Raw genomic sequence first — 54973 nt, forward strand, 5'->3', positions numbered from 1 at the left:
CTCCACCGACGACAATTGTTAATAATTCATCACGCTTTTCTTGTTCATTATTATACTTAGCAAAGCAGTAATCAATATGCTCACGAATGAGTCTTGAAGAATTAATACTTGCGATTGAAAAAGCATATTCTTTCAAGCCTTTTATTCCAAACGTCTCTGATTCGAAACCAAGACTAATGACTAAATAATCATAAGTAAGCTCGCCATTTTGCAAAATAACTCTTTTTTCTTGTGGTTTAATTTCAACAACTGTATCCTTCACAAACTTCACTTTGCTTTGATTAATAACATCCTTTATAGGGATGCGAATTTTATCATGATGAATTGTTCCTGCTGCACCTTCATGCAACCATGTTGTTTGATAATGGTAATCATGTTTATTCACAAGTGTAATATTTGCTTCGTTAACACCTACTGTTTTTTGTAGATTGACAGCAGTCATCATGCCGCCGTATCCTGCTCCTAAGATTAATACTTCTGGTCGTTTCAAACCTATCACATCCATCTTTTTCTTTGTTGTTTTATTTTCTGTTATAAGCAAAAATTTTATAACATGTTACTATTTTCACAAACAAAACCGTGATAACATTTTGTTCACAAAAAATTTGTATTTCTGTAACAAAAAATTAACAATTATATATAGACAACATCTTATTCCTTTTTTCGTCATTAATCAACTAGTTTTCCTAATTTTTAAATTTTCTAATTTTTTAATGGTATTAACGTTTGTTGATTTGTCTGAATATTAAAGTAATTCACTATGGAGTATGCTAGAATAAAATTTAGTAAAAGATATATATATGGTTGGGGGGATTGATGATGAAAATTGATTCTAAAGTTTATGATATCACAATTATAGGCGGAGGTCCTTGTGGTCTATTCGCAACATTCTATGCTGGCATGAGACAAGCAAGCGTAAAAATAATTGAAAGTCTCCCACAATTAGGTGGACAATTATCAGCACTCTACCCTGAGAAATATATTTATGATGTTGCTGGGTTTCCAAAAGTGCAAGCTCAACAATTAATTAACAAATTAAAAGAGCAAATGAGCAAATTTGCACCAACCATTGTGTTAAATCAATCTGTAGAAAAAGTTGAAAAACAAGCAGACAGCACATTTAAACTGACCACTCACTCAGAAGTTCATTTTACGAAAACGATTATTATAACTGCTGGTAACGGTGCCTTTCAACCACGTCGTCTTGAACTAGCTGAGGCTGAACAATATGAAGGTAAGAATTTACACTATTTCGTTGATGATATGAATAAATTCGCTGGGTTGCGTGTTGTTGTACTTGGCGGTGGTGACTCTGCCGTTGACTGGACAATGATGCTAGAACCAATGACGAAGGAAGTTACAATTGCGCACAGGCGTGATAAATTTCGTGCCCATGAGCATAGCGTTGAAAATTTAATGAATTCGAAAGCAAAGGTACTCACTCCATACAATCCTGTACGGTTAATTGGCGATGGTGAAAAAATTACGCAAATAGTCTTACAAGAGGCAAAAACAAAGGCAGAAGTTACCATCGATATTGATGCCTTAATCGTAAACTATGGGTTTGTCTCTTCCTTAGGCCCAATTAAAGATTGGGGGCTTACGATTGACAAAAACGCTATTCTCGTAAATTCCAGAATGGAAACTAATATTCCGGGTATTTATGCCGCTGGAGATATTGCAACTTACGACGGAAAAATAAAATTAATTGCAACTGGTTTCGGGGAAGCGCCAACAGCCGTTAACGTTGCCAAGGCCTATATTGACCCGAATGCAAAAGTCCAACCATTGCATTCGTCAAGCATGTTCGAGTAAAAAGTTTAGTATTTCCTAAGAAAAGAGCTAAGTTGACTTAGCTCTTTTTCCATATGTCACTCGTTTTAACATTCTTCCGGTGTACCTGTACGATCGGCTGTTTTAAAGGAGGAACCGCAGCCACAAGATGCAATTGCATTTGGATTATCAATCGTAAAGCCGCCACCCATCATATTTTGCTTATAATCAATTTTAACCCCATTTAGGATTGGTGCGTCATTGTTATCTACCAAAACTTTCAAACCATGCTGAGTAAATAGTAAATCTTCATCAGACTTTTCTTCCTCAAATCCCATCCCATATGATAAACCGCTGCAGCCACCACCTTTAACGCCGATGCGCAAAAGCAAATTCTCATTGCCTTCCTCTTTCATCATATGGAAAATTTGATTAACAGCCGCTTCTGTTATTATAATATTCATATACTGAACCTCCTTCTGATGGATCTCATTTTACATATTGTTATCAGTATACTAATTTTAAATATTTAATACAAAAATGTTGCTTATTATATATTTATTCCAAAAGCGTATTATTGTGACCAAGTTGATATTTTCTTTATACATGTCCAAAGCAGTACCTTAATACTACAATTAATGGTACATTATTAGTAATAAATAGGTGGGGGATGATACTAATGTCAAATGAGCAATTAACACCCTTATACGATAAAAAAGAAACTTGCCCGTTATGCCAAACCGCTTTTACCTCAAAAAAAATACGCTCGCGTTTTGTAAAAGTTGATCATACTGATTCCGATTTTTGTCCTTACTACCATGACGAAACGATTAGCCCACTTTTATACTTTGTAAAGGTTTGTCCTTCATGTGGGTATTCTTATACTGATCAATATCAAACCTATTTCTTTGAGGGTACAAAAGAGGAAATTATTAATTCAGTGTCAATGAAATGGGTTCCACATGACTTTGGCGGTGAAAGAACGATTCATCAAGCCATTCAAACTTACAAATTAGCATTCTACTGCGCAACATTAAAAAAAGAAAAAGCAATCGTAATCGCTAGCATTTTACTGCGTCTTACATGGCTTTATCGGCGAATGGGAAATGAAAAAGAGGAAGAGCGCTTTATGGAATTGACATTAGAGCAATTAAATGGTGCTTATTTAGATGCATACTATGGTAATACTGATTTAACAGAAATCCGAGTTTTATATTTAATAGGTGAATTAAATAAAAGGTTAGGTCATTATGACGAAGCGTTAACTCATCTTGCGAGGGTTGTTGATAAACAAAATACAACACTTGAACGAAAAGTCGTTGATTTAGCTAGACAGCAATGGTTTGCAACAAGAGATATTTTAAAAGAAAAGGATGCTGATCAAGCAAATAATTCTGCAGATGAGAATCATACAAATGAAGAGGCGAACTAATAAATATAGAATGAATGAACAGTGAGTATTCCCCACTGTTCGTTCAAAAGTTTAAAACATTGGATTTTCATCTAAAAATTTATAGATATTTTCAACTAAAGTATCGGGGGTAGCTCCCGAAACAAATTCTCCATTAACTAATGCGAAAAATGTGTTGGCACACTTCCCGCAATAGCCCAGGCAGCCATACTCAATGACATCAAGATTCGGGTCCTTTTCTAGCGTTTCCTTTGCCTTCTGTGCCCCTTCTGCCAAATTACTTATGCAAAATTCAATAAGTGGGTAAATCATGCCATGACCTCTTTCTGCTTAACTTAGTACATATCCTGACTTTTACATTTTACTAAATAACGTATGGGAGATAAACTATAAAGCACAACTGGAAAATAATTTGAAACCGAAGTTGTTTGAATAGATTTTTATTTTGCTAACAATTATAATAGGTAGGTAAGAAAGGAGAAGATTTTAATGAGTGATAATAATACAATCTTTCAGCAAGTTGAAGAAGTCCTTAACAAGCTCCGCCCTTACTTGCAACGTGATGGCGGTGACTGTGAATTAGTAGATGTCGAAGATGGAATTGTTAAATTACGTTTAATGGGTGCTTGCGGTAGCTGTCCAAGTTCTACAATCACTTTAAAAGCAGGAATTGAACGAGCTTTAGTTGAGGAAGTTCCCGGAATTGTCGAAGTGGAACAAGTATTTTAACTTTATTCACCATAAAAGCAGCCCTCAATGCACTTATTTCATTGAGGGTTGTTTTTCAATATCAACTATACAATTTGTATCTACCGATAAACCTGCTTGATCGACTTGTAAAATTTCGATATCAGCAGCAGGAAAGCTTTGCTGTAAACGCTTCTGAATCGACTCCCCTTTGCCTTTAGGGGCAAAACAAATAATCGTCGGACCGGCACCACTAAGCGCTACGCCGAAGGCACCTAATTCATCTGCTAATGAATAAACCTTTTCTAATTCTGGCACAAGCTCCCCACGGTATGGCTGGTGAAATAAATCTCTTGCCATCATTTTCCCCGCTAATTCCCAATTCGATGTTAACAGCGCTGCAACAAGGACATTGCTAATTCCACTAGCGAGCACAGCTTCTTTAAAATCCATTTGTTCTGGAAGAACACTGCGCGACTTTTTTGTTTCAAGCTCATAAGTTGGAATATAGACAACAATATCAATATCAGGATATCCACCATGGACCATATCTGTTCCATCTTCACGATGGCTACCGACGATTAAGCCCCCATATAAAGATGCCGCCACATTATCCAAATGACCTTCTATATTACTTGCTCGTCTTAGTTTCTCATCGTTTGATAAATTTAAATCAAGGATTTGATTTGCCAGTTCAATTCCGGCAACGATTGCAGCTGCACTGCTGCCAAGCCCCCTTGATAATGGAATGTCGCTCATTACTTCCACTTTATGGGGCAGCAATTCAAAACCGTAATCTTCGGCAACTGACAAAGCAACCTTATACATTAAATTATCTTTACCAGATGGGAGTCCAACAAGGTCATTGGACCTTGCTACGAACTCCCATTCATAATGTGGTGTAACATCTAAAACTAAATAACGATTCACTGCCATCCCAACAGAGTCAAAACCCGGCCCTAGATTTGCTGTACTTCCTGGTGCAGTTATTCTAAAAGCCTTTTTGTTGGTCATTGTGTTACCGCCCCTTGGATATGTTCAAAGACAACTTTTTCATCATTTGGCAACACGATTGGTTTAACTGAAGCAGTATTAACAGCACAATCAGGGTCCTTTAAGCCATTACCTGTTAACACGGCAACGATTTTTGAACCTTTTTGAATTTCGCCGCTTCTTACTTGTTTAATAACACCGGCAATTGATGCACATGAGCCAGGTTCAGCGAACATGCCTTCCTTTTGAGCAATTAATTGGTATGCTTCTAAAATTTGTTCATCTGTTACTTCATCAATTTTACCATTTGATTCCTCTGCTGCAGCAACAGCTGTTTTCCAGCTTGCTGGGTTACCAATGCGAATTGCAGTTGCAATTGTTTCCGGATTCTCGACAACAGCACCGCGGACAATCGGCGCTGCACCAGCAGCTTGGAAGCCACGCATCACAGGTAGCCTTGTTCCTTTTTTCGCATGGTATTCATTAAAACCTTTCCAGTAAGCAGTGATATTACCTGCATTTCCTACAGGGATTGCTAAAATATCTGGTGCATCCCCTAATTGGTCGCAAATTTCAAATGCGGCTGTTTTTTGACCTTCGATACGATATGGGTTAACAGAGTTAACAAGCGTAATTGGAGCGTATTCAGTGATACTACGCACCATATTTAACGCTTGGTCAAAGTTTCCTTGAATAGCGTAAATCTCAGCACCATACATAACTGCTTGTGCCAATTTGCCTGCGGCAATTTTGCCATCAGGAATTAAAACGATACAGCGCATCCCGCATCTAGCTGCATAAGCGGCAGCGGCAGCAGATGTATTACCAGTAGAAGCGCACATAATCGTCTTGCTTCCTTCTTCTTTCGCTTTTGCAACAGCCATCACCATGCCACGATCTTTGAATGAGCCTGTTGGATTAGCACCCTCATATTTTACATAAAGCTCAACACCAAACATTTCTGATAAATTTTCTAAAGGAACAAGCGGTGTGTTCCCTTCATTCAAAGTCAACATTGGCGTCTTTTCTGTCACCGGTAAATATTCCTTGTATTGATTAATTAAACCTCTCCACCACATCATAGTACTTCCTCTCCTTCAACTCGGTAGCTACTCTTAACATCATAAACTACATCTAATGTAATAAGTTTTTCCATAATTTCATTATAAGCCTTTTGATTTGCTTGATGTGTAATGATTACAATTTCTGCTATACCACGCTTCTTTAAAGGTAGCTGCAGAATTTTCTCAAAGCTGATATTATAGCTCGAGAATAGGGCAGTAATCGTCGCAAATGCACCGGCTTGATCTTTAACATGAATACGCAAGAAATATTTTGACAAGATTTCCTCATCAGATTTCAAGCTCTTTGTATATTGCGGGGCAACATACTTTCTTCCATTAACAGCTAATCTCATGTTTTTCATCACTTCAACGAGATCGGAAACAACTGATGTTGCCGTTGGTAATTGACCTGCACCAGGGCCATAAAACATTGTTTCCCCTACGGCTTCACCATAAACATAAACAGCATTGAAAACATCATTTACAGTCGCTAGCGGATGACTATTCGGCAATAATGTCGGCTGCACACTGACCTCGACTTTATCATTATCACGGCTAGCAATACCAATTAATTTCATTGTGTAACCAAGGCGTTTACTATACTCTAAATCTTCCTCATTTATACTTGAGATGCCTGTTACCTTTACATCATCGAGATCAATGAGCATCGAAAAGCCCAGTGTCGCAAGAATCGCCATTTTTCTAGCGGCATCTAAGCCTTCTACATCTGCGGTCGGATCGGATTCAGCATACCCTAATTGCTGCGCTTCTTTTAGTACTTCTTCATAGGCCCGGCCTTCCTGTGACATTTTTGTAAGAATATAGTTCGTTGTTCCATTCACAATCCCCATCATTTTTGTAATCCTGTCAGATGCCAAGCCGTCTACTAAGCTACGGATGATTGGAATACCGCCGGCAACACTTGCTTCAAAAAACAAATCACAGCCATTATCTGCAGCAATCTGCAAAAGCTCTATCCCATAAACTGCCATTAAGTCTTTGTTAGCAGTCACAACATGCTTTTTATTTTGAAGTGCTTTAATCACGTAATTTCTCGTTTCTTCAACTCCACCCATCACCTCAACAACGATGTCGATGTTTGGATTTTCAATCACTTCATTTGGGTCTGTCGTTAATTTAGTTGGATCAATTTCGATATCACGCTGTTTATGCAAATCTTTTACAGCAATTTTGGTAATTTCAACCGGACACCCAACTTGATGCATTAATTTGTCTTGATGACGTTCTACAATTTGAACAACACCGCTGCCAACGGTTCCTAACCCTAATAATCCGATAGAAATTGATTTCACGATTTTATTTCCCCTTCCTCTATGTCTACAATTGGAACACACCTGTTTTCACCATATGGACATTATAGATGTTATTCCTTTTCAATACAAGAGATTTTTTTGTTAACAGGTACTCGCTTGGATTAAATATAGCTGCCGGATTTTTCGGGACAGAAACGCCAAAGATACCTTTTCTAATAGTAACATAATTCGCTTAAAATTTTACACCTTGAAGCCATTCTATTTTAGGAATTTGCTTATTTCTTGTAGATAAACTAATATTTTTAAAAAATGTTCTCAAAAATTGCTCATAACGCTCTGTTTCCTCGACATAGTGAATAAAGTTTTTTTCATACCATTTTTTTACGTCCTCAGTTGATGCCGTATAATAGCCTTCAATCAATTCAAAGTATGGAACGGGAAATAACAATCTGGCAAATAACATTCTCCTACTTGTAGGTGATAATGGCATCCGCTTTTCATAATGATACAAAAAGCTCCTCATTTCCTGTAAATCGAACCCAACGGCAAACTTATGTCTAATCCATTCTGCGAGATCACGACTAGGATGATCATAGGTTAATTCAGTTGGAAAAATAACCATATCTGATTCGATTTGCCCCTTATATTTCACATGGCAAATCGTCCCTGTTTGCATTTCCTGGCGTTCGTCATCCCATATGCTGTCAGCAACATACTGAATAGCATTTTCGGACAAACCAAGATAATAAGGAAACGAGTCGAAAAATAATTTTTCAAAACGGTTGGCTGGGATTTCCCGTACTTTTTGCCCCCACCAATTTTCCAGTTGAGTAAGGCGTGACTCCCATAAGGATTTCCATAAACCAAGACGTGTTGCTGTTTTCGGAGGATATGGATATAAACGGCCCAATGCATGAAATCTTGCTAACTCCTCGCCATCCGTGAACATTTTTCTTCTATTTAATCTTGGCATTTTATAAATAACTACTTTTCCGTTATTGATGTTACCAACTAACTCTCCGGTAACAGTTGGCATAAACATTGCGATTCTATCCTCTTTTTGAAAAAGCAAAAAATCACTTATTTGTTTTATTTCTAGTAATTCCTCTTTTTCCAAGTGGGGTATTGGCACAATAACATACAAATCTCCTTTTTCATAAAAGGCATTGTAGTTTCGATAACGAACATATTGATTGCTATTTAAGCGATATTGTTCGAATAAATCCCTTTCCATCATGATCTTTCACTCCTTTTTTCTACATCCTAATTTATATGTATGTATTCAAAGCAAAATCCGAAGTATAAAGTGGAGTTTATTGGAAAAGTTAAGAATAAATTATGAACATAAATTATGCGAAAAACGTATATTATGATAAGAAAAGGTGATAAACGAGATGAAGGATGAAAAGAATATGGACGCTATCGAAAAAAGAGCAAGAGAGCTATTAAAAGAACGCGGAGTAAACCTTAGCGATATTGCTGATTTAGTATATTATTTACAGAAGAAATATCATGCGAATTTACAAATTGAGGAATGTTTAGCGAATGTTGAACGAGTTTTATCAAAACGGGAAGTACAAAACGCTATTATAACAGGAATCGAATTGGATATGTTAGCAGAAAAAAAACTAATTTCCGAGCCATTATTAACAATATTATTAAATGATGAAGGCTTGTATGGCGTTGATGAAATCATTGCCCTCTCCATCATAAATGTATATGGCTCAATCGGTTTTACGAACTACGGTTACATCGATAAGCAAAAACCGGGAATTTTAGAAAAAATCAACGAGAAGCAGGACGATGTTTGCAATACTTTTTTAGATGATATTGTTGGTGCCATTGCAGCAGCAGCATCAAGCCGCCTCGCCCATCGAGCTAAAAATGTGGAGTAGGAAGTTAAATATGGGCAGAAAACCGACTAAGACTACCGTAAAGACAGTAGTTAGTGACCTTTATTGCTTAAATTGTTGGAAAGCGGGCACTAGTGCGGTGTTCTAGTGACCGTAAGTACTCAAAAATTATAAATGCGGTCACTAGCACGGTATTCTAGTGACCGAAGTTGCCCTTAAATTATTAAAACGGGTACTAGCGCAGTGCTCTAATGACCGAAACTACCCAAAATGTATAAAACATTGGCGCATCGCTCTCCTAAATTCTATCCAGCCATTCACTTAAAGAGTCGACTGCATAAGTCGGTTGCTTTTCATAAGTTGTTAATTTTTCCTTTGTTGTTACTCCTGAATGAACTAAAAGCGTATCAAGGCCTGCCTGCATTCCAGCCGCAATATCTGTATCATAATTATCACCAATCATTAATGTCTCTTCCTTTTTCGTCCCTAACACTTTTAAGGCTTGATCCATAATGATTGATTCGGGTTTGCCGATAAAAATTGGCTTTACTCCTGTAGAAACTGATATAACGGATGTCAATGCTCCATTGCCAGGCAGTAGCCCCCTCTCAGTCGGAATCGCTATATCTGCATTTGTCGAAATAAAAGTTGCCCCGCTCCGGATTCCTAAGCAGCCTCTTACTAACTTTTCATAGGAAATATCCCTGTCAATTCCAACAACAACATAATCGGGCTTTTCATCAACAATGGTAAGCTCTTTCTCAAGAAGGGCATGACGGAGGCCGTCCTCTCCAATCATATATATTTTTGTTCCGTTGTTTTGTGCTTTTATGTAATTCGCCGCTGCTTGGCTAGAAGTAAATACTTGTTCTTCTGTTGCCGGTATTTCAAACAACTGCAGCTTTTTCGCAATTTGGTCTGGTCGTCTAGATGAGTTATTTGTGACAAATAAATAGGGGATTTGTTTTTCGTGTAAAGCCTTAACAAATTGAACGGCTTCTTCAATCCGTTCTGTACCGCGATACATCGTTCCGTCTAAATCAATTAAATAAGCATTGTATTTTTTCACAAGTTCACACTCCTCAATATATAAGAAAGAGCTGTCTTACATGTGTCAATATCAATCATAGACACATAAGACAGCTTTATTAGGATTACTTCATTATATGATATTGACATGCACCATCGCCATCGCTTATGCATGAATGTCTAATAATCTTATCTGTACCAAGAACTTCTTTAAATAATTCAAGTTCCCGGTGACAAGCAGCATTATACTTATTAGCGACAAGAGAAATTGGGCAATTATGTTCGGAAAGCTGGAAGCTACCATCTTCATTTTTTTCTAAATTTGCCATGTAGCCGTTATCATTTTGAATTTGAACTAGCTGTTCAAGCCTTTCTTCCAATGGTTTATGATCCAAGCGTTTGATTAGCGCTTCCTTCATACGGTTTTTACGTCTTTCGAACAACTGGTCCACCATTTCTTGGCCGCTCAATTCTTCAATATCAGCTATAAATTCTAGAATAATATTTTTATAGTTTCGTGGAAATAGTTCTTCCCCGGCTTCAGAAAGCTGATAAATATTTAAAGGGCGCCCCATCGCTTGTCGAACTAGAATTGTTTCAACATAACGATCTTTTTCCAACGTATTTAAGTGTCTTCGAACAGCCATTTCAGTAATTTGCAATTGATTCGCCATTTCCGTCACTGTCATACGTTTGTTCATCTTTAACATTGTTAGAATTTCATCCCTAGTTGAAGATGTATTACTAGCCATTGACATCACCACCCTACCCCACACTATAACACAATTTTCGACATTTCTAAAGTTTCATATTTATATATTATCGAATTTTTGTTAACATTTTTATCTTTTAAAAGCAGTTATTACCCCTAATTCATTTTCCAAGTAGCGACGAACCTTGTCTGGGAAAGCCTTTAACGCTTCTAAATGCTCTTTTAATTCCTGTAAAATTTGTCCATGATCAATTTCTGTATAATTTTGGACAACTTCCTTACGGAAAGAAATAATTGTTTTAAGCGGAAGCTCATCATTAGCATCAATTACTTTTTCATCTAATAAAATATCAATAATGTCTTCGTAACTGCCCGGATCCCTCATAATAAAACCATCAATCAACGAATTTCCGACATCAAGAACTGATTCGATTACAAGGTGAACAACTCGCTCTAATGCAAGCTTTTCAAGATGGCTCTGCCAGCTAGTTTGTTCATTAACAATTTTAATATTGTTTTCAATTAGTTGTAATAATTGTTCAATTTTATCACGATCTACAAAATACAACTGTAATCCACCTCACATTTTTTCTTATATTTATTATGTTCATTTCGCATATATTTATTTTAGCATAGCATCATCCAATTTCGATAATCTTTTGACAGAAAACCGACATACTAATAATAACAATATAGCATTTTCCACGACAAGATATGGTTCTTGTTGTAAAATAGATTTCGGTAAGCAAAAGTTCGAGGATGGAGGAGATTATTATCTCAGATTTTTTCTTTCTTTATGATGATATAGTTGAAGCCAAAACGAGATTCATCAGTTTTGTCGGTACGAAGCAAAGATTTGATTTAGCTATCATTCAAACGGATCGCTATTATGGTAAAAATATTGTTCTTGACACGCAAAGCCATCGCTTTGCGATTATCGGTCATGATGATTTGAATGAACCAGGCTATCTTGAAGATATTTATAATTTAGATGAAGAAGATGCGGAAGACCTTCGTCATTTTCTTAGAGGAATTACTTCAATATAAATTGGATTGACTTTCATTACATGAAACCGCCTTTTATAGTGAATCCTACCTATAGGAGGTGGTTTTTTTGGGTTTTTGGAATAAAAGTGGAAAACGTGAGGAATATGCGGATTTTGGAAATGTTGAAACAATGCGAAACTTTTTAATTCCTGAGGAATTTCCTGATGGAGCATATGGCTGTTCAATTCGACAAGAGGCACCCGTGGAACTTAAGAGTACACCGTGGGAAGAAGGACAGCGTAGATACAGTGCTTTCAACTACGAGTTCAAGTCTATGCATCAAGATTTGCCGCGTGAATATCCTGGTGCACACCCAACGCACGATGACCCTGATACGAATCACGAAATGCCGTATACATCACCGTAGTGTATAAAAAATAAGATTCCACAAACCTCGGTTTGTGGAATAAATTACTACCGCTTTACCTTTTTTAAAACAAAATAAGCACAGCCAAAATTGCAATATTCATACAAATATTCTGAAAGTGTACTAATTTTCGTTTCCGCTGTTGCTTTTTGGTTTGCATCATCAAAAAAACCTTTTAATCTTAGTTGGCTATATCCCCAGTCACCAACAATATAATCATATTTATTTAAAATATCGCTATACCGTTCTTTAATAGCATCCTCATTAAATCCGTCACGATAGTCTTCTACAACCTCATATTGTATACCGTTTATTATCATCCTCTCACCTCTTTACCGATTATTTTATCATATTGCTTATGTTTTTTGTAGCAGCGTCGACTTGTTCATCTGCATGATACGATGACCGTACAAGGGGTCCTGACTCACAATGCTTAAAGCCTTTTTCTATAGCAGTTTTTTTAAGTTCAGCAAACTCGTTGGGATGATAATACTTTTCTACAGGCAAATGCTGTCGTGTTGGCTGTAAATATTGGCCAATTGTTAAAATATCAACGTCATGTGCTCTTAAATCAGCCATTGCTTCGATAATCTCAGCCCTAGTTTCTCCTAGGCCAATCATGATGCTTGACTTTGTTGGAACCGAAGGCTGAATTTGCTTTGCATTATAAAGAAATTGCAATGAGCGATCATATTTTGCCTTGGACCGAACTCGGTCTGAAAGGCGGCGCACCGTTTCAATATTATGGTTTAAAATATCAGGCTTCGCTTCCATCAAAACCTTCAAACTGTCTAGATTACCACCTAAATCTGATGGCAGCACCTCAATCGACGTGAATGGCGAGCTTTCGCGAACTGCTCTAATTGTTTCAGCAAATATCGTTGCTCCCCCATCAGATAGATCATCACGAGCAACAGCTGTAATGACAACGTGCTTTAAATTCATCGCTTTGACAGAATCCGCAACCCTTTTTGGCTCCTCTAAGTCCGTTTCGGTTGGAAGACCTGTCTTGACGGCACAGAACCGACAGGCCCGCGTACATACATCGCCAAGAATCATAAATGTTGCAGTTCGTCTTTCTGCCCAGCATTCATGAATGTTCGGACATTTAGCCTCTTCACAAACAGTATGTAAGTCTTTCGTACGCATCAGATTTTTTAATTCCGTATAATTTTCATTTGTATTTAACTTTATTTTAAGCCATTCCGGTTTTCTTTTAAAATTTTCAGCCGTCATCTTCTCACTCCAACTATTTAAGTAGTCATATTGTGTTCAATGTACCATACTGTGCCTATCATTTCTACCTTTCCATTATTTAACCTATTGTTAACTTTATTTCCCAACTATTTATTTTTGATTTCTTAACAAACTAACAATAGGAATTAATTATTGAAAGGGGAATTTGACGTTGTGAAACGAACAGTCATTTTTATACTCTTACTTCTATTTTTTTCGAGTATAGACCCGAACATAACGAGAGCAACTCCAACAACTGAAAATATTTATCAAGAAAGATTGGCCTTATATAAAAAAATAGAAGCAATCACACAAATATCTTGGTATTATATCGCGGCCATTGATCAATATGAACGAAGTGTACGCCGCGCCCGCCGAGACCTGCCGAAAGAACAAGGATTAATAGGAATTTATTTTTCACCACGCCAATGGGTTGGTCCGCTAAATCCAAATCTTGATGAAACGAATGACAATATGATTAAATTTTTTGGAGGTATTGGCTTAGACGGCAATGATGACGGATTGGCGGATCGCAATAATGATGAGGACGTATTATTTACATTTGCGCACTATATTTCATCCTACGGTTTTGACAAGAAACATATTAAAATCGCCCTTTGGGATTATTATCAACGTGATAAAACAGTTGGGATTATTATGAATAATGCTCGACTGTTTGAACAATACGGCTTAAATATTTCCGAAAAACATGCTTTTCCTATGCCACTTAAATGGAATTATTCCTATCGAAGTACATGGGGAGATCGCCGTGGATGGGGTGGTATTCGTATCCATGAAGGAACAGATATATTTGCAGGTTATGGGACACCTATTCGTTCAACAAGTTACGGTGTAGTTGAACTGAAAGGATGGAATAAATATGGGGGATGGAGGGTAGGAATTCGGGATATTAACAATAATTACCATTACTATGCTCATTTATCTGGTTTTGAGGGAAAACTAAAGCCAGGTCAACTCGTTGAAGCTGGCCAAATCATTGGATACGCAGGAAGTTCTGGTTACGGCCCACCAGGTACATCGGGTAAATTCCCTCCACATCTTCATTACGGAATATATAAAGACAACGGGATTACCGAATGGTCTTATGACCCATACCCATCGCTACGCACATGGGAAAGACAAGAACGACAACGGAAAAAATAATGAAACGTGGGGACACTAAAACGTCCCCACGTCCCCGTAATTAAGGTAGTGGCACTTCTATTGATGGCTTACCACCTTCCCCACTATTGTAGAAATATGGAACTTCACCTTGAATGTTTCTTATATCAATTGGGATATTAGTTGTAACAGTAATCATCTTAGATTCAAATGGTATAATGACTTTAAGCTTGACCTTCACATGAATAAACAGCTCAATGAGAACATTGTTTATACCATGCTCGGTTACTTTTTTTATAACATCAGAATTTACTTCACCAACCATTGAAAAACGAACAGGAATGACTGGTCCTAGGTTTGCCAATAATACATTTCCGCTTGCCTGACCTAGTGGAATTTCGGCAATAATGCCTTTTCGGTTAGGTGGAACTGTTACTGGTTGTTCCTCTGAAAAATGAGTTGGAGGAACTTCACCTTTTTCAATCGCATGCAAATAATCTTGGACAGTTTGTGTTGAATCCCATAGAAAATTTCTCATTGCCGCTGTATTCCAACCAATGGTTGAAATTCTGCCATCCTCTGCTTTTTCAACAATAACTAAATCATCTATTTGTTCATTGTCTTCAGCAATTTTCTTTTTTAATGCTTCATTTATTGCTTGGGTTGCAAATTGTTCTGCCCTACTTTCAGCTATGCTCATTAAAGTTGGTTGAATACCTTTATTAATAATCCATAAACCTTGGAAGGTAAAAAGTGCAAAAATTATAAAAGTAATAATAAACACAGCTTGAAAAGGTAAGGGCCCTTTTCTAGAATAGCGCCGCCTAAATTTAACCAAAAAAAATCCCCCCTTAACAACAATCTATGTTTGTTAAGAGTGGACTATTTCATTTTTCCCTAATAAGGTTGTATCTGTTTCAACGATAAAAATTGTCAATTCTTTCAGCAAATCAATTTCATATGGTTCTTGTAAATACATACCATTTTCTTCGATAATTCTAATAATCGGTCTGTCAGTTGAACCAATATTTTGCCTCACAACAATACCCTTTCGTCCATCATTTAAATATACGGTTAAACCAATTGGATAAGCGGCAATGGCCTTTCGAAAGGCTTCAACCAAACCGATTTCAAATTGTGAGCCCGCACCCGCATATAAAATTTCCAGACCTTCATTAGGCAGCATCGCTTTTCGGTAAACTCGATTGGAAGTTACGGCATCATAAACATCTGTAATCGCCAAGATACGGCCGAAATAATGAATATCTTCACCAACTAATCCTCTTGGATATCCCTTTCCATTTATCCGTTCATGGTGTTGATAAGCACAGTGAGCTGCTAATAATGGAATTGTAGGTGCATTCCTTAAAAGATTAAAGCCATCTTCAGAATGTCTTTTCATAACAACGTATTCTTCATCCGTTAATTTTCCGCGCTTAGTTAAAATATCATACGGGACAAGCATTTTACCAACATCGTGAAGCATCGCTCCTAGCCCAAGTTGCTCTAACTTCCGTTCTGGTAATTTTAGTTGAACACCGAGAGCAAGACTATAGATTGTTACATTTAAAGAATGTGTAAATATATAATGGTCATAAACAGAAACCTCTGATAATAATGAAATAACATCATTATGGTTTTTTATTTGTTCCAATATATCACGTACGACAAAAGAAAACCTTTTACCAAGCTGTTCAACAACAAACACCTTGGATAATGATTTTTCTTTTTGAACAATCTCGAACGTTTGCTCGATTGTTTCAACGGCCTCTTTTCGCGTTTTTTCCGATATTGGAGACTTAATTTCTACATCCCTTGTAAAAGGGTCATCTACATATACATAGGAAATACCTAAATCTATTAAACGCTTAATCATCCTTTCAGTAAGCGGTATCCCTTCGCCAATTAAGGCTTGACCCTGACCATTGAAAATAGGTCTACCAAGGGTTACACCTTCTTCCAATGTATTCGTTGAAATCAATCTCATTTTTTCCTAACCCCTAACTCTGCTTGAGTCTGTATTTTACTATTATTATGATACCAAATAAAATCATAATTTGTAGAATTGCGTCGTATTTTGTCGAAAATATTTCACATTACTAAATAAAAAAAGCGGCGTTTGCCTATAGACAAATTCCGCTTATTAATATAAACGCTATTTTCACTGTTTATAACATTCTTAACAAAGCATCCTTTCCTTTCATCCCTACCATAATCCCATATTTCTCAGCCTCAATTGTTACTGACTCCAGTGGGGCCTCCAATAACTGATCGATTGTCCTTACACCAACCGCCCTTCCGGCGATAATTCCTCTATCCTTTAACCGCTCATTTAATAAGGCTACATCTAACGCCCCACACATAATATAACCTTTATCTGAAGTTACAGCCATAAAATTCGTTTTTGGAAGCGCAACGGTAATCGCTGTAAATTGCTGATTATCTATTTTAATCGGTTCCATTTTAATCATCCATACTACACATCCTTTCTATTATCACTTTATGAAAAATAGAAAAAATCTGTATAGGTGTTTGTCCTATTAAATTTGAACAATTAAACGAATGCCAATGATGATAAGAATAAACCGCAAAATCTTAACAACAGTATCAGCTTTCATTCGTTGATTAATAATCGAACCTATTTTGGCGCCAATCCATGCCCCCGGTATTAAGGCAATCGCAATTATCCAGTCTATATTCCCAAGGTTAAAATGAGTATAGGAGCTAACCGTTGACGATAAAAAAATTAAAAACATAGAGGTAGCTACAGCAATATGGGGCGGAAATCTAAATAATAACAGCATCGCTGGAACCATTAAGGAGCCGCCGCCAATGCCAAAAATACCTCCTAGAAAACCAACAATAAAAGAAATGAATATCGCAAAAAAAATATTAAAACTATATTGATTTGTGTTTCCACGTTCATCTACACTCGTTCGATTGATTCTAAAACGGCTCGTTGACGAGGTTTTTGCCTTTAATCTCCCTCTAAACATTAATGTTAACGAAATAAATATTATAAAAATACCAAAGTAAAGATTAAACTGTTCAGCATTTAAATATTTGTTCGTCATCGCACCTATAATAGCCCCTGGTGCACTACCAATAAAAAACAGCAAACCGCTTACGTAATCAATCTTTTTAAGCTTTATATATGTCAATGTCGAAGATAAGCCGGTGGCTATGATTACTAACGAAGATGTTCCAACAGCAATTTGCGGCGAAATTTTACCTATCAACACCGTATATGCACTAATGAATAACAATGCAGGTACAGTAATAATTCCTCCACCAAGTCCAACTAAGCTTCCAATAACACCCGATGACAAGCCAACTATAAACAAAACTACCCATTCCATTATTAACTCACTACCTTCTGTATAGGGTCCGCCCCCTATTAGAAAGACACGACTTGCCGCCCATAACGGCGGAAGCACCTAAAGGTATGACCTAAAGGCCCCCGATGTCCTTTCTTATACTGATATCCGACAAAAGTTATATTTTCTTATCAGTATAATAACAAAACTCAGGGCTGTTTATCCAGCCCCGAGTCGTATACAAGTAAAATATGTCGAAATTTAGCCGATGGATCCTTCCATCTCGAACTTTATCAATCGATTCATTTCAACCGCATATTCCATTGGAAGTTCACGTGTAAATGGTTCGATAAAGCCCATGACAATCATTTCTGTTGCTTCTTGCTCGGAAATACCTCTGCTCATGAGATAGAACAGCTGCTCTTCTGATACTTTTGATACTTTTGCTTCATGCTCTAGTGAAATATTTTCAGTTAGAATTTCATTGTAAGGGATTGTGTCGGATTTCGATTTATTGTCCATAATTAATGTATCACATTCAACATTTGAACGAGAGCCATCTGCTTTGCGGCCGAAATGGACAACACCACGGTATGTTACATTTCCACCATGTTTAGAAATTGATTTCGATACAATCGTTGAAGATGTATTGGGCGCTAAATGAATCATCTTTGCGCCTGCATCTTGGTGCTGACCTTTACCAGCGATTGCAATTGATAGCGTTAAGCCGCGCGCGCCTTCGCCTTTCAAAATACATGCTGGATATTTCATCGTTAACTTAGAGCCGATGTTGCCATCAATCCATTCCATTGTGCCATTTTCATCAACCGTTGTCCGCTTCGTAACAAGGTTGAAAACGTTATTCGCCCAGTTTTGGATTGTTGTATAACGACAATAAGCATTTTTCCCGACGATAATTTCAACAACGGCACTATGCAATGAATTTGTCGTGTAAACAGGTGCTGTACAACCTTCAACATAATGGACTGAAGCATCATCATCGACAATGATTAAAGTCCGTTCAAATTGCCCCATGTTCTCAGAGTTAATCCGGAAGTATGCTTGTAGTGGTGTATCGACCTTCACACCTTTTGGTACATAAATAAAAGAACCACCAGACCATACCGCTGAATTAAGCGCTGCAAATTTATTATCTGCAGGCGGAACAACCGTGCCAAAATATTTTTTAAAAATTTCTTCATTTTCTCTTAACGCCGAATCTGTATCTTTAAAAACAATTCCTAAATCTTGAAGGTCTTGTTTCATATTATGATAAACAACTTCCGATTCATATTGCGCTGAAACACCTGCTAAATATTTCTGCTCCGCTTCCGGAATTCCAAGCTTATCGAACGTATTTTTAATTTCCTCAGGAACCTCATCCCAAGATTTCTCGGATTTTTCAGAGGGCTTAACATAATACGTAATTTCGTCAAAATTTAATTCGCTTAAATCCCCGCCCCATTGCGGCATTGGGAGTTTATTAAATAAGTCCAATGATTTTAAGCGAAAATCGAGCATCCATTGTGGTTCTTGTTTCATTTTCGAGATTTCTTCGACAATCTCTTTTGTTAGACCACGTTTTGATCTAAAAATCGAAACGTCTTTATCTTTGAAGCCATATTTATAATCACCGATTTCCGGCATTTTCTTTGCCATCGCTATAATCCCTCCTTACATTATTCTTGTTCCTGTTCCAAGCCTTTTTCCATTGCCTTCCAGCATAATGTCGCACATTTAATGCGGGCAGGAAACTTCGCAACACCTGCTAATGCTTCAATATCGCCTAAATCTAAATCTGAATCATCATATTCTTCACCGAGCATCATTTTTGAAAAAACATCCGCCATTTTCAATGCTTTAGCAACCTTTTGGCCTTTAATCGCTTGGCTCATCATCGAAGCAGACGACATACTAATCGAGCAGCCTTCACCGTCAAATTTCACATCTGTGACAATGCCGTTTTCAATTTTTAATTGCAATTGAATGCGATCACCACATGTTGGATTATTCATATTTATTGTAATATCACTTTCATCATGCATAATCCCACGGTTTCGTGGATTTTTATAGTGATCCATAATTACCTTGCGATAAAGTGCATCTAAATCAATATTTCTATTAGTAGAGGACATTTCCAAAATACTCCTTTGTCTTGATTAAAGCTTTAACAAAGACGTCAATTTCTTCTTCAGTATTATAAAGGTAAAAGCTTGCGCGTGCTGTCGCCGATACATTTAACCATTTCATTAACGGTTGAGCACAATGATGTCCGGCGCGAACAGCAATTCCTTCTGCATCAAGGACGGTCGCCACATCATGGGGATGAACATCATCAATTGTAAAGGTTACAAGGCCTGCTCTTTCTTTTGGTCCATAAATCGTAACACCCTCAATTTCGCTTACTTTTTCCAGTGCATACTGGGCTAATTTATGTTCATATGCAGAAATGTTGTCGATGCCAATTTCTTCAAGGAAATCAATTGCCGCCCCTAAACCAATTGCACCAGCAATAATCGGCGTACCGCCTTCGAATTTCCACGGAAGCTCTTTCCAAGTAGAATCATATAAATCAACAAAGTCAATCATTTCACCGCCAAATTCAACTGGCTCCATTTTTTCTAGTAAAGCTTTTTTCCCGTATAGTACACCGATTCCCGTTGGACCACACATTTTATGTCCAGAAAAGGCGTAAAAATCACAATCTAAATCTTGAACATCAACCTTCATATGCGGTGTACTTTGCGCACCATCGACAACCATAACTGCACCATTTTTGTGGGCAATCGCGGCAATTTCTTTTACTGGGTTAATCGTTCCTAAAACGTTGGAAACATGCATAACGGAAACAATTTTTGTATTTGGTGTTACTGTTTTTTCAACATCAGCTAATGCAATCGTCCCATCTTCTTGCAATGGAATGTATTTAAGCGTTGCTCCTGTTGCTTTTGCCACCTGCTGCCAAGGAATAATGTTGCTGTGATGCTCCATCGGTGTGATAACAATTTCGTCTCCTACACCGAGGTTTGCCCGGCCATAGCTTGCCGCCACCGTATTTATAGCGGTTGTCGTACCGCGGACAAAGATAATTTCTTGGACTGATTTGGCGTTAATAAATTTTCTAACCTTCTCGCGTGCACCTTCATACCCATCGGTAGCTAAAGTACCGAGCGTATGTACACCACGGTGAACGTTAGAATTATACTCGCGATAGTAGCGGTCTAAGGCTTCAATAACTTGGACCGGCTTTTGCGATGTTGCCGCACTATCCAAATAGACAAGCGGATGATTATTTACTTGTTGATGGAGAATCGGGAACTGTTTGCGAATGTCTTGAATATCTATATTCATTATCGAACTTTCCTTTCAATCACTTCAACGAGCTGGTTTTTCACATTTTCAATTGCTAATTCATTGACAACAGGCTTTAGGAAACCGTGAATAATCAAACGTTCCGCTTCCCGTTTCTCAATCCCACGACTCATTAAATAGTAGAGCTGGATTGGGTCAACACGGCCAACTGAAGCAGCATGTCCTGCCATTACATCATCTTCGTCAATTAACAAAATCGGATTAGCATCGCCACGTGCCTGTTCACTAAGCATTAAAACACGGGATGTTTGTTCAGCATTTGATTTTGTTGCGCCATGTTCAATTTTACCAATTCCATTAAAAATATTTGTTGCCTCGTCCCTTACAACACCATGATTTAAAATATTTCCTTCAGAATATTTGCCGAAATGAATAATTTTTGTTGTGATATTTTGCTTTTGATCTCCACGACAAACAGTAACAGTTTTTGAATCAGCAAACGAACCGTCGCCTTTTAAGTTCGTGATATTTTCTGAAACCGTATTTCCGTCATTCATTTGCCCTAAGGCCCACTCAATACGGCCGTCCTTGCCGACAACACCGCGGCGGTTTACATAAGCTGTCATTCCACTCGCGAAATTATCAACAGCACCGTAATGAACTTTTGTATTTGCACCAGCAATGACTTCAGCGATAATATTCGCGACATTCTCTTTGGTGGAAAAAGAAAGATAATTTTCAATATATGTTACAGAGCTACTGTCTTCAGCAACAACAATAACATGATTAAAAAGCGCCGTCTCTTCGTCTTGCCAGTAGATTACTTGCAGCGGCTCCTTCACTTCGACATTTTTCGGAACATAAATAAACGTACCGCCGTTCAGTAAAGCTGCATGGAGCGCTGTTAGCTTATGTTCATCAACCGTAACCGCTTTTGTCATAAAATATTTTCTTAGTAATTCACTATGGGTAGTTGCTGCTGTTACAATATCTGTAAAAATAACACCTTGATTTGAAAGCTCTTCCGATATAGCAGTATATGCTAACGAGCCATTACGTTGTATGAGTAAATTTTGATTTTTTGCATCAACATTAACTAACGCTTTAATTTCATTTGGGAGCTGTTCCAAAGACTGGACAGCATCTTTTTTTATACCATGATTGAAATTAGTGAAATTCCAATTATCAATTTTTGTTTTATCCGCTTTAGGTAACGGTAGTTCGTTCACCTTTTGAAGCGCCTCTATGCGTAAATTTTTAAGCCACTCAGGCTCTCCTACTGTTTTTGAAAATTGACTTACATACTCAGCATCGTATGGAAGTTTTGTTTCGACTGTCATCAAAATCCCCTCCTCACTGCTTTTACGCTTCTTGACCTACAGTTTCGTCTTCGATTCCTAGCTCTTTTTTGATCCAATCGTATCCTTCCGCTTCCAAACGTTCCGCTAATTCAGCTCCACCTGTTTTGACAACACGGCCTTGCATCATAACGTGAACAACGTCAGGCTTAATATAGTTCAGTAGACGTTGATAGTGAGTGATCATTAAACAGCCAAAGTTTTCGCCGCGCATTTCATTAATCCCTTTTGATACAACCTTTAACGCATCAATATCAAGACCTGAATCAATTTCATCTAAAATCGCAATTTTCGGCTCAAGCATCATTAATTGTAAAATTTCATTACGCTTTTTCTCACCGCCGGAAAAGCCTTCATTTAAATAGCGTTGTGCCATATTAAGATCCATATCTAAAAACTGCATTTTTTCATCCATTGAACGGATGAATTTCATTAATGAAATTTCATTTCCTTCACCACGACGAGCGTTGATGGCGGATCTTAAAAAGTCAGAATTTGTAACGCCGGTAATCTCACTTGGATATTGCATTCCTAAAAATAAGCCAGCACGTGCACGCTCATCTACTTCCATCTCAAGTACATTTTTTCCATCAAGTGTAATACTGCCTTTTGTTACTGTATATTTTGGATGTCCCATAATTGAGGAAGCTAGCGTTGATTTCCCTGTACCGTTAGGGCCCATGATTGCATGAATTTCCCCGCCTTTTACTTCAAGGTTTACACCTTTTAAAATTTCCTTCCCCTCAATCTCAACATATAGATCTTTAATTGATAAAGTAGATGACATATCTATACCTCCATATTATCTTAGTCCCTTTATTTTCAATGTTTTTATAAAAGGATCTTACTATTCTCATTCTATTCTCATTCTAATCTTATACTAAATGATATAACATAGCAACCATGAGTTTTTTGTATAAAAATACTTTTTATACAAAAATGTATATAAAGTAAGCTTCTGTTGTTTTTTAGTTTTTGTAATCTCTGTTAAAAAATGTACAAAAAAGACATGTGGAGCACTTTTTATGTCCACATGTCTTTTCATTTAAAAACTCAATTATTATTCATTTGCCGGGATGACAGCACCTTTATATTTTTCAGTTATAAAGTCAGCAATTTCTTTCGATTGCAATACTTCAACTAATGTTTTGATTTCTGGACGATTTTCATCACCTGCACGAGCGACGACAATATTTACATAGGGATTGTTTTCTGGTGATTCAATCGCAATTGGGTCTTTCGCTGGGTCTAAATCAGCATCTAAGGCAAAGTTTGAGTTAATTAACACAGCATCACCTTCGCCATTTTTGTATGCTTGCGCTAATAGGCTTGGCTCAACACTAGTAATAAACTTTATTTTCTTTAGATTTTCAACAATATCATCGACAGTTGCCGCTGATTTATCAACGCCTTCTTTCAGTTTAATTAAACCTTTTTCTTCAAGCATTGATAACATCCGACCATGGTCTGAAACAGAGTTGCTCATGATGATTTCTGCACCTTTTGGAAGCTCTTCAAGTGACTTATATTTTTGTGAATAAACACCAATTGGCTCAATATGAACGCCACCAACATTGACGAAATCATAATCAAATTCTTTTTTCTGTAACTCTAAGTAAGGAATATGCTGAAAATAATTAACGTCTAGTTCTTTTCCATCTAAAGCCTTGTTAGGCAAAACATAATCTTGGAATGGAACAATTTCAAGTTCAATGCCTTTTTCAGCTAAAATTGACTCCGCATGTTCTAAAATTTCCGCATGAGGAACATTTGAAGCACCAACGACTAGTTTTACACTTTTCGTTGTGTCTTCTGTTTTTGCTGGCTGTTGTTGATTTTCCTCTGCTGTTTCTTTGTTTGCGTTGCCTCCACCACATGCTGCAAGCGCAAAAATGACAAATAGTGAAGTCAATAGAAGTAATAATTTTTTCATTCTGTGTTAACCCCCTTAAATTTTTATCTTTTATCTATTTTAGAAGTGACAATGTCACCAATAAACTGAATGGTAAAAACAATTACTAAAATTAAGATAGTCGCTAAAATTGTGACATCATTATGATTACGTGAATATCCTTCTAAAAATGCAAGGTTTCCAAGACCGCCTGCTCCAACTGCACCAGCCATTGCTGTATAGCCAACAAGCGCAATCGCCGTTACAGTAATCCCTGAAATTAAGGCTGGCATCGATTCAGGCAACAACACCTTAAAAATAATCGTCGTTGTTTTTGCCCCCATTGCCCGCGCTGCTTCCAAGACTCCTTTATCAATTTCTCTTAAGGCGATTTCTACCATACGTGCATAAAATGGTGCTGCACCAATAATGAGTGCTGGAAGAGCAGCATTAGCACCGAGTATTCGACCGACTATTAATTTTGTAAATGGTATGAGTAAAATTATTAGGATAATAAATGGTATTGAACGGAAAATGTTAACAAATGCCGCAACAATCGAATTGATTGCTTTATTTTCCCAAATATTACCTTTCGAAGTTAGAAATAATAATAGTCCAAGAATAATGCCAAGAATAAATGTCGCTGCAACAGATATGCCTGTCATATATAATGTTTCGATTGTGGACTCCCACATTTTAGGCCATTTCACATTCGGAAGTAATGTCTCAAGCATGAACGATTACCTCCACTTCAACTTTATGTTCACGAATAAAAGCAAGCGCTTTGTCAATTTCATTTACTTCTCCTTCAAGATGTATGAACAAAGTTCCGTAGGCGCCATTTTGCGTTTGCGAAATTTTGCCTTGCAAAATATTTACGTTAATCTTAAATTTACGGATTAAATCATTCATTAACGGTTGTTCAGCGTTATCACCAACAAAGGTAAGCTGAATAACCTTGCCATTCGGATATTTCTGTAATAAATGATCAATTGTTTCCATTGTTTGCTCGGGCTCTGTTACTTGTTGGACAAACCGTTTTGTAATCGGCTTTTTTGGCTTGCTGAATACTTCAAGTACAGAGCCTTCTTCAACAATTCGGCCATTTTCCATAACAGCAACACGATGACAAATTTTGCGAATGACGTGCATTTCATGAGTGATTAAGACAATCGTAAGCCCTAATTTTTCATTAATATCAACAAGTAGGTCTAAGATTTGGTCTGTTGTTTGCGGGTCTAAAGCCGAAGTTGCTTCATCACATAAAAGCACTTTCGGATGGTTAGCTAGCGCTCTAGCAATGCCGACTCGTTGCTTTTGACCACCACTAAGCTGGGAAGGGTAGGCCTCTTCTCTTCCTTCTAAACCTACTAGTTTAATAAGCTCATCAACTCTTTTCAGCCGTTCCACTTTAGGAACCCCGGCTATTTCTAACGGAAACGCAATATTTTCCCTAACCGTTCTTGACCATAAAAGGTTAAAATGTTGAAAAATCATCCCGATTTCTTGGCGGGCTTTCCGTAGCTCAGCACCTTTGATATTTGTTAAATTGCGTCCTGCAACTTCAACTATCCCAGTTGTAGCTTGTTCAAGTCTATTTAATAAGCGAATAAGTGTACTTTTACCCGCACCACTATATCCAATGATTCCATATATTTCACCTTCGTTAATTCTTAAATCAACTTGGTCAACCGCTCTAACCTCAATAGCATTCGATTTAAAAATCTTTTCGACACCTTTTAAAGTAATCATGCTACACTTTCACCTTCTTCCATCGCTATTATACACTTTCTACTACGATGATGCAGAAAAACCTTTCCGCAGACAAGCAGAAAGGCTTTGAATAGTCCCTTTCTCTCATCTTCCAAAGTTGCAATACTAAATAAAGCAATACTTTGTGTGAATTGGCACCATTTCAAAGCGAATTGCTTTGACGGTTGCCGGGTTTCATAGGGCACATTCCCTCCACCTCTCTTGATAAGAGTTATTTTTAATTATTATATAAAAATAGTATATGGTAGAAATTTTAGCATGGACAACTTTTTAGTGTCAATATTACTATTTTATTTTGAAGTAATGCCTGTTGCTTTTTCAATTGCTTGTTCTAAATCCTCTAAAATATCATCAATATTTTCAATACCAATTGATAGGCGAATTAAGTCTTCCGATACCCCTGATTTCTTCAATTCTTCTTCACTTAATTGTGAATGCGTCGTGCTCGCTGGGTGGATAATTAAACTTTTTGCATCACCAACATTGGCAACATGTGACCAAAGCTGTACATTGTTTATTAATTTTGCACCCGCTTCACGCCCACCTTTAATTCCAAATACGACTACTGAGCCAGCTCCTTTTGGCAAGTATTTAGCAACATAGGGATTTGAAGGGTGGTTTTCTAATTCTGGATGCAATACCCACTCAACAGCAGGGTGACTTTGTAAATATTCAAGCACTTTTCTTGTGTTAGCAATATGTTCCTTCATCCGTACATGTAAAGTTTCTAAACCTAAATTTAGTTGGAAAGCGGCAAACGGACTTAATGCAGGTCCCATATCACGTAATAATTGCACTCTAGCTTTGATAATAAAGGCTGCTGCCCCGATATCTCTTGCATAGACAAGACCGTTATAGCTTGGGTCTGGGTTTGTAAAGCCTGGGAATTTCGGTGAATTCCAATCAAACTTACCTCCATCAATAATCACGCCACCAAGCGTTGTACCGTTTCCGCCTAGCCATTTAGTTGCAGAGTGAACAACAATATCAGCCCCAAATTCGATTGGTCGGCATAAATATGGTGACGCAAATGTATTATCAATAATAAGTGGAATGCCTGCTTCATGTGCAATATTTGCTACCGCTTCGATATCTAATACATGTAAGCTTGGGTTGCCAATTGTTTCCGCAAAAACTGCTTTTGTTTTGTCGGTTATCGCTCTGCGGAAATTTTCAGGATCTGTTGGATCAACAAACTTAAAATTAATGCCATACTTTGGTAATGTTTGTGCAAATAAATTATAAGTTCCACCATAAAGCGTTGATGCGGCTACAATTTCATCACCAGCTCCAGCAATATTTAAAATCGCTAGTGTGATGGCTGACGAACCACTTGCAACAGAAAGGGCACCCACTCCTCCTTCTAATAGGGAAATTCTTTCTTCGAATACAGTGCAAGTTGGATTGTGAAGTCTAGTATATATGTACCCAGGCTCTGCTAATGAAAATAAATTTGCTGCATGCTCTGCATCTTTAAATAAATAGGCATTTGATGGGTAGATTGCCGTTGCTTGCGCACGTGTCCCTTCATCAAGCTGTAGACCGCCGTGAATTCCTAAAGTTTCAATACGGTAATTTTTTTGACTACTCATTTTATACATCTCCCTTTTTAAATATAAATACCCCTCATCAGATAAGATGAGGGGATAACAATTCACACTCTACTTATCTTTCAGAGCAATTGCTCTGTAGGAATTGGCACCGTGTTTTTAAAATAAAAACCGGTTGCCGGGCTTCATAGGGCCGGTCCCTCCACCTCTCTCGATAAGAACATTTTTAACTTTCTTATTTAATTTAGGCTAATCCTATCACCTTTCTTAGTCTTTGTCAAATATTTTTCGATTTATGATTTGCTTAGTTCAAAAGAGCAACAATATAATATTGACTCTACTTTTAAAATATAGCGAAATTTCCCCTCTACAGCTAGTTCTCCTCTTTTTTTGAGAGTTTGCAATTTCTCTCTACCTTCAATTAGCTCGATAAGTGTTGTGGAATCACCACGGATTGTTAAAGCGTATCCGTCATGACCATTTCGATTGTTTAAGCTTACATCATTTCCATTTAATACTAAAGTAATTTCATTATCTTCAAACGGACAAAACAGCACTGTTATATTTTCATTTTCTAATAACGGTAAAATATGAGAGGCATATTTCAAACGGCTAATGAAATTTTGTAACGCTTTCTCCACATCATTCTTTCCCATTTTCCACACCCTATTTCAGACTAAAATCCCCTATGTTTACTTAATTCTCCAGAAAACAAAATTAACCTTGATTATTTGTTCGACAATTCTGAAAATATACTCACCAAAAAAAGACAAACTCCTCTATCACAGTGGAATTTGTCTTTATTTCCTGAGAAATATTGTCTAATTATTATGCTTTTGATTATTGCCGCCTTTACCTTGATTGTTTCCCTTTTGACTTCGTTCATTTTTCCGCTTATCACTTTGGTTTGGATGTTTATCTATACGATAGTTTTGTTTTTCATCGTCCTTCCTATTGCCTGTTTGCTTGTTTTTTGGCGAGGAATCTTCCCAAGATTTTTTTATATTCGGATTCGTTTCTTTGTTTTTCTTATTATTTTCATTATCACTTTTCTTATTGCTTGCGTTTTTCTCGTCTTTTTTGATTTTCACATCTTTAGCGTTTTTATTACTGTCATTTTGCTTTTTAATCACATTTTGAGTTTTGTCTTTCCCATTTTCTTCTTTACCATTATTTTTTTCAGTTCTTTTCTCGGCTCTATTATCAGTTTTTTGTTGTTTTTCAATTTCTTTTTTAGATGACTTTTGCTTTTTTTGTTCTAGCCTCTCATAAATTTTTGTAACGGAAAGATCCTTCGTTTCCTCCACCGTCAGGTTTTCCTTCGCTTCTTTATATAGTAAATACTTTCCGGTTGAAACTCCTACATCCTTTGCCTCTTTTCTTGTGTTTTCATCACCTTTTAACGTTGTAACAACAACACCATCTGTTTCTATATCCTTTTTAATTTCATTAAGATTAGCTTCAACTGCTGCTTCGGCATTTTTATTAATGTATGTTGTTGTAACTAATACATCATGATTTTCTTTGAGATAACCATCTTTTTTTGCTAATTCCATTGTGTGATTAATGAATTGTGACAATGATTGGTTACGATAGTTTTCTTGAATTTGCGAAACTATATTTTTTCCATCCTCATTTATTGGAATGACTTCGACAACCTTTAATTTTTCATTTACACCTACTTCTAGACTCGGATTTATATCTAAGCTAATATAGGCGGCAACAGCTAAATTACTTTGCTTAAACATTGAAAACTGGGTAAAAAACAAAAGCAATACAGCGACAACCGCTGCAATCGAAATGGCTAGCCGCTTAGCTTGAAAAAGACTAAAGTAGTTTGATACGGGCACATCGATTTCTGAACCAATTTCAATATGTTGGCCTTGCTTTAGAGTAACATGTTCAAAAGCTCCATCTGTTGTTAAAACGACTGCTTTCCGATTTTTGATTTCCATTACAATTCCTTTATTCATTTCTGTGCCCTCCTCTCTCCGGCTCAATATAAGATTTTAGAGCATGGAATTGACCAATATGGATTAAAGCTATTGCAATAATATACTTTCGATTCCTTTCGATTGTTTTCCGGCTACACGATACAAGTGTTTCTAATTCTTTTACTGGCAGTCGTCTTTTTTCTACAAGTGCCTTCTTTATTTCAATATTTTCTACAACTATTTTGGCGATTCTTTTCGCATTTTCCCTTGCATCAAGATGTTTTGGGCATTCGCCACTTAGCGCCTCAAAGGTTATGCCATAGCTTAACAACAGCTTTTGATACTCCTTTATTTCTTCAACTCTCTTTTTACTTGCTTCAATTGCTTCATATTTTTCTAGAGACGCTTTGCGCTCAATATAGTTTTCTTGAATATTGCCATCTTCATCTTCTTCATCTGGCAAGTAAATATGATGGTGCCTGCTTTCTTTCCGAATATAATCTATTATTCTTCTATTAATAACAATGCTTGCGAAGGTTAAGAACTTACTTCCCTGCTCCTTCTTATATTGGTCTATTGCTTCATTTAGCGCTAGCAAGCCAATACTAAATTCGTCCATTGCTTCCGATATATATCGTTTGCATGCTTTCGAGACAACTTTTTTGACAAATGGCTTGTATTGCTCAAGCAAATCATGGCGTATTCGTCCATCTCCGCTTTGGGCTTTCAATACAAGTTCTTCCATTTCCCCTTCGGTTTTAGAACGTTTACTTTTAAACCATGATTTTATATGTATAGGCTTCATGCTTCCACCTCAATCCCTATATACATTCGAACACTTTTTTTCTTTTTTGGGTGCACTCCTATTCGAATTCATCCTGCTTCAATCTTTATAACATAATTTATGATGTTCGCACACTCCCTAATTTTTACAATAAAATTTTATTACATATGTGTCTAAACTAATAAAGGACAATGCTAAAGCGGGCAGCTTAGAATTGTCCTTCATTTTAGAAACTTTATTTAATTAAATACTTTGGATCAACATTAAAATGTTTGTTTAAGAGAGCCGCTGCTAAATGATATTCAGGAGTAGTTGCAACCTCATGATATACTTTATCAATATAAATATGAATGGCATTTGGCAATTCCCTTTTAAATTGCTTTCTTAATTTTTCTCCAGCATAATCAGCATCAGCCAATATATAGACCTCTTTGTTATCAAGATCATATTCATTGACAAGCTCTTCAATTTTTTCTGTGCTCACCGTGCCATTTGTACAAATTATCTCAACGAAATCAAGAAAAAGTGGCTCAATTTTTTTCTTATCTGATATTCCTTCAACAATAATTACCTTCTCAACATCGATTCGTTCCAATCTACTTCTCCACCTTGGTTAGAGTTTCTATATATAGTAAAAACCGGATGAGAGCGTGGATCGCAATTACATCCGGTTTTCAATAATGTTTTAATCTTCTTTAATTAGTTCCTCATATTGCTCAGCAGTCAGTAGTTGATCCAATTCTGAAGAATCAGACGGCTCAACCACAATCATCCATGCTTTTTCATATGGAGATTCATTTACTAATTCAGGGCTATCTTCAAGATCACTGTTTATTTCAATAACTTTCCCGCTGATAGGGGCATAAAGCTCTGAAACGGTTTTTACTGATTCAACGCTTCCAAATGGTTCATCAGCCGTTAATTCCGCGCCAACTTCAGGAAGTTCAACAAACACAATATCTCCTAATTCATGTTGTGCAAAATCTGTAATTCCTACGCGGATTTTATCTCCTTCTACTTTTACCCATTCATGCTCTTTTGAATAACGTAAATCCTTTGGTATACTCATGAAAACCCCTCCATAACTCATTTCTATAGTTAAATTTCTATCCTTTTGAAGGATAGGTTAATACCGTAGTAAATAAACCTTTACTATGCTTTTATAACCAAGTTTCTTTAAATTGCTCCTCATTAAAACCGACAGTAACCTTTTTTCCATCCGTCGTTATTGGCCGTTTAATAAGCATGCCATCGGAGGCTAATAAGTTTAGCAATTCATCATCGCTTGCAGTTTTTACTTTGTCCTTTAATCCAAGTTCCCGATATTTTTGGCCGCTTGTATTAAAAAATTTCTTCAATTCAAGGCCGCTTTTTTTATAAAACTCTTCAAGCTGTTCTCTTGAAGGTGTATTTTCCACAATATGTATTTCATTGAAAGGAATATTATGACTTTCTAACCATTTCTTTGCATTTCGACATGTACCGCATTTAGGGTACCAATAAAACGTAATTGCCATCTGTTTCCTCCTTATCCATATTAATAATTATTTTACCATATCCCTCTGTGGATTTCATAATTTTTAGTGGGATTTATGTGCTACGGTCTACTAGGAAAAATGTAAGAAGGCCATCCATAGTTGGTAATTTCAGCTAATTGGATGGCCCGCCCTTTATGCGAAATTTCGATAAATTATTACAGCATCCCTCCACATCTTTAAACAATATATTTTTGTGCGGCAATTACTCCCGCTGCTGCTTCCCGTTTTTTAGCGATTATATTGATTGGAGTATGACGGGTTAGCTTGCGAAGAGCTGCCAGCATCATTCTTAAAGCATCACCAGACTCCAGTGCCACAATCGTTTCCCTTGCATGGGCCTCAATTTCATTAAATGCCTCTTGGCAATAAATTTCGGTGTATACTATTTTTTGTTTGTTTTTTTCTGCACCATTTCGGTCGATTGCTTTTTCAGTTCGCAGAACGGCAGATTCCATTGCATAAATATTGTTAATGATGTCAGCAATATTACTAAGGATTTCCTGCTGCTTTTCAAGGGCTGACCCTAACTTTCGGGCCGCTATCCCTGCTGTGAGAATAGCAATTTTTTTAGCGTTTTTACTAAAATATTGTTCTTGTTCAAGAATACGGTCTCCAATTTCCTCAGGCACCATCATTAAAAGCCCTTCTTGTAATGCTTGTGCCTTTTGGAAAAGCGGAAGCTCTCCTTTCAGCACTTTTTTAAGTAGGGTTTCTGAAACAATTAAACGGTTAATTTCATTTGTTCCTTCAAAAATACGATTAATCCGCGAATCCCGATAAATTCTTTCAATCTCATATTCTGTCATAAAGCCATACCCACCATGGATTTGCACACCTTCATCAGCAATAGAATCAAGGGTTTCGCTGCCGAATATTTTTCCTAGTGAACATTCGATTGCGTATTCAGCGATTGCTTTCGCGTTTGCTCGCCCATCTTTTCTTTCTTCTTCTGTTAAAACGCTCATTTGTTCTTCAAATAATCCAACTGTTCGCCAAACCGAGCTTTCCATTGCATATAATTTTGTAGCCATATTGGCTAGTTTTTCTTGGATAAGTCCAAAATTCGCAATTGGAGTTTTAAATTGCTGGCGTTCATTTGCATATTTCACTGATAATTCAAGAGCCCGCTTTGATGCGCCAATCGTTCCAACAGCAAGCTTATACCGTCCCACATTTAAAATATTAAATGCAATTACATGACCTCTTCCTATTTCACCCACTACATTTTCCTTTGGCACAGGTACATCTTCGAGTATGAGGGGACACGTCGATGAGCTCTTAATCCCCATTTTGTTTTCTTCGGACCCTATCGATACACCAGGAAAATCGCGCTCGACGATGAAGGCTGTAAAATGTTCGTTATTGACTTTTGCATAGACGATAAAAATATCCGCAAACGCCGAATTTGTAATCCATTGCTTTTCACCATTTAAAATATAATGTGTGCCCTCCGTATTTAGTATTGCTGTTGTTTTTGCGCCAAGGGCATCAGAGCCGGAACTAGGCTCTGTTAAGGCATAGGCCGCAAGTTTTTCACCTGTCGCTAAGTGTGGAAGATATTTTTGCTTTTGTTGTTCGTTTCCGAAAAATACAATGGGAAGGCTACCAATTCCAACATGGGCGCCATGTGAAATTGAAAAACCGCCAGCAATGGCGAATTTCTCAGCAATAAGTGCGGAGCTGAGTTTATCTAGACCTACCCCGCCGTATTCCTCTGGAATATCTACAGCTAACAGGCCTAACTCCCCAGCTTGCTTTAGTAGTTTTACGGATTTATCAAACTGTTGGTTTTCTAATTGTGAAAGGTGAGGCATTACTTCGTTGATTATAAAATTTTCCGTTGTTTTGGCAATCATTTTATGCTCTTCTGTGAAATCTTCTGGAGTAAACACACTTTGACAAGGGCTATCATCAAATAAAAATTGCGCTCCTTTAATTAGTTGATTGGAATTGGACATGTAAAATTCCTCCTTTTCGCGGAGTTCCTGATGCTTTACTCATAAAATTGAATCACTTACCTAGAAAACGGGCTTATTTTCATGAATCTAATTACACTAATTTATGCTTTATCCACGAAATTGCGGTACATATCTACGAAATCGCGGTATATATCCACAAAATTGCGGCACTTTTCCACGAAGTTCACAATTACTAATTAATTAATTCAAACACCCCGGCTGCGCCCATGCCTCCGCCAATGCACATCGTCACGATACCGAACTGAACATTGCGGCGTTTCATTTCGTGAAGTAAGCTCAATGTTAACTTAGTTCCGGTACAGCCAAGCGGATGTCCTAAAGCAATTGCCCCACCATTTACATTCACTTTTTCTTCGTCCAACCGAAGCTCACGAATAACTTGAATCGCCTGCGAAGCAAAGGCCTCATTTAACTCAATTAAACCGATGTCCGCCAGCTCTAGCCCCGCAAGCTTTAAAGCTTTCGGGATGGCAACGACAGGACCCACGCCCATAATTTCAGGCGGGACGCCTCCCACTGCAAATGAGCGGAATTGCGCTAACGGCTGCAGTCCCTCACTTTGTGCTTTGTCTCGATCCATTAATAAAACAGTTGCCGCACCATCACTCATTTGCGAAGAATTTCCGGCAGTAACAGTTCCTTCGGCAGCAAAGGCTGGCTTTAGTTTACTTAAAATTTCTACTGTTGTTTCTACACGAACTCCTTCATCTTGCATAAAACTGGCTGTTTCCTCTTTCAGCCTGTTATCATCGTCAATTGAACGCCGGATAACCTCAACAGGAACGATTTCTTCCGTAAATTTCCCTTCAGCTAATGCTCTTGCTGCTTTAGCATGGCTTTGGGCAGAAAAGGCATCCTGCTCCTCTCTAGTAATCTTAAATTTATTTGCAACAGCTTCTGCGGTATGGCCCATTGCCATATAATATTCAGGTGCATGTTCAACTAACTTTACATTAGGCTTGACGACATGGCCCGTTATTGGCACTAAGCTCATTGACTCAGCACCACCAGCAATAATGGCATCTGCTAAACCAAGCATAATTCGCTCAGCACCATAGGCGATTGATTGCAATCCCGACGAACAATAACGATTAATGGTAACTGCCGGTGTTTCATAAGACAAGCCTGCTAATGCTGCAATTTGCCTAGCCATATTCATACCTTGTTCCGCTTCTGGGACGGCACAGCCGATAATAACATCATCAATATTTCCACTATAGCCCCCGGCGCGCTTTAACGTTTCCCTTATCGTTAATGAGGCTAAATCGTCCGGACGGACATTCGCAAGTGTACCTTTCTTTGCTTTACCAACTGGTGTTCTGGCGCCAGCAACAATAACCGCTTCTTTCAAAGCTTTCCACTCCTTTCAATTCCATAATGGTTTCCCCTTTAAAAGCATATGTTGCATTCTTTCTTGTGTTTTCCGTTCTCCGACTAAGCTTAAAAAAGCCTCCCGTTCTAAATCTAATAAATATTGTTCATCAACAAACATGCCCTCAGGAACTCGACCACCTGCGATAACGAAAGCAAGCTTCTTTGCAATCTTCAAATCATGCTCTGAAATATAGCCTGAGTTTTTCATATTTATAGCGCCAAGTAGTAGCGCACTATAGCCAGCTTCTCCGACAACGGCTATTTTTCTCCGTTGCGGTGCCTGATATCCGCTAGCATTGAGGGTAAGCACTTTTTGTTTTGCATCATATAACAAATGATCATTATTGAATGTTATGCTATCACTCATACGTAAATAGCCCTTTTCTTTTGCTTCATGTGCCGATGTTGAAACCTTAGCCATCGCTATTGTTTCAAAAGTTGCCTGAGCTGCTTTATGCAAGTCGTAAACAGCAATCTTTGCATTAGCATTTGCACCTACATCACCACGAGCCTTGAAGTCATACTCCGTCAATCGCCTTTCTAAATGGCGCGTATAAAGCTCCTTATTGCCACCTCCCCCAGGAATAACGCCAACACCTGTTTCAACAAGCCCAATATACGTTTCGCTAGATGCTTGAATAGCATCTGCAGCAAGGCATATTTCGGCCCCGCCACCTAAAGCAAGCCCAAACGGTGCTGCCACGACCGGCTTCTTGCAATATTTCACCCTCATCATGGCGTTTTGAAATTGACGAACAACAAATTCAATTTCAAAAAAATTATCATTTTGGGCTTCCATAAGAATGAAAGCCAAATTAGCACCAACGCAAAAATTACCACCATGATGACCAATGACAAGCCCACGGTAATTTTTTTCTACTTCATCAACGGCATAATGCATCATTTGAATCATATCAAGTCCAATCGCATCATTAAGGGAATGGAATTCCAATGCCGCTACACCATCACCGATATTTAGTAAACTTGCACCACTATTCTTCTTAATGACACCGCCCCGCTCTTTTAATTGCCGAAGACAAATTTCTTTAGGGTTTTTCGGCAAAACCTTGCTTTCACGATTATGATAAAAGCTTATAACGCCATCATTTTTTTCATAAAAAGATTTTCTTCCAGTTTCTAACAACTCCTTAATCCACCCTGGAATCTGCTCACCCTCCTGCTCCATTATATGAACTGATTTTTCTAGCCCAATGGCATCCCATGTTTCAAATGGCCCTAGCTCCCAACCGAAGCCCCACTTTAGCGCTTTATCAATCGCTACAATATCATCAGCAATCTCACCGACTAACTGGGCTGAATAAAGAAGCGTTCGTTTTAAAATATTCCATACAAATTTTCCCGCCCGATCATTTGCATAAGCAAGCATTTTTAACCTATCGCTTAAACTTTTTGTGTTCTGACTCATTTCAATTGAAGGAGCCTCTAGCTTTTTCTGTCGTTCATATTGCATCGTTTTAACATTCAGCTCAAAAAGTTCATTTTCTTTTTTTAAATAAAAGCCTTGCCCTGTTTTACTGCCAAGCCAGTTTTTTTCAAGCATATCTTCCATGAAAGCAGGTATCTCAAATACTTTTCGTTCAGCGCCGGTTACTTTTTCGGCAATATTATTTGCCACTAATACAAACGTATCGAGACCGACAACATCTAATGTCCTGAATGTTGCACTCTTTGGACGACCAAGGATTGGACCTGTCACTAAATCAACCTCACCAATACTATAGCCACCTTCCAACATTTCTTTTACAGTAACTAAAAGACTATACGTACCAATCCGATTGGCAATAAAATTCGGAGTATCCTTCGCAACAACAACACCTTTACCAAGAACATTTTCACTAAAACTTTTCATAAATTCGAGAACATAGTTGTCAGTATTTTTAGTGGGAATAATTTCGAGTAGTTTTAAATATCGGGGTGGATTAAAAAAGTGGGTGCCAAGAAAATGCTTTTTAAAATCATCTGATCTTCCTTCAGCCATTGCCTCTATTGATATACCAGATGTATTCGAACTGATAATTGACCCTACCCTTCTAACATTATCAATTTTTTCAAAAACCTTTTTCTTGGTCTCTACTCTTTCAACAACAGCTTCTATAACCCAATCAACCTCATGTAGCTTTTCGAGGTGATCTTCGATATTTCCAATTTCAAGAAAATCTAGATGACGCTTGGATGTAAGCGGAGCTGGCTTTTTCATCACCAATTTTTGCTTAGCCGCTACTGCTAAACGGTTGCGAACTTGCATATCTTCTAAAGTAAAGCCTCGTGCCATTTCTTCCTTAGTCAATTCACTAGGTACGATATCAAGTAATAATGTTGGAATTCCGACGTTTACAAGATGCGCCGCAATCCCTGAGCCCATTACACCTGAACCGATGACCGCCGCTTTACTAATTTTTCGCCACATGATGCTTCCTCCTCTCTAGGCCATATCAATAAAAAGTTATACTTATCAGTATAAAAAATATGAATGATTATCAGCAATTATACCGAATGTACTCCATCCGTTTAAGAAGCAGAAAAACAAAAAGGCCTGACACTCAACGTAACACTAGTTGTTAAAACAGTATCACGTTGAGTGTCTGACCTTAATTGAGTCAGTCTTATTTAGCTTTCTTTTTTGTAAGATTTTCAACAGGTTCATTTAGGAAACGAAGCAAGTCGCGCTGAATAACTTTATCCGAAAGTTCAAGCTCGTATTCAGCTGTTTCTTTTGGCTTTTCACAGTACATTTCATCTGCGGGAAGCCCCGTTCCTTTTGTCAAACATGTTCCTTGCGTGTAGATGAAGTGCTTCGTTACAAAGCTTCCATCACGGAACACAACCAAATCTTTTCGGTTTTTACTAAACAAATCTTCACCAAATTCAATATCCTTATCCGGTTTAATTCCAAGCAAGTTTAAAATCGTTGGTTTAACATCAATTTGTCCACCAATTGTATTGATTGTTTTTCCCTTCATTCCTGGAATGTGAATAATAAATGGAACTTTTTGCAATTCAATTTGAGTATCTGGTGTTATTTCTTTTCCAATCACTTGGCTCATCGCTCTATTATGGTTTTCAGAAATACCGTAATGGTCGCCATACATGACGACAATCGTGTTATCATAAAGGCCGCTTTCTTTTAACTGTTCGAAAAATACTTTCAATGACTCATCCAAATATCTAGCTGTTTGTACATAACGGTCTACCGAACCATCCCCAGTTTGCAAACGCGGGAAATCGATGTCCCCTTCATCAAGAATATACGGGAAGTGGTTCGTTAATGTAAGCATTTTGGCATGGAACGGCTGTGGCAAGCTCTCCAGTAACGGTATTGATTGCTCAAAGAAAGGTATATCCTTTAAACCATAGTTTACTGAGTTTTCATCCGTTACATGATAATATGTTTCATCAAAAAAGTGATCATAGCCCAATGCTTTATACATTAAATCACGATTCCAGAAACTTTTATTGTTGCCATGCAATGATGCCGTTGTATAGCCATTTTCTTTTAAAATTTCCGGAAGAGCATAATACTTATTTTGTGCATTTTGAGTAAATACTGCTCCACTTGGTAATGGATATAATGAGTTATCATTTAAAAACTCAGCATCAGACGTTTTCCCTTGTCCAGTCTGATGATAGAAATTATTGAAATAAAAACTTTCTTGAACTAATTCGTTTAAGAAAGGTGTGACTGGTTGGCCTTCCACTTCATAATTGATTAACCAATTTTGGAACGATTCTAAAGAAATTAAAATAACGTTTTTATCTTTAGCAATGCCAGTCATTTCATTATCTTGTTTAATGCCATCATTCACATAGTTTTCTATTTCAATGATGTCGCTACCTTCCGCAAACGCACGTTGTGCCGATGCCTTTGAATGCATAAATAAATCATACACATGATAATTGTAAACACCAAGGTATTTCACTAACATCGCACGGTCAAATGTTCTTGTTAATAACTGCGGCCTTTGTGTTTCTGCTAAAGCTACGTTAAAAATAAGCAAAGCTACAGAAGCAAGCATTAAAAAGTGTTTCATTGGCTTTCTGACAGCTAAAATCTTTATTTCTTTCTTTCTAGCAATAATTGCTAATAAAGCAATATCAATAAAAAATAATACATCCGTAATCTTCATTAATTCTAACGCACTACCGCCTATTTGAGTGAAATTATTTACTTGGAACAAGACCGGAATTGTAATAAAATCGTTGAAAAAGCGATAATACACCATATTTGCAAACATGATAAATGTAAAAATAAAGCTACATACTACAATTACCCTTCTAGTTAACTTTCTCCTAATTACAAATGCAAGCATAAATAATATTAAAATAGGAGCAAGTGGATTTAGGATAAGGATAAATTCCTCTACAGGATTCCCAATAGGAAGATTAAAAATAAATCGATTAACTATATATGATTTGATCCATAATAAAAAAATGGCAGCTATTAAAAACTTTTCATCAATATTTGGTTGAAAGTTTTTGATTTTGGTCAGTAATCCCTTCATGATTTTGAATTCCCCCTTATCTTTTAACGCTGCTTCTCTCTTTCTTAATCTATCTTTAATTTTATAAATAAATTCGTATTAAAAAAGGAATCAATGACAAGTATCTTACTACTTTCTTATGTAAGTTGCAACATATAAATCTTGAAGCTTTGTTAATAAATTGAAGCACTACCTATATTATTACATATATTACAATATCCACCATTCCCCCTAAGTATTAATTAAATCATAAGTATTAGACGATTACAAATCGTCAAAAGTTTCACTATTACTGAATTTCATTTACCGAGATCTAATCATTGACAAAAGCGCCCTATACCTTATATGATAAATACATAATTTAATTAAGCTTTTCTTTCCAAAGGGGAGTAGCGTCAAGGTTTAACCTTGAAACAAAGTCGTCAATTCATGGAGTGCTATCCATCGGCTTTGTTAACATGATACATGTTTAGCAAGACCTTTGCCTTATTTAAAAATGGGGCAAGGGTCTTTTTTATTTTTTATAAAATGGAGGTATGGAAATGGAATTTCTTACAGCACTATTAGCAATTGTTATCATCGATTTAGTTTTGGCAGGTGATAATGCCATTGTCATTGGGCTTGCCGCACGAAATTTACCGAAAGAAAAACAAAAAACCGTTATATTATGGGGAACAATTGGCGCCGTCCTCATCCGCGCCCTTGCAACCATCGCGATTGTATGGCTGCTAAAAGTCCCAGGATTGCTGCTTGTCGGCGGCATTCTCCTAGTCTGGATTGCGTATAAGTTATTAGTTGAGGAAAAAGGGCATGAAGTAAAAGCTGGTGATAGTATAATGGCAGCGATTAGAACGATTATTATTGCCGATGCAGCAATGGGGATTGACAATGTATTAGCCGTTGCAGGTGCAGCACAGGGCAGTGTTTGGCTTGTCATTTTAGGATTAATGATTTCGGTTCCGATTGTCGTTTGGGGAAGCACCATTATCATTAAATGGATGGAGCGTTATCCGGTTATTATTACAATTGGTTCCGGAATACTAGCTTGGACTGCGGCAAAAATGATTGTTGCTGAACCTTTCATGAAAACATTTTTTGCAAACGACTTTTTGAAATACGGCTTTGAATTTCTCGTAATAGCCGCAGTTATTGTTGCAGGTAAAATAAAGAAAATGAATCGCTCAAAAAACCAACTAGCGACAGATCATCTTTCTTAGAAATAAAGGGCTGTCATCATTGCTATAGTAGAAACAATGATGACAGCCCTTTTCACCTATGTATTTAGATAGTTATGTTTTTTTTAAATCACATTTTTTTTGCTTTCCTTGATTTAATAAAAGTAAACAGAAAAATAAGAAAAACAATAACAATCCCAACATAAGCAACATTGGAATAAACATCCATATATCCCACAATCGAATCCCAAGATTCCCCCACTGAAGCGCCAAGTTTAATAAGTACAATATTCCAGATACATGTTCCGACTGTTGTCAAAATAAGAAATAAAACGAATTTCATATTGGACATTCCCGCTGGAATGGAAATTAAACTTCTAATTAACGGCACAAAGCGGCAAAAAAATACCGTCCACGGCCCATATTTATCAAACCAAGCATCCGCTTTATATAAATCGTCTCTTGTTAAGCGCAGGATGCGCCCCCATTTGTCAATGATTTTTTCCATATTTTCTACGTCTAAAAGCAAGCCGATTCCGTAAAGGACAACAGCGCCAAGCACGGAGCCAATCGTTGAGGCAATTACGACGCCCGTAATTGTTAAATCAGTATTAGTTGTCATAAACCCGCCAAAAGTCAAAATGACTTCTGAAGGTATTGGCGGAAAAATATTTTCCAGTGCAATCAAAAGCAAAATTCCAATATACCCATAATCATTAATAATATTTATTAACCAATTTTCCATACTACACTCCTACTCATTATTCTTTAGGATTTTCCACTATAGTATAACAAGAATACAAGAAAAAAACGAAAACTTTTCACAATTCAAACGAAAACCCTACTATATTTGTCCTAGCTAGCTACTCGTCCACATTCATATACTGTTGTGTACTCAATTATATGAATGTAGGGGGTGAACGAATGTCTGCACATTATTATCATTTATGTTGCAAAAATATTGGCAGGCCTGTTGAAATAAGAACTCGTGACGGAAGAGTCCATAGAGGTATGATAACACATGTTGATAATCGGAATGTTTATGTTAGACCATTTGGAGGCGGGCGAAATCTAGGAGGCTTTGGATTTGGATTTTGGAGGCCTTGGGGCTTTGGTGTTGCTGCATTTGGAATTGGCGTTGCATTTGGATCGATTGCTACACTTGCTTTCCTTCCATTTTTCTGGTGGTAAACAAATGAAGCGGGACAAGGGGCGGGTCCCTTGTCCCGCTTCATTTATATTTGCGCAATTTCATTTGCTTCTTTGACTAATAAATCTTTACTACCAATCCCCTTTTCATCTACATATTTTTTCACTAAATAATAGCCAACACAATAACCAAGCATTTTCGGGTATGATAAACGCATTCCATACAATAGCTCATGATGCTGACGTTGGACATTTCTTATATTTCTATTTGGAAGGATTAACCTTTGCCACATTTTTTCAAGCTCATCATTTGAATAATATGATGTATAGCCCGCTTGGTATTGCGTACCGAATCTTTCCCGAACGGCATTTTCCGCCAATCCCTCCAAAATAATCGTATCTAATAAAACATAATCTGCTTCTTTTTTCGAAAATTTACATAAACGGCACACATGATTATATTCATGGGTCAAGAGTGCCTTTAGTTCATTTTCTGATGTCTGTTCTGAAACAAATAAAAATAATTTGTCCTTAAAGGCTAAGCCTGACTTTCCGTTAAACTCTTGTTTAATTTTGCGGTTTCTCGAATCTGCTGGAAAAATAAAAATCGGGACATTCGGCCCGCCCCACAATTTCCGCAGTAAGCGCTGCTCTTTCTCGGCAATTTCCCACACTTTATTTTTTCGTATCACCTCGACTTGCTCCATTCCTCTACGATAAGGGCGATACATACCATGCACTGTTAAATAGTCATAAATTTCCGGAGCAGAAACGCCAGCAAAAAATTCAGTAAGCTTTTCACATAATTCAATTGGGTTATCGTAAGAATTGACTAACCATTCATCTGTTCTGATAACGCTCATATCAACACCTCATTTTCGGAAGCAGGGGACGGTTCGATAGTACTGAAAAAGTAGTTTTCATAATGCACATATATTTCAAATATATGGCAATCGGACAATAAATCGCCTTGGGCGGACAATAAGTTGCCTGATCTCGACAATAAATGCCTCTTATTGGACAATAAAAGTGATTCTAGGACAATAAGTTTGAAATGGCTCGATTTTTTCAGGCGTCTCGGACGGTTCTTGTGCTTCCATGCATATTTTTTCTCGTATAAATACGATATGCAGATGTTCTATAAGCGCTACTATCACCAGAAGGACTGATACCACGCAATCCAGCAAGGAATCCTAGTCCTTATAACAAAATACTTGTGAACTTCCCTATTACACAGATCACTAAAATCAACGCTAAATGGAGAAAAGCCATAACAATCATATCTTCTATTTCTTCTTCCATATACTGTCTCCCCCTGCAACATTACTACTTTAGTATATTTAGACAAGTTATAAATTATGAAAAAAAGCTATAAAAAAGAGAGTCAACCAAATAATTGATTGCTCTCCTAAAAATGTTTTATTCTGAAACAATGGCCAATGATGGAGTCATGCGGGTAATTTTTACTGAGATAATATGGTGCTCTTCCATTTCGACCACCTTAAATTGGTAGTCGAGCTTTTCAATATAATCACCTTGTTCTATATCTAAATTCTCCGTTAAAATCCAGCCGCCGATTGTGTCAACATCTTCATGGTTTATTTGTATTCCAAGAAGTTCATTAATATCATCAACTAAAACCTTTCCATCAACTACAAATTCATCATCATCCAATTTTTGAATTGGCGGTTTTTCATCAATATCAAATTCATCGTGAATATCGCCGACAATTTCTTCAATAATATTTTCAACAGTCACTAACCCAGATGTTCCGCCATACTCATCTACTAAAATTGCCATATGAATTCGTTCTTTTTGCATTTTCAAAAGCAAATCATGAATTGGAAGAGATTCAATGACTTTAATTAATGGTCTGATATAATGTTCTACTGTATCATTTAGATTAACGGTGCCACCAACAAAATCTTTAAAAATCTCTTTCATATGAATAATCCCAATAATATTGTCCTTATCCCCATCCATGACAGGGTATCTTGTAAACTGTTCCTCGCGAATTAACTCGATAAGCTCTTGCATTGTCTGACTTTTTTCAATCACAACCATTTCAGTTCGTGGAATCATAATTTCCTTGGCAATTCTATTGTCAAAGTCAAAAATATTTTGTACATATTGATATTCAGATTGATTGATTTCGCCGCTTTCATAGCTTTCAGAAAGAATGTAACGCAACTCTTCCTCAGAGTGAACGACTTCATGTTCAGATGCTGGCTTCAAACCTACTAATCTTGTTAGACCACGAGCAGAACCATTCAGCACCCAAATAAATGGATACATAATTTTATAGAATATCATCAATGATTTAGCAGTTCTTAAGCTGACTTCTTCAGCTTTTTGAATTGCTAAAGTTTTTGGAGCCAATTCACCAACAACTACGTGCAGGAATGTAATCAACGCAAAAGCAATCGCAAAAGAAAGGACCGTAGCAACGGAATCAGGAATATGAAGGCTCTCAAATATAGGGTGCAACAGTCGCTCAATCGTTGGTTCACCTAACCAACCTAACCCTAAAGCTGTTATTGTAATTCCTAATTGGCAAGCTGAAAGGTATTCATCTAAATTGCTAATAACCTTTTTCGCTGCGAGAGCTTTTTTATTCCCTTCATCAATCAATTGTTCAATCCTTGAGCTTCTCACTTTCACAAGCGCAAATTCCGCTGCGACAAAATAACCTGTCATCGCAATAAGAATGGCGACCAAAAATATGTTTACTATGTCCAAATGAGGACTCATGCCCAGTTAAACTGAGCAGAGTCATTCACCCCCTACTAAATGCTAAAATGACACTTAGTTACTAATGTAACTGCTGTTCATTTCATTTATTCATTGTTTATATTAGAAAGAATTATAGCATAAAAAGCATGCGGTTACACGTTTAACTTCCACAGCATTTTTTTCATAGACTATCCGTAATATGATTATTTTCTATCTTAATTATTCATCAAAAACGTAATTAGTGACCTTGAGCTGGCCCAAAAGTGACTATAGGCAAAAGAAAACAAAACGAACTCCTTCCATATAACTGAAGGAGTTCGTTGTTGATTATTTTAGCAATCTAGTAATCATCACAACAGCTTCTGCTCTTGTCGCTTTTCCTTTTGGGTTGAAGGTCCCATCTGGGAAGCCACCTACTAATTGATGTTTTGCCACTGCGGCGATGAATGATTTGGCCCAAGCAGAAATTTCGGTATCGTCTTTAAAGGCAGTACCAGCTTCTTGAACATCTAACTTAGCTGCACGAGCAATGATTACTGCCATTTGTTCTCGAGTAATTGAATCGTTTGGTGTGAATTTATCTGCTCCTAGGCCTGCTGCGATTCCATTTGCCACGGCTGTTGAGATGCAATCCTTTGCCCAGTGGCTCGTTGTATCTGCGAATGTTTTACCCTGTTCACATGTTAAGCCAAGCGCCCTAACTGTTATTGATGCAAACTCCGCTCTTGAAATGTTGTTGTTCGGCATGAAAGTTCCATCTGGGAACCCTTTGATTATACCTTTTGAAACTAGCCCTTCAATTTCCTTCTCTGCCCAATGTCCTTTAATATCAGTGAAAGAATCTTTTAGCGGCTGAATAGTCTCTATTTGTTCTTGTACCGTTAATTCTTCCTTTTTAGTTGCTAAAACAGCAAATTTAGTAAAATGATTCACTTCACCACTTACTTTACCGGAAACTATATCTAGTTTTACATTTTCAAGTTCGGCCCATTCCTTCGTTGCTGCATTGAACAAGACTATACTAACCGTAAAGTTTGTTTCATCATATTTTGATTTGTCGAATGGTAGCGTAATCGTGACAGCTTTATCGAAATTGCCTGCTTGATCTTTCGTAATTTCGTAAACATCACTAATTAGTTTACTGTTTTCTTGTATTAGCAGATTAGAAGTACCAGCTTCTTTCTTTATGACTACTGTAAAATTACGGCGAAGGGCGGTAGCTGGAATGACAATTTTTGCACCTTCGTATTCAATAATTCCCCCAACAGAAGCTAAAATATAATAGGCGTTTTTTGGAGGCAAAATTGTGCCACCGCCGCTACTTTCACTACCTCCAGCATTATTTGTACTACCTTCCGGTGATTTAATTGGCCCAACATATGGACTCATTGTAGCGATTCCAATTGTATCTCCAGTTGTTGCAATTGGTGTAACTTCAAAGGCGATATATTTTCCAATATCATCTGGAGCTGGTTTGTAAGTTGTATTCGTTGCTCCTGTAATAGGTACTGCATTAGTCCCATTTTGGTCGCTTGCTTGATACCATTTATAGGTTGATTTCGCTTCTGCATCACCGTCTACATCTTGATAAGCATAACTACCTGTTAATGTTGAACCTACCATTTTTGTTCCAGTAACATCTACATTGGTTGCCACAGGTTTTTGATTAAAAATAGGCCGAGGTGTACTAGTTGTTAAAAAAGATACAATTGAACCGTAAGCAATCCCATTTTCGTTTTCCGCATAAGCGCGAACATAGTACGTTGTGTCCGGATTCAAGCCTGTTACATCTGCCGTAAACACACCTGTCCCGCTTCCAGAGATGACAATTGTATCGGCCGTTGTCACATTCCTATCAGTTGAATAAACAAAACCACGTTCTGTAACAGGTGAGTCTCCATCTGATATTACTGTTCCACTAAATGTTGCCTTTGTATCACTGACCCCAACAATCAGCCCAGTTTGTACAATCGCTTCTGTTGATGGGGGTTTTTGGATGGTAATCGTAATAGTGGACGTTGCACTTCCGCCATATCCGTTATTCACTAAAACTGTAAAACTATCTTTTCCAACATAATCGGTATTCGGTGTATATAGCCAAGTCCCGTCCAAATTCACTTGGACTGTTCCATTTGTTGGATCACTCCCCTTAGTATAGGTGAGAGGATCACCATCTGCATCTGTTGCTGCTACCGCTCCGTTCACTTGAGTATTTTTCATAGTCGCCTCTTGGTAGTCGCTTACTATTGGTGCCTGTTTTTCTATCCACTTCGCATAAAAAGTAATAGGTGAGCTGCCCATTATAAACGTATCATTTGCCGCATAATTAACCCCTTTTCCATCGGCGGCTGTGTTCCAGCCGGCAAATACATAACCTGATTTCACAAGACTGCCCTGACCCGCTACGATTACATTTGCATTGTATTCATAGCTCATTGCATTTGGAGGTGTCCCCCCTGTTGAACCATTGCCATCATATGTGACCGTATATTGATTGGCTTCCCACTTGGCATATAATGTCATGTCACCTGCCCCCATTGGAAACTGAGCATCCTCCATATACGTTATTCCGCTGCCATCAGCTTTCGTATTCCAGCCCGCAAATGTATGGTTCGCTTTAGTAAGATTACCCATGTTGCCATATACGGTAACTGAAGTCCCTTTTTCATAATAAGCACTGTCACTCGGTACAGCCCCGGCGTCATGTCCGTTGCCATTGTATGTGATGTTATAAGCAGGTGAAAGCATCCGGATCCGATGATTTGCCGTGTCCGCAATGAAGAGATTACCGCTGTTATCAATAGCCAAGCCATGTGGTGTACTTAATTGAGCCTCCGTCGCAGGTCCGTTGTCACCTGAATATCCTTTAGTTCCATTTCCAGCAATGGTTGTTATCGTGCCGTCGCTATCCACTTTACGAATTCGATGATTGTATGTGTCCGCAATGAAGAGATTACCGCTGCTGTCAATAACCAATTGTTGTGGAGTATTCAATTGAGCCTCTGTAGCAGGTCCATTATCCCCTGAATATCCTCCTCCTTGACCTCTAGCTCCAAACCCCGCAATGGTCGTAATGACGCCATCACTGTCCACTTTACGAATTCGATGATTGAATGAATCCGTAAAGAACAGATTACCGTTGTCAATAGCCAAGTCCGTCGGCCCATACAACGTAGCCTTCGTAGCAAGCCCATCGTCCCCCGAATAATTTCCAGCTCCATTCCCGGCGATGGTCGTAATCGTACCTTTGTCCACTTTACGAACACGGTTATTCCAATTGTCGGCGATGAAGAGATTGCCGCTGTTGTCAATAACCAATCCACGGGGGCTGCACAGTTTAGCTGCTGTAGCAGAATCATTGTCCCCTGAATATCCGCATCCTTCACCATAACCTCCAACCCCCGCAATGGTCGTAATCCTGCCTTTACTGTCCACCTTACGAACTCGATGATTACCATCATCGGCAATGAAGAGATTGCCGCTATTATCAATAGCCATTCCATATGGATGTGCCAATTGTGCTTCGGTAGCTGGTCCATCGTCCCCTGAATTTCCTTCAGTTCCATTTCCAGCAATCGTCGTAATGACGCCATCGCTGTCTACTTTACGAATTTTAAAATTGACTGTGTCCGCAATGAGAAGATTGCCGCTGTTGTCAATAACCAATCCACGGGGCTCGTACAGTTGAGCTGCTGTAGCAGATTCTCCGTCCCCCGAATATCCAGCTTTTCCAGTTCCAACAATAGTTTTAATAATATAACCTTCTGCATAAGCCTTCGAAACTAAACTGCTTTGGAATGCTCCAAAAACCAATTGAACAATTGTAAAAAGGACTGTAAATAACAATGCTTTATTATTCATCCAATAGGAATCATCTTTATTTACCATTCTTATCTCCTTTCGATTTTTTTCAGTGATTCTCCTTTAAAGACCTCACTTTATCACAGATGCTACATTTATTGGTGCCCTAAACGTAAGTAGTGACCTTTGGCTAGTCAAAAAGTGACTATAGGCCAAAATTGACGCGCAGGACATTTACTACCCCTTTCACCCATGCTAGAATTGCGCCGTTATTGGCAAGTAAAATTATACTTTTAAAAAGTCATCTTATTTATGATAAAGGTCATGAATAAGTCATGAATAAGTCATGAATAAGTCATAACTTTAAGGCCGCCTGCTTTAAATTAAACAGCATCTACACTTATGTGCAGATGCTTTTTAATCGACTATCCGTACCATGACTATTTTCTATCAAGAAATCCTTATTGATTTTCCTCTTGATCCAACATGCGAATGAGCATGGTCACCGCTTCCGCCCGTGTTGCTGTACCGTTTGGAACGAAATGATTTTCGCCGCGACCATTCACGATACCGATTTTGTGCACAGCATTTACTGCCCCTTTCCCCCATGTTGGAACCGCTTCGTCATCTGCAAATGGACTTACAGCATTTGCACCCAATTCCAGTTTCATTGCCCGAGCGAACATCACGGTCATTTCCATTCGAGTAATGAAAGCACTTGGTCGGAAGCTACCGTCATCATACCCGGCAACAATTCCTGCTTGGACCATACGGTCAATAGCCTCTTTCGCCCATGAACCGATTTGTTGACTGTCAACAAACCCTGTAGATGTAGCTGTTCCTTCTAATTTCAAGGCTTTTGAAAGCATCACGGCGAATTCAGCACGTGTAACCGATGCGTTCGGTTTAATTGTCCTGTCTGGATATCCTTCTATAATTCCTTTTGCTAATGCTTGGTTAATATAGCTTTCTGCCCAATGACCTTTGATGTCCGAAAACGTTACAGCTGATGCCGCAGACGTAGGATTCATTTCACCAGGTTTAAGCGCTGGTTCCTCTATTTTTTCTGGTGTTGGTTCCTTTGCTTTTGAAGGTGTTGGTTTAAGTGAAATTCCTCCACCACCTCCACTACTTCCATCGCTATCCGACGATTTAGCCGTCGGTGCAATCGAGGTAAGTTCCTCACTTTCCATTCCCATAAGGTTGAATGCCTTGATGGTAAACGTATAGGTCGTGCCTGCTTTCAATCCCGTAATGACTTGTTCGTTCACGTTACTCTCTACGGTTACATACTCTATGCCATTGACATAAATTCGGTAGCCGGTCACTCCTGCGTTATCGGTCACACTTGGCCAAGAAAGTTTCACGCTTGTTTGTGCAACGCTCGATACGAATAATATGCTACCATTTGGCCATATCGGTGCTGTTGGTTCTTCCGGATTTGGAGAATCCGTTTGCTTCGGTTTGACGACCACATTCACCTTCGCTGTTATGTTCTGTGGATTTCTAACATCCTCTGCCAATGTTCCAGTAAATGTATATTTTTCTGCTATATTGCCGTCGTACGTTGGACTTCCACTGTCCCAAGTGACGCCTAGGCTTCGGCTTGTTTGATCAGTTAGCGTCACTTGAACCGTTAAAGGTAACGGCAATGATGAACGGGAGGTTCCATAGGCTACCTCGATGTCAGCAAGCAACTCCACGTTTTCTAGCGACAAATCTTCCTTTTTATAGTTAAATTCTACTGTTACCGCTCCGTCCTCGGTTGTTAAAGTTACTTCTTTACTAGTAGCATCTGCTAATGTATATCCTGCTATTTCTTTCGAATGTACTGTGTAAGTTCCTAGTTCCCTAGTTAATGTTTCTGCCTCTAATACAACTTTAGTATCCATATCTATGTGGTTTATTATAATTACCGCTGTATCTGGAGTTACAAAATCTTCCCTGTATTTAAAATCAACAACCACTTCTTGATTTTTAGAAGTCAGGCTCACTTGTTTACTTGGTGCATCTACCAAGGTATATCCTGGTATATTTTTAGAGTTTACAGTGTGTGTCCCTAATTCCTTTGTCATGATTTCTCTGTCTAATACATTATTCGTATCAATGTCTAGATGGTTGACTTGAATAGTTGCAGTGTCCGGAACGATAGGTGCCGGATTTACTACTACCTTTAATTTTACATTCAAGTTTAGTGGATTCGCTACATCCCCTGCCAACGTTCCGGTGAATGTATATTCTCCCGCTGTGTTGCCGTCATACGTTGGACTTCCACTGTCCCATGTGACACCTATATTTCGGCTTGTTTGATCGCTTAGGGTAACCTCTACCGCAGATGGCAATAGTAATGCCGAACGCTCCGTTCCATAAGATACTGTGATGTCGGTGAGAGGAGACACACTTTCAACCGAAAGACTTTGCTTTAGCTGTGGCACAAAATAAAACGGAATAGAGTTCCCAGCAACACTTACTAGTGCTTGCCGCCAATCAGTCGCTATCTCCGTACTTTCCCCAAGTACGACATAATGAATACGATAATAAACAGCATATATTGGCACTGGGTTAGATTCAGAGACATACATAGAGGCATCTCCCATGCGAATTGTCGGGCTGAGGGACGGTGCTTTAGAAGTAGCATAAGGCTGATTATCTCTTCGAATCTCAAATTCTGTAAATGCATAATGATAGATTTCATCATCCAAGCCACTTACTTGAAAGCGAAAGCTCTCCAATGCTTCTCCATGAATAATATTGCCATCAGCATCTGAAAGAAGTAGCCGATTTTCTATTGCATCTCCTAATATACTAGCAGGGAATGTACTAATTGTTAAAACAATGATTAAAAATAAAAGATTGATCCGTCTCACTATACTATTCCTCATAATTACCACCTTGATTCCTTGTTATGGTGTAATTTTATGGACATCAAATTGACCGTCTAATGCAGGTACAGCGTACATCCTTACATACAGACTCAGCCCAGTTGTAGAAAGTTTCACCTCTACCAATTGTTCATTGTCTTCCCCATTTAACATTCCTTGTAATTTTGTGAAGCTACCATTTTCATCTTCTTCTCCCATCGAATTGATGCGTACCCCAGTGAGACTGCCCGTGATGCCGTTGGAATTAATACTAGTAAAGGTTCCAACCAACAACTGATTAGGGTCATAAACTAATGTTGAGAATGACTTATTTGGATGTACCGAAAGTACTGGTAGAAGTTGATGTGTAGCTGGCGATAATTCCTCTTCCCATTCCGCAAAAATCGTAATATTGCCTGTTATAGTTTTAAAATCATAATCAGACTCTGTATTTGTCCGCCATTTCTTAAAAACAGTATTTTCTTTTGTAGGAACGGTAATAGGCTTGACTAAAGGCTCGCCAGGTTTAATTGTATGAGACGGGAAAGAACCTTCCCCACCTTTTAAATCAAAGGATGCAATCCTTCCGACCAATTGTACTGATCTACTGCTATTTAAAGCCCATTTATGAGCCGTGCTGTTTTCTTCTGTTATTATGATTGCTGATGATGGAACAGCTTCTGCACCAATAATTTCAGTATTTCTAGGTAAAGAAATATATTCCAAAGGATTAAAGTAAAAAGCCATTTCATCAATTTTAATAACACTTTCCGGGATAATAACATTTTTCAATTGATTGCCCGCAAAAGTAAGGAGATTAATTCTAGTCAAATTATTAGGCAGACTAACTTTTGTAAGTTGATTAGCTTGGAAAGCGTGGTTACCAATGCTAGTTACACTATCTGGTATAACAATACTTAGAAGCTGATTGACCATAAATGCAGAGTCCCCAATACTTGTTACAGTATTTGGGATAATAACACTTTGTAATCCTTTCTCCTTAAAAGCTCTATCCCCTATTTTTTTTACAGTTACCCCATCTATCCTTTCAGGAATGACTACATTTACCTCTGTACCTATATATCCTGTTATAGTGCCGGTGTCTTTATCGAATTGGAATGCACCTTCGTCTTGAATTGATTCTTCCCATCCCGCAAGAATCGTTATATCACCTGTTATAGTCCTAAAATCATAAACTTCCCTATTATCTGTCCGCCAGTTTTTAAAAACTGCTCCTTCTTTAATAGGGATAGCTTTAGGTTTAATTAAAGGATTTTCCAAACTTACAGTATGGTCAGGAAAGTAACCTTCCCCTCCTTTTAAATTAAAGGTTGCGGTTTTTCCTACTAATTGCACCGCCATACCATTTTTTACAGCCCAAGAATGAGCTGCACTGTTTTCTTCAGCTATTATGATAGCTGATGGCGGAATAGAATCTGAAACAATATTTTCGATATTTTTTGGTGTTGAAATATATTCTATAGGATTCATATAAAAAGCTGCTTGACCAATTCTAATAACACTTTTCGGGACAGACACATTTTCCAATTGATTGTCTGCAAAGGTAAGTAACTTAATTGTAGTCATGTTATTTGAAAGAACCACTTTTGTAAGTTGATTGGATTGAAAACCTGATTCTCCAATATCAATTACGCTATTTGGGATATTAACTTCTTTTAGTTGATTATGAGAAAAGGCATCATTACCAATACTAGTTACGCTATTTGGGATAATAACACTTTGTAATCCTTTCTCCTTAAAAGCTCTATCCCCTATTTTTTTTACGGTTACCCCTTGTATTCTTTCAGGAATGACTACATTTACTTCTGTACCTATATATCCTGTTATAGTGCCGGTGTCTTTATTGAATTGAAAAAAATTTTCGTCTGTTTGCGTAATACTAAATTCATATTCTAAGTCGGCATCTTCTAGAATATCTTCTTCCTTATGAACATCTTCCTCAACAGGCACTTCAGCTTGCATATCCCTTGCGGTTACTGTAAAAGGGAGAAGAATAAATAATAAGATAATTGTTAGTAGGAAACTTACATGCTTCTTCGTCATAAAAACCCCCATAACTTTTTAATTCCTATAAATAAACATGGTAAAAACAATTATACTTTTTAAAAGTCATATTCTTTATGACAATAGTCATGATAAAGTCATAACTTTACAAGGGCTTATTTAAAACAGAAAAGCATCCACACTTATGTATGGATGCTTTATCATATACTGTCTGTATCATGATTATTTTGCATTTAAAATCCTTATTGAATTTCCTCTTGTTCCAACATCCGAATAAGCATGGCTGCGGATTCGGCACGTGTTGCAGAGCCGCTTGGAACGAATTGATTCTGACTGCGACCATTCACGATACCGATTTTGTGCACGACATTCACTGCCCCTTTCGCCCATGTTGGGATTGCTTCGTCATCTGCAAATGGACTTACTGCATTTGCGGCTAATTCCAGCTTCATTGCCCGAGCAAACATCACCGCCATTTCCGTTCTTGTAATGGAGGCGCTTGGTCGGAAGCTACCATCATTGTAGCCGGAAACAATTCCAGCCTGTACCATGCGGTCAATGGCCTCTTTTGCCCATGCTCCTATTTGGGTACTATCAGCAAATTCGGTAGGTGCAGCTGTTCCTTCTAGCTTCAATGCTTTTGCGAGCATCACGGTGAATTCAGCACGAGTGACTGGGTTGTTCGGTTTAAACGTTCCATCTGGGTAACCACCTACAATTCCCCTAGCTGAGGCCTGATTAATATAGCTTTCCGCCCAATGGCCTACACTGTCATTAAATTCAATAGTGGAGCTAACCGGGCTTTTTGGTTCATTAAATTCATTGGATTCCTTTGTTTCCTGTGAATTCTCTGATTCCCTAATAACCGTAATAATATAAGACTTCTTCTTACCATTTTCTGCTTGGACAAGGATTTCAAACTTATTTTCTCCTTCTTTTAAAGTAACCTCTTGCCCATTTCCTAATGGTTTCCCTTGCAGTGTCAACTTTGACTTGTCCTTCGCCGGATTTGCCAGCAATTCAATTTTCTCCGCTTTTGTTTTAATCGTATAGTGAGTTATGTTTGGAGAAAAAGATGGTGTTAATGACAGCTTCCTGCCGTTGCTCCAAATTGCCAGGTCATTTAAATCAGTATTGCCGGATGACAGGTTGCTACTTTTATTTTCTTCGTCATCAGAGCTGCTTGAACTACCTCCGGAACCGCTTGAAGGTTTGGCTGTCGTTACTTTTGCACTAAGCAATTCGCTCTCTTTCCCCGCTTCATTAAATGCTTTGATGGCAAATGTATAGCTTGTATCTGCTTTCAGTCCGGTAACAACTTGTTCGTTCACATTATCAGCTACAGTTACATA

At 37.8% G+C, this 54973-nt stretch carries 51 protein-coding genes and 2 riboswitches (1 of these 53 running past the window's edge); of the genes, 9 read left to right on the forward strand and 42 right to left on the reverse strand.

What is annotated here, in order from left to right; all coding sequences use genetic code 11:
- Positions 1 to 505, reverse strand: the 5' portion of a protein-coding gene (locus tag GX497_00775; GenBank protein ID HHY71769.1) for an NAD(P)/FAD-dependent oxidoreductase. 725 nt of this gene lie to the left of the window's left edge; 505 of the gene's 1230 nt are visible here — the first part of the coding sequence; its start codon is at positions 503 to 505; its stop codon lies off the left edge, out of view.
- Between the two features lie 314 nt (positions 506 to 819).
- On the opposite strand from GX497_00775, the gene GX497_00780 reads away from it, so the two are divergent.
- Entirely contained in the window at positions 820 to 1815 is a 996-nt protein-coding gene (locus GX497_00780; protein ID HHY71770.1) for an NAD(P)/FAD-dependent oxidoreductase, read from the forward strand.
- A gap of 65 nt (positions 1816 to 1880) precedes the next feature.
- Here the strand turns inward: GX497_00780 and GX497_00785 are convergent, their stop codons facing one another.
- Positions 1881 to 2237, reverse strand: coding sequence for an iron-sulfur cluster assembly accessory protein (locus GX497_00785; GenBank protein HHY71771.1), 357 nt, complete (start codon positions 2235 to 2237; stop codon positions 1881 to 1883).
- A 215-nt stretch (positions 2238 to 2452) separates the two neighbouring features.
- On the opposite strand from GX497_00785, the gene GX497_00790 reads away from it, so the two are divergent.
- The gene (locus GX497_00790; GenBank protein HHY71772.1) at positions 2453 to 3205 is read left to right on the forward strand and encodes a DUF2225 domain-containing protein; all 753 of its coding nucleotides are present in this window, start codon (positions 2453 to 2455) and stop codon (positions 3203 to 3205) included.
- 51 nt (positions 3206 to 3256) lie between these two features.
- Here GX497_00790 and GX497_00795 read toward each other — a convergent pair whose 3' ends face one another.
- Entirely contained in the window at positions 3257 to 3496 is a 240-nt protein-coding gene (locus GX497_00795) for a YuzB family protein (GenBank protein ID HHY71773.1), read from the reverse strand.
- A gap of 177 nt (positions 3497 to 3673) precedes the next feature.
- On the opposite strand from GX497_00795, the gene GX497_00800 reads away from it, so the two are divergent.
- Entirely contained in the window at positions 3674 to 3913 is a 240-nt protein-coding gene (locus tag GX497_00800; GenBank protein HHY71774.1) for a NifU family protein, read from the forward strand.
- 33 nt (positions 3914 to 3946) lie between these two features.
- On the opposite strand, the gene GX497_00805 is transcribed toward GX497_00800, so the two are convergent.
- The 4 genes from GX497_00805 to yutH all read right to left on the reverse strand — a co-directional run bounded on the left by GX497_00805 (position 3947) and on the right by yutH (position 8439).
- On the reverse strand, positions 3947 to 4885 hold the full coding sequence (locus GX497_00805; GenBank protein ID HHY71775.1) for a homoserine kinase: 939 nt from the start codon (positions 4883 to 4885) through the stop codon (positions 3947 to 3949).
- On the reverse strand, positions 4882 to 5946 hold the full coding sequence (locus GX497_00810) for a threonine synthase (protein HHY71776.1): 1065 nt from the start codon (positions 5944 to 5946) through the stop codon (positions 4882 to 4884). The genes GX497_00805 and GX497_00810 overlap by 4 nt, the downstream gene beginning before the upstream one ends.
- Positions 5943 to 7244, reverse strand: coding sequence for a homoserine dehydrogenase (locus tag GX497_00815; protein HHY71777.1), 1302 nt, complete (start codon positions 7242 to 7244; stop codon positions 5943 to 5945). The genes GX497_00810 and GX497_00815 overlap by 4 nt, the downstream gene beginning before the upstream one ends.
- A 190-nt stretch (positions 7245 to 7434) precedes the next feature.
- Positions 7435 to 8439 (reverse strand): spore coat protein YutH, encoded by a 1005-nt coding sequence (gene yutH, locus GX497_00820; protein ID HHY71778.1) that lies wholly within the window; start codon positions 8437 to 8439, stop codon positions 7435 to 7437.
- 175 nt (positions 8440 to 8614) lie between these two features.
- On the opposite strand from yutH, the gene GX497_00825 reads away from it, so the two are divergent.
- A complete protein-coding gene (locus GX497_00825; GenBank protein HHY71779.1) occupies positions 8615 to 9097 on the forward strand; it encodes a phosphatidylglycerophosphatase A in 483 nt (160 codons plus the stop codon).
- 256 nt (positions 9098 to 9353) lie between these two features.
- Here GX497_00825 and GX497_00830 read toward each other — a convergent pair whose 3' ends face one another.
- The 3 genes from GX497_00830 to GX497_00840 form a co-directional block, all read right to left on the reverse strand.
- Positions 9354 to 10124: a TIGR01457 family HAD-type hydrolase gene (locus GX497_00830; protein ID HHY71780.1), complete on the reverse strand. Its 771-nt coding sequence runs from the start codon at positions 10122 to 10124 to the stop codon at positions 9354 to 9356.
- Positions 10125 to 10209: 85 nt separating this feature from the next.
- Positions 10210 to 10836, reverse strand: coding sequence for a transcriptional regulator (locus tag GX497_00835; protein ID HHY71781.1), 627 nt, complete (start codon positions 10834 to 10836; stop codon positions 10210 to 10212).
- A 90-nt stretch (positions 10837 to 10926) separates the two neighbouring features.
- Positions 10927 to 11364, reverse strand: coding sequence for a DUF86 domain-containing protein (locus tag GX497_00840; GenBank protein ID HHY71782.1), 438 nt, complete (start codon positions 11362 to 11364; stop codon positions 10927 to 10929).
- Positions 11365 to 11570: 206 nt separating this feature from the next.
- Here GX497_00840 and GX497_00845 point away from each other — a divergent pair, with 206 nt between their 5' ends.
- Entirely contained in the window at positions 11571 to 11843 is a 273-nt protein-coding gene (locus GX497_00845) for a DUF3055 domain-containing protein (GenBank protein ID HHY71783.1), read from the forward strand.
- Between the two features lie 130 nt (positions 11844 to 11973).
- Positions 11974 to 12210 carry a cytosolic protein gene (locus GX497_00850; GenBank protein HHY71784.1) on the forward strand — a complete coding sequence of 79 codons (237 nt, stop codon included), beginning with the start codon at positions 11974 to 11976 and terminating at the stop codon, positions 12208 to 12210.
- Positions 12211 to 12257: 47 nt separating this feature from the next.
- Here GX497_00850 and GX497_00855 read toward each other — a convergent pair whose 3' ends face one another.
- Both GX497_00855 and lipA read right to left on the reverse strand, forming a co-directional pair.
- The gene (locus GX497_00855) at positions 12258 to 12530 is read right to left on the reverse strand and encodes a DUF1027 domain-containing protein (protein ID HHY71785.1); all 273 of its coding nucleotides are present in this window, start codon (positions 12528 to 12530) and stop codon (positions 12258 to 12260) included.
- 19 nt (positions 12531 to 12549) lie between these two features.
- Complete coding sequence (gene lipA, locus GX497_00860; GenBank protein HHY71786.1) at positions 12550 to 13446, reverse strand: lipoyl synthase; 897 nt, start codon at positions 13444 to 13446, stop codon at positions 12550 to 12552.
- Positions 13447 to 13620: 174 nt separating this feature from the next.
- Between lipA and GX497_00865 the strand changes: the two genes are divergently transcribed.
- Complete coding sequence (locus GX497_00865) at positions 13621 to 14610, forward strand: peptidoglycan DD-metalloendopeptidase family protein (GenBank protein HHY71787.1); 990 nt, start codon at positions 13621 to 13623, stop codon at positions 14608 to 14610.
- Positions 14611 to 14650: 40 nt separating this feature from the next.
- Here the strand turns inward: GX497_00865 and yunB are convergent, their stop codons facing one another.
- From yunB to GX497_00980, 23 genes are all read right to left on the reverse strand, one after another.
- On the reverse strand, positions 14651 to 15406 hold the full coding sequence (gene yunB, locus GX497_00870) for a sporulation protein YunB (protein ID HHY71788.1): 756 nt from the start codon (positions 15404 to 15406) through the stop codon (positions 14651 to 14653).
- A 33-nt stretch (positions 15407 to 15439) separates the two neighbouring features.
- Positions 15440 to 16555: an HD-GYP domain-containing protein gene (locus GX497_00875; GenBank protein HHY71789.1), complete on the reverse strand. Its 1116-nt coding sequence runs from the start codon at positions 16553 to 16555 to the stop codon at positions 15440 to 15442.
- Positions 16556 to 16736: 181 nt separating this feature from the next.
- Complete coding sequence (locus tag GX497_00880; GenBank protein ID HHY71790.1) at positions 16737 to 17039, reverse strand: DUF1805 domain-containing protein; 303 nt, start codon at positions 17037 to 17039, stop codon at positions 16737 to 16739.
- Between the two features lie 69 nt (positions 17040 to 17108).
- Positions 17109 to 17927, reverse strand: coding sequence for a sulfite exporter TauE/SafE family protein (locus GX497_00885; protein HHY71791.1), 819 nt, complete (start codon positions 17925 to 17927; stop codon positions 17109 to 17111).
- A gap of 219 nt (positions 17928 to 18146) precedes the next feature.
- Entirely contained in the window at positions 18147 to 19544 is a 1398-nt protein-coding gene (sufB, locus tag GX497_00890) for a Fe-S cluster assembly protein SufB (protein ID HHY71792.1), read from the reverse strand.
- 20 nt (positions 19545 to 19564) lie between these two features.
- Complete coding sequence (locus GX497_00895; GenBank protein ID HHY71793.1) at positions 19565 to 20020, reverse strand: SUF system NifU family Fe-S cluster assembly protein; 456 nt, start codon at positions 20018 to 20020, stop codon at positions 19565 to 19567.
- On the reverse strand, positions 20007 to 21230 hold the full coding sequence (locus tag GX497_00900) for a cysteine desulfurase (protein HHY71794.1): 1224 nt from the start codon (positions 21228 to 21230) through the stop codon (positions 20007 to 20009). Before GX497_00900 ends, GX497_00895 begins: the two co-directional genes overlap by 14 nt.
- 5 nt (positions 21231 to 21235) lie before the next feature.
- A complete protein-coding gene (gene sufD / locus GX497_00905) occupies positions 21236 to 22537 on the reverse strand; it encodes a Fe-S cluster assembly protein SufD (protein ID HHY71795.1) in 1302 nt (433 codons plus the stop codon).
- A 22-nt stretch (positions 22538 to 22559) separates the two neighbouring features.
- Complete coding sequence (sufC, locus tag GX497_00910; protein ID HHY71796.1) at positions 22560 to 23342, reverse strand: Fe-S cluster assembly ATPase SufC; 783 nt, start codon at positions 23340 to 23342, stop codon at positions 22560 to 22562.
- 273 nt (positions 23343 to 23615) lie between these two features.
- A complete protein-coding gene (locus GX497_00915; protein ID HHY71797.1) occupies positions 23616 to 24488 on the reverse strand; it encodes an ABC transporter substrate-binding protein in 873 nt (290 codons plus the stop codon).
- Between the two features lie 23 nt (positions 24489 to 24511).
- On the reverse strand, positions 24512 to 25180 hold the full coding sequence (locus GX497_00920) for an ABC transporter permease (GenBank protein HHY71798.1): 669 nt from the start codon (positions 25178 to 25180) through the stop codon (positions 24512 to 24514).
- Entirely contained in the window at positions 25173 to 26198 is a 1026-nt protein-coding gene (locus GX497_00925) for a methionine ABC transporter ATP-binding protein (protein HHY71799.1), read from the reverse strand. The genes GX497_00920 and GX497_00925 overlap by 8 nt, the downstream gene beginning before the upstream one ends.
- Before the next feature lie 102 nt (positions 26199 to 26300).
- Positions 26301 to 26430, reverse strand: a riboswitch (SAM riboswitch).
- Between the two features lie 79 nt (positions 26431 to 26509).
- The gene (locus GX497_00930; protein HHY71800.1) at positions 26510 to 27811 is read right to left on the reverse strand and encodes an O-acetylhomoserine aminocarboxypropyltransferase/cysteine synthase; all 1302 of its coding nucleotides are present in this window, start codon (positions 27809 to 27811) and stop codon (positions 26510 to 26512) included.
- 70 nt (positions 27812 to 27881) lie between these two features.
- Positions 27882 to 27990, reverse strand: a riboswitch (SAM riboswitch).
- 72 nt (positions 27991 to 28062) lie between these two features.
- Positions 28063 to 28425 (reverse strand): SCP2 sterol-binding domain-containing protein, encoded by a 363-nt coding sequence (locus tag GX497_00935; protein HHY71801.1) that lies wholly within the window; start codon positions 28423 to 28425, stop codon positions 28063 to 28065.
- A gap of 165 nt (positions 28426 to 28590) precedes the next feature.
- Positions 28591 to 29742 carry an anti-sigma factor domain-containing protein gene (locus GX497_00940; GenBank protein ID HHY71802.1) on the reverse strand — a complete coding sequence of 384 codons (1152 nt, stop codon included), beginning with the start codon at positions 29740 to 29742 and terminating at the stop codon, positions 28591 to 28593.
- Entirely contained in the window at positions 29735 to 30508 is a 774-nt protein-coding gene (sigI, locus tag GX497_00945; protein HHY71803.1) for an RNA polymerase sigma-I factor, read from the reverse strand. The genes GX497_00940 and sigI overlap by 8 nt, the downstream gene beginning before the upstream one ends.
- A gap of 214 nt (positions 30509 to 30722) precedes the next feature.
- Positions 30723 to 31082 carry a toprim domain-containing protein gene (locus GX497_00950; GenBank protein HHY71804.1) on the reverse strand — a complete coding sequence of 120 codons (360 nt, stop codon included), beginning with the start codon at positions 31080 to 31082 and terminating at the stop codon, positions 30723 to 30725.
- A gap of 90 nt (positions 31083 to 31172) precedes the next feature.
- Positions 31173 to 31556 carry a glycine cleavage system protein GcvH gene (gene gcvH / locus GX497_00955; GenBank protein ID HHY71805.1) on the reverse strand — a complete coding sequence of 128 codons (384 nt, stop codon included), beginning with the start codon at positions 31554 to 31556 and terminating at the stop codon, positions 31173 to 31175.
- Between the two features lie 91 nt (positions 31557 to 31647).
- The gene (locus GX497_00960) at positions 31648 to 32004 is read right to left on the reverse strand and encodes an arsenate reductase family protein (protein HHY71806.1); all 357 of its coding nucleotides are present in this window, start codon (positions 32002 to 32004) and stop codon (positions 31648 to 31650) included.
- 197 nt (positions 32005 to 32201) lie between these two features.
- A complete protein-coding gene (locus GX497_00965; protein HHY71807.1) occupies positions 32202 to 33983 on the reverse strand; it encodes an acyl-CoA dehydrogenase in 1782 nt (593 codons plus the stop codon).
- Between the two features lie 193 nt (positions 33984 to 34176).
- Positions 34177 to 35355, reverse strand: a complete 1179-nt coding sequence (locus GX497_00970; protein HHY71808.1) for an acetyl-CoA C-acetyltransferase — start codon at positions 35353 to 35355, stop codon at positions 34177 to 34179.
- 15 nt (positions 35356 to 35370) lie between these two features.
- Entirely contained in the window at positions 35371 to 37806 is a 2436-nt protein-coding gene (locus GX497_00975; protein ID HHY71809.1) for a 3-hydroxyacyl-CoA dehydrogenase, read from the reverse strand.
- 196 nt (positions 37807 to 38002) lie between these two features.
- The gene (locus GX497_00980) at positions 38003 to 39898 is read right to left on the reverse strand and encodes an LTA synthase family protein (GenBank protein ID HHY71810.1); all 1896 of its coding nucleotides are present in this window, start codon (positions 39896 to 39898) and stop codon (positions 38003 to 38005) included.
- A gap of 515 nt (positions 39899 to 40413) precedes the next feature.
- Here GX497_00980 and GX497_00985 point away from each other — a divergent pair.
- Complete coding sequence (locus GX497_00985) at positions 40414 to 41094, forward strand: TerC family protein (GenBank protein HHY71811.1); 681 nt, start codon at positions 40414 to 40416, stop codon at positions 41092 to 41094.
- Positions 41095 to 41182: 88 nt separating this feature from the next.
- Here the strand turns inward: GX497_00985 and GX497_00990 are convergent, their stop codons facing one another.
- The gene (locus GX497_00990; protein HHY71812.1) at positions 41183 to 41797 is read right to left on the reverse strand and encodes a DedA family protein; all 615 of its coding nucleotides are present in this window, start codon (positions 41795 to 41797) and stop codon (positions 41183 to 41185) included.
- Positions 41798 to 41976: 179 nt separating this feature from the next.
- Between GX497_00990 and GX497_00995 the strand changes: the two genes are divergently transcribed.
- Entirely contained in the window at positions 41977 to 42243 is a 267-nt protein-coding gene (locus GX497_00995) for a hypothetical protein (protein ID HHY71813.1), read from the forward strand.
- Positions 42244 to 42287: 44 nt separating this feature from the next.
- Here GX497_00995 and GX497_01000 read toward each other — a convergent pair whose 3' ends face one another.
- From GX497_01000 to GX497_01025, 6 genes are all read right to left on the reverse strand, one after another.
- Entirely contained in the window at positions 42288 to 43064 is a 777-nt protein-coding gene (locus GX497_01000) for a DUF2268 domain-containing protein (GenBank protein ID HHY71814.1), read from the reverse strand.
- A gap of 556 nt (positions 43065 to 43620) precedes the next feature.
- Entirely contained in the window at positions 43621 to 44940 is a 1320-nt protein-coding gene (locus GX497_01005) for an HlyC/CorC family transporter (GenBank protein ID HHY71815.1), read from the reverse strand.
- Positions 44941 to 45261: 321 nt separating this feature from the next.
- Complete coding sequence (locus GX497_01010; protein HHY71816.1) at positions 45262 to 48822, reverse strand: cadherin-like domain-containing protein; 3561 nt, start codon at positions 48820 to 48822, stop codon at positions 45262 to 45264.
- Between the two features lie 374 nt (positions 48823 to 49196).
- Entirely contained in the window at positions 49197 to 51617 is a 2421-nt protein-coding gene (locus GX497_01015; protein ID HHY71817.1) for a hypothetical protein, read from the reverse strand.
- A 21-nt stretch (positions 51618 to 51638) separates the two neighbouring features.
- Positions 51639 to 53660 carry a leucine-rich repeat protein gene (locus tag GX497_01020; protein HHY71818.1) on the reverse strand — a complete coding sequence of 674 codons (2022 nt, stop codon included), beginning with the start codon at positions 53658 to 53660 and terminating at the stop codon, positions 51639 to 51641.
- A 203-nt stretch (positions 53661 to 53863) separates the two neighbouring features.
- On the reverse strand, positions 53864 to 54973 hold a 1110-nt coding region (locus GX497_01025; protein ID HHY71819.1), incomplete at its 5' end, for a hypothetical protein.

It is taken from the genome of Bacillus sp. (in: firmicutes) (genome assembly GCA_012842745.1).
In the GTDB taxonomy this organism is placed as follows: Bacteria; Bacillota; Bacilli; order Bacillales; family Bacillaceae_J; genus Schinkia.

Bases quoted from the DNA above. Each gene is read 5' to 3' on its own strand.
- GX497_00975 (HHY71809.1), bottom strand. From the start codon at position 37,806: ATGTGGCGAAAAATTAGTAAAGCGGCGGTCATCGGTTCAGGTGTAATG.
- GX497_00915 (HHY71797.1), bottom strand. From the start codon at position 24,488: ATGAAAAAATTATTACTTCTATTGACTTCACTATTTGTCATTTTTGCG.
- GX497_00835 (HHY71781.1), bottom strand. From the start codon at position 10,836: ATGGCTAGTAATACATCTTCAACTAGGGATGAAATTCTAACAATGTTA.
- sufB (HHY71792.1), bottom strand. From the start codon at position 19,544: ATGGCAAAGAAAATGCCGGAAATCGGTGATTATAAATATGGCTTCAAA.
- GX497_00850 (HHY71784.1), top strand. From the start codon at position 11,974: ATGCGAAACTTTTTAATTCCTGAGGAATTTCCTGATGGAGCATATGGC.
- gcvH (HHY71805.1), bottom strand. From the start codon at position 31,556: ATGAGTATACCAAAGGATTTACGTTATTCAAAAGAGCATGAATGGGTA.
- GX497_00930 (HHY71800.1), bottom strand. From the start codon at position 27,811: ATGAGTAGTCAAAAAAATTACCGTATTGAAACTTTAGGAATTCACGGC.
- GX497_00805 (HHY71775.1), bottom strand. From the start codon at position 4,885: ATGACCAACAAAAAGGCTTTTAGAATAACTGCACCAGGAAGTACAGCA.
- sufD (HHY71795.1), bottom strand. From the start codon at position 22,537: ATGACAGTCGAAACAAAACTTCCATACGATGCTGAGTATGTAAGTCAA.
- GX497_00785 (HHY71771.1), bottom strand. From the start codon at position 2,237: ATGAATATTATAATAACAGAAGCGGCTGTTAATCAAATTTTCCATATG.
- GX497_00810 (HHY71776.1), bottom strand. From the start codon at position 5,946: ATGATGTGGTGGAGAGGTTTAATTAATCAATACAAGGAATATTTACCG.
- sigI (HHY71803.1), bottom strand. From the start codon at position 30,508: ATGAAGCCTATACATATAAAATCATGGTTTAAAAGTAAACGTTCTAAA.
- sufC (HHY71796.1), bottom strand. From the start codon at position 23,342: ATGTCATCTACTTTATCAATTAAAGATCTATATGTTGAGATTGAGGGG.
- GX497_00825 (HHY71779.1), top strand. From the start codon at position 8,615: ATGGACGCTATCGAAAAAAGAGCAAGAGAGCTATTAAAAGAACGCGGA.
- GX497_00995 (HHY71813.1), top strand. From the start codon at position 41,977: ATGTCTGCACATTATTATCATTTATGTTGCAAAAATATTGGCAGGCCT.
- GX497_00935 (HHY71801.1), bottom strand. From the start codon at position 28,425: ATGGGAAAGAATGATGTGGAGAAAGCGTTACAAAATTTCATTAGCCGT.
- GX497_00875 (HHY71789.1), bottom strand. From the start codon at position 16,555: ATGAGATTGATTTCAACGAATACATTGGAAGAAGGTGTAACCCTTGGT.
- GX497_00790 (HHY71772.1), top strand. From the start codon at position 2,453: ATGTCAAATGAGCAATTAACACCCTTATACGATAAAAAAGAAACTTGC.
- GX497_00855 (HHY71785.1), bottom strand. From the start codon at position 12,530: ATGATAATAAACGGTATACAATATGAGGTTGTAGAAGACTATCGTGAC.
- GX497_00985 (HHY71811.1), top strand. From the start codon at position 40,414: ATGGAAATGGAATTTCTTACAGCACTATTAGCAATTGTTATCATCGAT.
- GX497_00885 (HHY71791.1), bottom strand. From the start codon at position 17,927: ATGGAATGGGTAGTTTTGTTTATAGTTGGCTTGTCATCGGGTGTTATT.
- GX497_00895 (HHY71793.1), bottom strand. From the start codon at position 20,020: ATGTCCTCTACTAATAGAAATATTGATTTAGATGCACTTTATCGCAAG.
- GX497_00920 (HHY71798.1), bottom strand. From the start codon at position 25,180: ATGCTTGAGACATTACTTCCGAATGTGAAATGGCCTAAAATGTGGGAG.
- GX497_00965 (HHY71807.1), bottom strand. From the start codon at position 33,983: ATGTCCAATTCCAATCAACTAATTAAAGGAGCGCAATTTTTATTTGAT.
- GX497_01010 (HHY71816.1), bottom strand. From the start codon at position 48,822: ATGGTAAATAAAGATGATTCCTATTGGATGAATAATAAAGCATTGTTA.
- GX497_01000 (HHY71814.1), bottom strand. From the start codon at position 43,064: ATGAGCGTTATCAGAACAGATGAATGGTTAGTCAATTCTTACGATAAC.
- GX497_00795 (HHY71773.1), bottom strand. From the start codon at position 3,496: ATGATTTACCCACTTATTGAATTTTGCATAAGTAATTTGGCAGAAGGG.
- GX497_01015 (HHY71817.1), bottom strand. From the start codon at position 51,617: ATGAGGAATAGTATAGTGAGACGGATCAATCTTTTATTTTTAATCATT.
- GX497_00940 (HHY71802.1), bottom strand. From the start codon at position 29,742: ATGAATAAAGGAATTGTAATGGAAATCAAAAATCGGAAAGCAGTCGTT.
- GX497_00800 (HHY71774.1), top strand. From the start codon at position 3,674: ATGAGTGATAATAATACAATCTTTCAGCAAGTTGAAGAAGTCCTTAAC.
- yutH (HHY71778.1), bottom strand. From the start codon at position 8,439: ATGATGGAAAGGGATTTATTCGAACAATATCGCTTAAATAGCAATCAA.
- GX497_00960 (HHY71806.1), bottom strand. From the start codon at position 32,004: ATGGCAATTACGTTTTATTGGTACCCTAAATGCGGTACATGTCGAAAT.
- lipA (HHY71786.1), bottom strand. From the start codon at position 13,446: ATGACGGCTGAAAATTTTAAAAGAAAACCGGAATGGCTTAAAATAAAG.
- GX497_00925 (HHY71799.1), bottom strand. From the start codon at position 26,198: ATGATTACTTTAAAAGGTGTCGAAAAGATTTTTAAATCGAATGCTATT.
- GX497_00780 (HHY71770.1), top strand. From the start codon at position 820: ATGAAAATTGATTCTAAAGTTTATGATATCACAATTATAGGCGGAGGT.
- GX497_00880 (HHY71790.1), bottom strand. From the start codon at position 17,039: ATGATTAAAATGGAACCGATTAAAATAGATAATCAGCAATTTACAGCG.
- GX497_01020 (HHY71818.1), bottom strand. From the start codon at position 53,660: ATGACGAAGAAGCATGTAAGTTTCCTACTAACAATTATCTTATTATTT.
- GX497_00990 (HHY71812.1), bottom strand. From the start codon at position 41,797: ATGGAAAATTGGTTAATAAATATTATTAATGATTATGGGTATATTGGA.
- GX497_00980 (HHY71810.1), bottom strand. From the start codon at position 39,898: ATGAAGGGATTACTGACCAAAATCAAAAACTTTCAACCAAATATTGAT.